Origin of the sequence: Spirosoma taeanense (assembly GCF_013127955.1) — a bacterium.
Lineage (GTDB): Bacteria > Bacteroidota > Bacteroidia > Cytophagales > Spirosomataceae > Spirosoma > Spirosoma taeanense.
The window spans coordinates 288,358-346,028 of record NZ_CP053435.1; the positions used below are offsets into that span (position 1 = coordinate 288,358).

The 57,671-nt window shown below is 52.2% G+C and carries 51 protein-coding genes (2 of these 51 only partly in view); 39 read left to right on the top strand and 12 right to left on the bottom strand.

From position 1 onward, the window contains the following. From HNV11_RS01265 to HNV11_RS01385, 25 genes are all read left to right on the top strand, one after another. Window positions 1-1,357: the 3' portion of a M20/M25/M40 family metallo-hydrolase gene (locus tag HNV11_RS01265; RefSeq protein ID WP_171737932.1), read on the top strand. Its footprint begins 137 nt before the window's first position; 1,357 of the gene's 1,494 nt are visible here — the last part of the coding sequence; the start codon falls outside the window, past its left edge; it ends in the stop codon at window positions 1,355-1,357. A gap of 133 nt (window positions 1,358-1,490) precedes the next feature. Next, complete coding sequence (locus HNV11_RS01270) at window positions 1,491-1,889, top strand: FtsL-like putative cell division protein (protein ID WP_171737933.1); 399 nt, start codon at window positions 1,491-1,493, stop codon at window positions 1,887-1,889. Then, a complete protein-coding gene (locus HNV11_RS01275; RefSeq protein ID WP_171737934.1) occupies window positions 1,879-3,990 on the top strand; it encodes a penicillin-binding protein in 2,112 nt (703 codons plus the stop codon). The genes HNV11_RS01270 and HNV11_RS01275 overlap by 11 nt, the downstream gene beginning before the upstream one ends. An 82-nt stretch (window positions 3,991-4,072) precedes the next feature. Further along, a complete protein-coding gene (locus tag HNV11_RS01280) occupies window positions 4,073-5,536 on the top strand; it encodes a UDP-N-acetylmuramoyl-L-alanyl-D-glutamate--2,6-diaminopimelate ligase (RefSeq protein WP_171737935.1) in 1,464 nt (487 codons plus the stop codon). A 91-nt stretch (window positions 5,537-5,627) separates the two neighbouring features. Continuing rightward, window positions 5,628-6,836, top strand: coding sequence for a phospho-N-acetylmuramoyl-pentapeptide-transferase (mraY, locus tag HNV11_RS01285; protein ID WP_171737936.1), 1,209 nt, complete (start codon window positions 5,628-5,630; stop codon window positions 6,834-6,836). Window positions 6,837-6,962: 126 nt separating this feature from the next. Continuing rightward, window positions 6,963-7,406 carry a 50S ribosomal protein L13 gene (rplM, locus tag HNV11_RS01290; RefSeq protein ID WP_171737937.1) on the top strand — a complete coding sequence of 148 codons (444 nt, stop codon included), beginning with the start codon at window positions 6,963-6,965 and terminating at the stop codon, window positions 7,404-7,406. Between the two features lie 11 nt (window positions 7,407-7,417). Beyond that, window positions 7,418-7,804, top strand: a complete 387-nt coding sequence (rpsI, locus tag HNV11_RS01295; RefSeq protein WP_171737938.1) for a 30S ribosomal protein S9 — start codon at window positions 7,418-7,420, stop codon at window positions 7,802-7,804. Window positions 7,805-7,964: 160 nt separating this feature from the next. Beyond that, window positions 7,965-8,810 carry a 30S ribosomal protein S2 gene (gene rpsB / locus HNV11_RS01300; RefSeq protein ID WP_171737939.1) on the top strand — a complete coding sequence of 282 codons (846 nt, stop codon included), beginning with the start codon at window positions 7,965-7,967 and terminating at the stop codon, window positions 8,808-8,810. 212 nt (window positions 8,811-9,022) lie between these two features. After that, window positions 9,023-9,856: a translation elongation factor Ts gene (gene tsf, locus HNV11_RS01305; RefSeq protein ID WP_171737940.1), complete on the top strand. Its 834-nt coding sequence runs from the start codon at window positions 9,023-9,025 to the stop codon at window positions 9,854-9,856. 131 nt (window positions 9,857-9,987) lie between these two features. Further along, window positions 9,988-10,557 (top strand): RNA polymerase sigma factor, encoded by a 570-nt coding sequence (locus tag HNV11_RS01310; protein ID WP_171737941.1) that lies wholly within the window; start codon window positions 9,988-9,990, stop codon window positions 10,555-10,557. Window positions 10,558-10,740: 183 nt separating this feature from the next. Further along, entirely contained in the window at window positions 10,741-11,349 is a 609-nt protein-coding gene (locus tag HNV11_RS01315) for an RNA polymerase sigma factor (protein ID WP_171737942.1), read from the top strand. Window positions 11,350-11,351: 2 nt separating this feature from the next. After that, the gene (locus HNV11_RS01320; RefSeq protein WP_171737943.1) at window positions 11,352-11,546 is read left to right on the top strand and encodes a hypothetical protein; all 195 of its coding nucleotides are present in this window, start codon (window positions 11,352-11,354) and stop codon (window positions 11,544-11,546) included. 11 nt (window positions 11,547-11,557) lie between these two features. Beyond that, window positions 11,558-12,385, top strand: coding sequence for a mechanosensitive ion channel family protein (locus HNV11_RS01325; protein WP_171737944.1), 828 nt, complete (start codon window positions 11,558-11,560; stop codon window positions 12,383-12,385). Window positions 12,386-12,503: 118 nt separating this feature from the next. Beyond that, on the top strand, window positions 12,504-12,836 hold the full coding sequence (gene mscL, locus HNV11_RS01330; protein ID WP_171737945.1) for a large conductance mechanosensitive channel protein MscL: 333 nt from the start codon (window positions 12,504-12,506) through the stop codon (window positions 12,834-12,836). A gap of 90 nt (window positions 12,837-12,926) precedes the next feature. Next, entirely contained in the window at window positions 12,927-14,282 is a 1,356-nt protein-coding gene (gene murD, locus HNV11_RS01335) for a UDP-N-acetylmuramoyl-L-alanine--D-glutamate ligase (protein WP_171737946.1), read from the top strand. A gap of 66 nt (window positions 14,283-14,348) precedes the next feature. Then, complete coding sequence (locus HNV11_RS01340) at window positions 14,349-15,470, top strand: FtsW/RodA/SpoVE family cell cycle protein (RefSeq protein WP_171737947.1); 1,122 nt, start codon at window positions 14,349-14,351, stop codon at window positions 15,468-15,470. A 55-nt stretch (window positions 15,471-15,525) separates the two neighbouring features. Further along, on the top strand, window positions 15,526-16,620 hold the full coding sequence (gene murG / locus HNV11_RS01345) for an undecaprenyldiphospho-muramoylpentapeptide beta-N-acetylglucosaminyltransferase (protein ID WP_171737948.1): 1,095 nt from the start codon (window positions 15,526-15,528) through the stop codon (window positions 16,618-16,620). An 81-nt stretch (window positions 16,621-16,701) separates the two neighbouring features. Continuing rightward, on the top strand, window positions 16,702-18,090 hold the full coding sequence (gene murC / locus HNV11_RS01350; protein WP_171737949.1) for a UDP-N-acetylmuramate--L-alanine ligase: 1,389 nt from the start codon (window positions 16,702-16,704) through the stop codon (window positions 18,088-18,090). Between the two features lie 33 nt (window positions 18,091-18,123). Further along, window positions 18,124-18,897, top strand: coding sequence for a cell division protein FtsQ/DivIB (locus tag HNV11_RS01355; RefSeq protein WP_171737950.1), 774 nt, complete (start codon window positions 18,124-18,126; stop codon window positions 18,895-18,897). Further along, on the top strand, window positions 18,894-20,282 hold the full coding sequence (gene ftsA, locus HNV11_RS01360; protein ID WP_171737951.1) for a cell division protein FtsA: 1,389 nt from the start codon (window positions 18,894-18,896) through the stop codon (window positions 20,280-20,282). The genes HNV11_RS01355 and ftsA overlap by 4 nt, the downstream gene beginning before the upstream one ends. A gap of 87 nt (window positions 20,283-20,369) precedes the next feature. Beyond that, the gene (gene ftsZ, locus HNV11_RS01365; RefSeq protein ID WP_171737952.1) at window positions 20,370-21,815 is read left to right on the top strand and encodes a cell division protein FtsZ; all 1,446 of its coding nucleotides are present in this window, start codon (window positions 20,370-20,372) and stop codon (window positions 21,813-21,815) included. Between the two features lie 56 nt (window positions 21,816-21,871). Continuing rightward, entirely contained in the window at window positions 21,872-22,570 is a 699-nt protein-coding gene (locus tag HNV11_RS01370; RefSeq protein ID WP_171737953.1) for a DNA alkylation repair protein, read from the top strand. 87 nt (window positions 22,571-22,657) lie between these two features. Beyond that, a complete protein-coding gene (accD, locus tag HNV11_RS01375) occupies window positions 22,658-23,500 on the top strand; it encodes an acetyl-CoA carboxylase, carboxyltransferase subunit beta (protein WP_171737954.1) in 843 nt (280 codons plus the stop codon). After that, window positions 23,500-24,477, top strand: coding sequence for a radical SAM protein (locus HNV11_RS01380; RefSeq protein WP_171737955.1), 978 nt, complete (start codon window positions 23,500-23,502; stop codon window positions 24,475-24,477). Before accD ends, HNV11_RS01380 begins: the two co-directional genes overlap by 1 nt. A 41-nt stretch (window positions 24,478-24,518) precedes the next feature. Beyond that, on the top strand, window positions 24,519-25,337 hold the full coding sequence (locus HNV11_RS01385; protein ID WP_171737956.1) for an enoyl-CoA hydratase/isomerase family protein: 819 nt from the start codon (window positions 24,519-24,521) through the stop codon (window positions 25,335-25,337). Here HNV11_RS01385 and HNV11_RS01390 read toward each other — a convergent pair whose 3' ends face one another. The 4 genes from HNV11_RS01390 to HNV11_RS01405 form a co-directional block, all read right to left on the bottom strand. After that, window positions 25,338-25,808 (bottom strand): nuclear transport factor 2 family protein, encoded by a 471-nt coding sequence (locus HNV11_RS01390; protein ID WP_171737957.1) that lies wholly within the window; start codon window positions 25,806-25,808, stop codon window positions 25,338-25,340. 61 nt (window positions 25,809-25,869) lie between these two features. Then, window positions 25,870-27,210, bottom strand: coding sequence for a xylose isomerase (gene xylA / locus HNV11_RS01395; protein ID WP_171737958.1), 1,341 nt, complete (start codon window positions 27,208-27,210; stop codon window positions 25,870-25,872). Between the two features lie 80 nt (window positions 27,211-27,290). Next, entirely contained in the window at window positions 27,291-27,749 is a 459-nt protein-coding gene (locus HNV11_RS01400) for a hypothetical protein (protein ID WP_171737959.1), read from the bottom strand. Continuing rightward, window positions 27,746-29,233 (bottom strand): xylulokinase, encoded by a 1,488-nt coding sequence (locus tag HNV11_RS01405; protein WP_171737960.1) that lies wholly within the window; start codon window positions 29,231-29,233, stop codon window positions 27,746-27,748. The genes HNV11_RS01400 and HNV11_RS01405 overlap by 4 nt, the downstream gene beginning before the upstream one ends. Before the next feature lie 168 nt (window positions 29,234-29,401). Here HNV11_RS01405 and HNV11_RS01410 point away from each other — a divergent pair, with 168 nt between their 5' ends. From HNV11_RS01410 to HNV11_RS01420, 3 genes are all read left to right on the top strand, one after another. Further along, on the top strand, window positions 29,402-30,397 hold the full coding sequence (locus HNV11_RS01410) for a bifunctional heptose 7-phosphate kinase/heptose 1-phosphate adenyltransferase (protein WP_171737961.1): 996 nt from the start codon (window positions 29,402-29,404) through the stop codon (window positions 30,395-30,397). A 56-nt stretch (window positions 30,398-30,453) separates the two neighbouring features. Next, window positions 30,454-31,245, top strand: coding sequence for a phytanoyl-CoA dioxygenase family protein (locus tag HNV11_RS01415; RefSeq protein WP_171737962.1), 792 nt, complete (start codon window positions 30,454-30,456; stop codon window positions 31,243-31,245). A 94-nt stretch (window positions 31,246-31,339) separates the two neighbouring features. Beyond that, entirely contained in the window at window positions 31,340-32,230 is an 891-nt protein-coding gene (locus HNV11_RS01420) for a Nif3-like dinuclear metal center hexameric protein (RefSeq protein WP_171737963.1), read from the top strand. A 25-nt stretch (window positions 32,231-32,255) separates the two neighbouring features. Here the strand turns inward: HNV11_RS01420 and HNV11_RS01425 are convergent, their stop codons facing one another. Together HNV11_RS01425 and hemE are read right to left on the bottom strand one after the other, a co-directional pair. Next, window positions 32,256-33,164, bottom strand: coding sequence for a dienelactone hydrolase family protein (locus tag HNV11_RS01425; RefSeq protein WP_171737964.1), 909 nt, complete (start codon window positions 33,162-33,164; stop codon window positions 32,256-32,258). A gap of 93 nt (window positions 33,165-33,257) precedes the next feature. Continuing rightward, window positions 33,258-34,322 (bottom strand): uroporphyrinogen decarboxylase, encoded by a 1,065-nt coding sequence (gene hemE / locus HNV11_RS01430; protein WP_171737965.1) that lies wholly within the window; start codon window positions 34,320-34,322, stop codon window positions 33,258-33,260. Between the two features lie 145 nt (window positions 34,323-34,467). On the opposite strand from hemE, the gene HNV11_RS01435 reads away from it, so the two are divergent. The 6 genes from HNV11_RS01435 (at window position 34,468) to HNV11_RS01460 (ending at window position 41,240) form a co-directional block, all read left to right on the top strand. After that, window positions 34,468-35,556 (top strand): glycosyltransferase family 4 protein, encoded by a 1,089-nt coding sequence (locus HNV11_RS01435; RefSeq protein ID WP_171737966.1) that lies wholly within the window; start codon window positions 34,468-34,470, stop codon window positions 35,554-35,556. Between the two features lie 19 nt (window positions 35,557-35,575). Continuing rightward, a complete protein-coding gene (locus tag HNV11_RS01440; RefSeq protein WP_171737967.1) occupies window positions 35,576-37,408 on the top strand; it encodes an ABC transporter ATP-binding protein in 1,833 nt (610 codons plus the stop codon). 435 nt (window positions 37,409-37,843) lie between these two features. After that, entirely contained in the window at window positions 37,844-38,611 is a 768-nt protein-coding gene (locus HNV11_RS01445) for a ferritin-like domain-containing protein (protein WP_171737968.1), read from the top strand. Window positions 38,612-38,625: 14 nt separating this feature from the next. Continuing rightward, complete coding sequence (locus HNV11_RS01450) at window positions 38,626-39,405, top strand: ferritin-like domain-containing protein (protein WP_171737969.1); 780 nt, start codon at window positions 38,626-38,628, stop codon at window positions 39,403-39,405. Between the two features lie 309 nt (window positions 39,406-39,714). Beyond that, complete coding sequence (locus tag HNV11_RS01455; RefSeq protein WP_171737970.1) at window positions 39,715-40,461, top strand: ferritin-like domain-containing protein; 747 nt, start codon at window positions 39,715-39,717, stop codon at window positions 40,459-40,461. 14 nt (window positions 40,462-40,475) lie between these two features. Further along, a complete protein-coding gene (locus HNV11_RS01460) occupies window positions 40,476-41,240 on the top strand; it encodes a ferritin-like domain-containing protein (protein WP_171737971.1) in 765 nt (254 codons plus the stop codon). An 89-nt stretch (window positions 41,241-41,329) separates the two neighbouring features. Here HNV11_RS01460 and HNV11_RS01465 read toward each other — a convergent pair whose 3' ends face one another. Continuing rightward, window positions 41,330-42,760 carry a hypothetical protein gene (locus HNV11_RS01465; protein ID WP_171737972.1) on the bottom strand — a complete coding sequence of 477 codons (1,431 nt, stop codon included), beginning with the start codon at window positions 42,758-42,760 and terminating at the stop codon, window positions 41,330-41,332. A 245-nt stretch (window positions 42,761-43,005) separates the two neighbouring features. On the opposite strand from HNV11_RS01465, the gene carB reads away from it, so the two are divergent. Next, entirely contained in the window at window positions 43,006-45,882 is a 2,877-nt protein-coding gene (carB, locus tag HNV11_RS01470) for a carbamoyl-phosphate synthase large subunit (RefSeq protein WP_171737973.1), read from the top strand. A gap of 77 nt (window positions 45,883-45,959) precedes the next feature. On the opposite strand, the gene HNV11_RS01475 is transcribed toward carB, so the two are convergent. Next, entirely contained in the window at window positions 45,960-47,546 is a 1,587-nt protein-coding gene (locus HNV11_RS01475) for a DUF4394 domain-containing protein (RefSeq protein WP_171737974.1), read from the bottom strand. A gap of 155 nt (window positions 47,547-47,701) precedes the next feature. After that, entirely contained in the window at window positions 47,702-49,198 is a 1,497-nt protein-coding gene (locus HNV11_RS01480; RefSeq protein ID WP_171737975.1) for a capsule assembly Wzi family protein, read from the bottom strand. Window positions 49,199-49,391: 193 nt separating this feature from the next. On the opposite strand from HNV11_RS01480, the gene HNV11_RS01485 reads away from it, so the two are divergent. After that, on the top strand, window positions 49,392-50,207 hold the full coding sequence (locus HNV11_RS01485) for an aldo/keto reductase (protein ID WP_171737976.1): 816 nt from the start codon (window positions 49,392-49,394) through the stop codon (window positions 50,205-50,207). An 82-nt stretch (window positions 50,208-50,289) separates the two neighbouring features. On the opposite strand, the gene HNV11_RS01490 is transcribed toward HNV11_RS01485, so the two are convergent. The 3 genes from HNV11_RS01490 to HNV11_RS01500 all read right to left on the bottom strand — a co-directional run bounded on the left by HNV11_RS01490 (window position 50,290) and on the right by HNV11_RS01500 (window position 52,317). Then, window positions 50,290-50,991, bottom strand: a complete 702-nt coding sequence (locus HNV11_RS01490) for a porin family protein (RefSeq protein ID WP_171737977.1) — start codon at window positions 50,989-50,991, stop codon at window positions 50,290-50,292. Between the two features lie 132 nt (window positions 50,992-51,123). After that, the gene (locus HNV11_RS01495) at window positions 51,124-51,621 is read right to left on the bottom strand and encodes a hypothetical protein (protein ID WP_240163683.1); all 498 of its coding nucleotides are present in this window, start codon (window positions 51,619-51,621) and stop codon (window positions 51,124-51,126) included. Between the two features lie 99 nt (window positions 51,622-51,720). After that, on the bottom strand, window positions 51,721-52,317 hold the full coding sequence (locus HNV11_RS01500; protein ID WP_171737978.1) for an RNA polymerase sigma factor: 597 nt from the start codon (window positions 52,315-52,317) through the stop codon (window positions 51,721-51,723). 458 nt (window positions 52,318-52,775) lie between these two features. Between HNV11_RS01500 and HNV11_RS01505 the strand changes: the two genes are divergently transcribed. The 3 genes from HNV11_RS01505 to HNV11_RS01515 form a co-directional block, all read left to right on the top strand. Beyond that, complete coding sequence (locus HNV11_RS01505; protein ID WP_171737979.1) at window positions 52,776-54,389, top strand: right-handed parallel beta-helix repeat-containing protein; 1,614 nt, start codon at window positions 52,776-52,778, stop codon at window positions 54,387-54,389. 247 nt (window positions 54,390-54,636) lie between these two features. Then, the gene (locus HNV11_RS01510) at window positions 54,637-56,208 is read left to right on the top strand and encodes a right-handed parallel beta-helix repeat-containing protein (RefSeq protein ID WP_240163684.1); all 1,572 of its coding nucleotides are present in this window, start codon (window positions 54,637-54,639) and stop codon (window positions 56,206-56,208) included. Between the two features lie 132 nt (window positions 56,209-56,340). Continuing rightward, window positions 56,341-57,671: the 5' portion of a right-handed parallel beta-helix repeat-containing protein gene (locus tag HNV11_RS01515; protein WP_171737981.1), read on the top strand. 166 nt of this gene lie beyond the right edge of the window; the window shows 1,331 of its 1,497 coding nt (coding positions 1-1,331); its start codon is at window positions 56,341-56,343; its stop codon lies off the right edge, out of view.

Genomic DNA, 57,671 nt, shown 5'->3' on the forward strand with positions numbered 1-57,671 from the left:
GCACAGCCGTGTCTACGAAACGCTTGCCGACGCATCGAAGCAGGTCGGTCATCGACTAACGGGCAGTCCCAATGGCACTCGTGCCGAAGCCTATGCACATAATCTGCTGGCTTCGTATGGCTTTAGGGAAGTTCGCTACGAGCCGTTTGAGGTGGAAGCCTGGATGCGCGATACCGTAACGCTGTCGGTCGTGCCCGATCGGAGCGATAACTTTCGGGATGTACCGGTGGTGGCACTGGCCCATTCGCCCATCGAAGCGCACGTAAAAGGAGAAATTATAGACGTAGGCAATGGGCTGGAGGGCGACTTCGCGGCCTTTAAAGACAAGCTAAAAGGCAAAGTTGCACTGGTCAACATTGGCCTGGCTGCTCCAACGAAGGGTGCCCGTAACCTGCACCGCTCCGAAAAAACGGCGCTGGCGATTCAGTATGGGGCGGTGGGCGTAATTATGGTCAATCTGGTGCCGGGAAATGTGCTGCTGACGGGCACGGCTTCTGTTACGGGTAAACTGATCCCGATTCCATCGGTTTGCATTTCGCTCGAAAGCGGAGAAGCCCTCCGGGCGTGGATGCAGGAAGAGCACGGCCGGTTTCAGGCCATGATTGATATGACCAACATGAGCCGGAAAATTCGCGCCCGGAACGTAGTCGCCACGCTGCCCGGCTCGAAATATCCCAACGAAAAAATCATCGTCGGCGGCCATCTGGATTCGTGGGATCTGGCAACCGGCGCCATCGATAATGGCATTGGGTCCTTTGCCGTCATGGACATCGCCCGGACGTTCAAGGCGTTGAAGCTGAAGCCCAAGCGCACGGTTGAGTTTGTCCTGTTTATGGGCGAAGAGCAGGGTTTGCTCGGGTCGCGGGCCATGGTTGAGAGCCTGAAAACTTCGGGGGAACTCGACAAGGTTCGCTACATGATGAATCTTGACATGACCAATGACCCAACCGGACTAAACGCCTTTGGCCGGTCGGATATGGTATCCTTTCTGAACACCGTTGGCGAAACCATGAAACGCGTCGAACCCGCCTTTCCGAACCAGATGCAGAATCAGGCGGGGCTGCACTCCGATCATCAGCCGTTCATGCTCGAAGGCGTCCCGGTTGTGGGCATGAATGGTCACCTCTCCAGAGAAGTGCTTGATTGTTATCATGCCAACTGCGACCGCATGAACCTCGTCAACGCCGACCAGTTGAAGAATACGGTTCGCTATTCGACGATGCTGCTGTATGCGCTTGCTGATGCCGACGATATTCCAACCCGCCGGCAGACCGATACCCAAACCCGCGACTACCTCGTAACGCAGGGCCTGCGTACTCCGTTGCAGATTGCCAATGAGTGGCGCTGGAAAGAATGAAACAGGGTTAGGATGCCTTGAACGGACAATCCTGCAGGAAAAGATGTCGGCCCTTCCGAGCCTACGGCTACCGCAGGGGCGATGATTTTCGTTACTTTGTGCGAACGAACACCGGACACTGACACGTATCCACATGGCCAAAAATACCTTCCGGCAACCCGAACGCATTGCTAAACAGAAGAAGCAACGGCGACAACTGCGGCTGGCCTCCTGGCTCAATGATTTCATTGGGCTGGACCGGCTCTTCGGCGAGGATAATGCCTGGCCCATCCGTAATATTGACCGTATTCTCTGGGTCACGCTCCTGCTCATTGTTTATATTGGCCTGAATCACAACGCCGAGCGGCTGGTACGCCGGATTCAGCGCACCAAAACCCAGGTAGACGAACTACGGGCGCAGTCAACCGTTCTGGAGGCCGATTATAACCGGAGCGGTAAACAGTCCGAACTGGCGAAGCACGTAGCCGCGCTCGGCCTGACCGACAGCCAGAAACCACCCCATAAACTCGTCGTTAAAGCCAATGAACATTAAGCAGGATATCATCCAACGGGCAAACCACGTCTTTTACGTCGTGATCCTTCTGGCCCTGAGCGTTGTGCTGCGGCTTGTTTACGTACAGTATTTTCAAACGTTCAAGGGTAAGCTGTGGAGTGAGCGGGTCGCGGCCACGCTTATTCAGCGCGATACCATCCGGGCCATGCGCGGTAATATTTACGCCAATGACGGCAGTCTGTTGGCGACTTCGCTGCCGAGTTACGTAGTGGGTCTCGACCCGACCATTGCCAAACCCGACTACTTCGCCAAAAAAGTAGATTCGCTCGGGCTGCTGCTCTCCCGCATCTACCGCGACCGCTCGGCTCGTGATTATGCGGATCTGGTGCGTGATGCCCGCGCGCGCAAACGCCGGTACGTGCTGCTGAATCGTCGGCGCGTTACGTTTCAGGAGCGGCAGATGATGCTGAAGTGGCCTTTTTTCCGTTCGTCGCAGAAAGTCGCGGCCCGGGGTGGGGTGCTACGACCGTATTATGAGCGCTACCATCCGTTTGCCAACATGGCTAAGCGAACTATTGGCGATCTGGACGCGAAAACGGGGCGGGGGCTGATTGGGCTGGAAGCTAGTTTCCAGCCCGCGCTGGCTGGCAAAAACGCGGTGGGTCTGGTGGAGGTTCTGGCCGGTGGCGTGCGCAAACCCGTTATTGATGGTCCGCACATGAAGCCCGAGCCAGGCATGGACCTCTATACAACCATTGACGTCAACTACCAGGATATGGCCGAAACGGCTCTGCGCTCGGCTCTGGAAAAATACAATGCGGCTAAGGGTTGCGTGATCGTCATGGAGGTGGCCACTGGCGAAATCCGGGCGATGGCTAACCTGAGTAAGAAAGGCGATACATACATCGAAAATTTCAACCATGCGCTGGCGGGCCGCACTGATCCTGGCTCAACCTTTAAGCTGGCTACAATGATGGCCTTAATGGAAGAAAAAGCCATCTCGCTCAACCAGCTGGTGGCTACGGGCAATGGGTCAGCGCGCTACAACGGTCTTAATATTCATGATGCTTCACGGCACGGAAAAGGAACGATTACGGCCCGCGAGGTATTCGAAAAATCGTCGAACGTCGGCACGCATCTGCTCATGCGGAGTTATTTCTATAGCCGCCCTGACCTGTACTGCCAGTATCTGCGTCGATTTCATCTGACACAGCCGACAGGTATCCATATGAAAGGGGAAGCTGTACCGATTGTCCGGAATCCCGACATGAAAGGCTGGAGTAAGGTCTCCTTAACGTCTATGTCGTATGGCTACGAGATGCAGATAACCCCCCTGCAAATGCTGGCGTTCTATAACGCGGTCGCGAACGGTGGCCGCTGGGTTCGCCCCATGCTGGTTAAACAGATAAAGCTGGCCGACGAGGTTGTAGAGAACATCACTCCTTACGTAGCGCCCGAGCCCATCTGCTCGAAAGAAACCGCCCGCAAAGCGCAGGAACTGCTTCGGGGTGTTGTTGAACACGGTACGGCGAAGCACATCAACAATCCTCATTACGCCATCGCCGGAAAGACGGGGACGGCCCAGAAAGTGATCAACGGGCGGTACCAGGTTGGTAAATACTATACGTCCTTTATCGGCTATTTCCCGGCTGATAAACCGAAATACAGCATGGTAACGGTCGTTGACAGTCCGCAGGGCGACAACATTGACCTGCTGTATGCCGGAGCCGTAGCCGCACCGGTTTTTAAAGAAGTTGCCGACCGGATTGTTGCCTATGACATCCGGATGCACGCGCCAATCCGTTCCGGAAAGCCGCAGACACCCACGGCTACAGGGCTTCTGGCCGGTTATGCCGATGACCTGCACACGATCAGCAGTACGTTGAATATGAACGCCGAACCCACGGCCGAAGGCTGGGTGGAAGCCAGCCCGAACGGCCGCTGGAAGTCGCGTCCAACGCGGCCCGGACAGGTGCCCGACGTGCGCGGGCTGACGCTGCGCGACGCCCTGTTCCTGCTCGAAAACAAGGGTTTCCGGGTGGTGGTCGAAGGCCGGGGTAAGGTAAAAGAGCAATCCATCCAACCGGGTACGGGCGCGGCTGGCCTGAGCGAAAAGGTGATCACGCTAACACTGGGGTAAGGATTCAAGTCTATAATTAGGTAGTCCCACGCGCAACCCGTTTTTTTGCAGCCACAAAACGCGTTTCGGCGCGTCACTGGGTATGCAGCTAAAAAACATTCTTTATAAAATTCCGTTGCTGGCAACTGCCGGTAGCATGGAGGCCGACATTACGAACCTGACTATGGACTCGCGTAAAGTGGGACCGGGAAGTCTGTTCGTCGCCGTGCGCGGAACCCTTACTGATGGACATAACTTCATTGATAAGGCGGTGGAGCAGGGCGCATCGGCTATTCTGTGCGAAGAACTACCCACCAAAACCAATCCGGCCGTTACGTATGTGCAGGCGCAGAATTCAGCCCGAACGATGGGTCTGGTGGCGGCTAACTTCTATGGACAGCCCTCACAGAAGCTCAAACTGGTTGGTGTAACGGGCACGAATGGCAAAACCTCCGTTGCAACTCTGTTGTTCCGGCTGTTTCGGGGACTGGGCTACCGCTGTGGTCTGCTTTCGACCGTTCAAAATCAGATCGACGACCAGGTTATTCCGGCCACGCACACAACCCCCGACGTCATTACAACCAATCAGTTGCTGACGCAGATGCTGGCCCATGGCTGTACGCACGTCTTTATGGAAGTCAGTTCGCACGCGGTGGTGCAGGAGCGTATCGCCGGACTTACCTTCGCTGGGGGTATCTTCACGAATATCACCCACGATCACCTTGATTTTCACGGTACGTTCGATAACTATATCCGGGCTAAAAAAGGGTTTTTCGACCAGTTACCAGCTTCGGCTTTTGCCTTAACCAATGTTGATGATAAGCGGGGGCTGGTTATGCTCCAGAATACCGCTGCCCTGAAGGAAAGTTATTCCCTGCAAACACTGGCTACGTTTAAAGGAAAGATCATTGCCGATAGTCTGTTTGGGCTGAACATGCTGGTGGATGATCAGGAGGTGTGGTTCAAACTCATTGGCCGGTTCAATGGCTACAATCTGCTTAGCGTGTACGGAGCGGCTGTCCTGCTGGGCGAAGACCCCGCCGAGGTACTGACCCTGTTATCGGGGATTACACCTCCGCCCGGTCGTTTTGAGCAGGTCGTTTCAGACAGCAGAATTGTGGGGATCGTGGATTACGCCCATACGCCCGATGCCCTGCAGAACGTGCTTGAAACTATCGCCGGCCTTCGGCAGGCTAACGAGCAGATCATTACGGTGGTTGGCTGCGGGGGCAACCGCGACGCAGCCAAACGTCCGATCATGGCCGAGATAGCCTGCCGGTTCAGCAACCGCGTCATTCTGACCTCCGATAACCCCAGGAACGAAGACCCAATGGCCATTCTGGAACAGATGCAGGCTGGTATCCCCCCAGTTGATACTAAGAAAACCCTGACGATTGAAGACCGGCGCGACGCCATCCAGCGAGCGGTATCGCTGGCTCGTCCGCACGATATTATTCTGGTAGCCGGAAAAGGTCATGAAACCTATCAGGAGATTAAAGGTATCAAACACGACTTTGACGACCGGGCCGTGCTGCGGGAAGCGTTTGCCAATGCCGGAAATCAATAACTTTGCCCATTCGTGATTGGGTGAATGAGTGATTGAGCGTATAACTAGGCGCTTCACTCATTCACTCATTCGCTCAATCACTCATTCACCCATGCTATACTACCTGTTTCAATTCCTGGACGAACGCTACAACTTTCCGGGCGCCGGGGTTTTCCAGTACATTTCGTTTCGTGCGCTTGGCGCCGTAGTCACTTCGCTTCTGGTCGCGGCTGTTTTTGGCCGTCGCATCATTGACACGTTACGTAACCTTCAGATTGGCGAATCTATCCGCGACCTCGGGCTCGAAGGACAAATGCAGAAGCGGGGCACGCCAACCATGGGTGGGTTCATCATTCTGGCCTCTCTGCTGATTCCGGCTTTGCTATTCGCTAAGCTCTCGAATGTGTACGTAGTACTAGCGTTGGTCTCGACCGTTTGGACGGGGCTGATTGGCTTTCTGGACGACTACATCAAAGTATTCAAGAAAAACAAAGAAGGTCTGGAGGGGAAGTTCAAGGTTGTCGGCCAGATTGGTCTGGGGCTAATCGTCGGGCTTACATTGTACTTCAATGATTACGTAAAGATCCGTAAGTATGCCCCCCGGTTGCTGAGTACCTCTAACGTACCGGATGTATACACCGACATTAAGTCGACGCTCACAACGGTGCCGTTTGTCAAAAACAACGAGTTCGATTACAGCTCGCTGTTGTTTGGCTTTCTACCGGACAGTTATACCTGGATTGTGTACGTGCTGGTCTGTATTTTCATTATTACAGCTGTTTCAAACGGAGCCAACATTACCGACGGCATCGATGGATTGGCTGCCGGAACATCTGTCATCATTGGTTTGACAATTGGCGTACTGGCTTATTTATCCGGTAACAAAGTCTTTTCGCAGTACCTGAACATCATGTATATCCCGAATGCGGGCGAACTGGTGATTTTCTGTGCTGCGTTCGTGGGCGCCTGCGTCGGGTTTTTGTGGTATAATTCGTATCCGGCTCAGGTGTTTATGGGTGATACCGGCAGTCTCATGCTGGGCGGGGTAATTGCCGTTCTGTCGCTGGCTATCCGGAAAGAACTGCTCATTCCGCTGATCTGCGGTATTTTTCTGGCCGAGAACCTGTCGGTCATTTTGCAGGTCAGTTATTTCAAATACACCAAACGTAAATACGGCGAGGGCAGGCGAATCTTCCTGATGTCGCCGTTGCACCACCATTTTCAGAAGAAAGGCTATCACGAAGCCAAAATCGTGACGCGGTTCTGGATTATCGGCATCATTCTGGCGGTTCTGGCGCTGGCAACCCTGAAACTGCGGTAGTGACGAAAAATTCGCACGACCTTGTTTTTCAGCCTCATAACGCCTATATTTGCACTCCCGTTTTGAAGCGGGGGTGCTTTTTATTTAAGCAAATAATTAGAAATCAACCAATTAGTCTCCATAACAGTGAATACGCTCAGTTACAAAACCATCTCTGCCAACAAAGAAACGGTGCAGAAGGAGTGGGTTGTGGTTGACGCTCAGGGTGAAGTGCTTGGTCGGCTGGCCAGCCAGATCGCACGCCTGATTCGCGGCAAACACAAAACCAACTTCACGCCCCACGTTGACTGTGGGGATAACGTGATCGTCATCAATGCCGAAAAGGTGCGCCTGACCGGTTCGAAGATGACCGACAAAATTTACATCCGCCACACGGGCTACCCCGGCGGTCAGCGCTTCGCCACGCCCCGGCTGTTGCTCGAAAAGCATCCCGAGCGCGTTATCGAACACGCCGTAAAAGGCATGTTGCCTAAAAACCGGCTTGGTCGGCGGTTGTTCACCAACCTGCACGTGTACGTCGGTGACCAGCACCCTCACGCGGCTCAGCAACCCACAGAAGTTAAATTCTAAGTCACAGACGAATGGATCGTATTAATACCATTGGCCGCCGTAAAACAGCTATCTCGCGCATTTATATGTCGGCGGGCAGCGGGGCCATCACGGTGAACGGGAAAGATTACAAGCAATATTTCCCCACCGAAGTGCTGCAAATCATTCTGAACCAGCCCTTCTCGACCGTCAACGGGGTAGGTGGCTACGACGTAAAGGTAAACGTTCGTGGTGGTGGCGTAGCCGGTCAGGCAGAAGCCACGCGTATGGCCATCGCCCGCGCACTCGTTGAAATGAACGCTGATTTCCGTCCGGCCCTCAAGAAAGAAGGCTTCCTGACGCGGGATTCGCGCATGGTCGAGCGCAAGAAGTACGGTCGCCGGAAGGCCCGCCGTCGGTTCCAGTTCTCGAAACGTTAATCATTGGCATAGGGCCTGGCGCCTGAGGCTTAGGGAGACTAACTGTCACATCCTCTGTCCTTTGTCCGCAACCCTCTGCTTTATTTGTCCAGGCTGCCCTTAGATGATGCCGACGGGCGGTGCTGCGTATACAATCACTATCTCATTTTTCTTTACGAAAATGGCACAAATCGAATATAAAGACCTCCTCGACGCGGGTGTGCACTTTGGCCACCTGACGCGTAAGTGGGACCCCCGGATGGCTCCGTACATCTTCATGGAGAAGAACGGCATCCACATTATTGACCTCAACAAGACACTGGCTGCTCTGGATGAAGCCTGCAATGCCATCAAAGGTATTGTTCGCTCGGGCCGGAAGGTGATGTTTGTGGCAACGAAGAAACAGGCTCAGGAAATCGTTTCGGAAGAAGCACGTCGCCTGAAAATGCCGTACGTAACTGACCGCTGGCAGGGCGGTATGTTGACGAACTTCGCTACGATCCGCAAGTCGCTGAAAAAAATGCAGACGCTGGACAAGATGCTGAAAGACGAGGAGACCGTCAAGAGCATTGCCAAGCGCGAGCGTTTGACCCGGACCCGCGACAAAGAGAAACTGGAGCGCGTGCTGGGCGGTATTGCCGACCTGACACGTTTGCCGGCTGCTCTCTTCGTTGTTGACGTAAAGCGCGAGCACATTGCGGTTGCCGAAGCACACCGTCTGGGTATCCCCGTATTTGCTATGTGTGATACGAACTCGAACCCCGATGAAGTTGACTTCGCTATTCCGGCCAACGACGATGCGTATAAGTCGATTTCTCTCATTACGCTGGCTATCGGTAAGGCTATTGAAGAAGGCCTGATGGAGCGCAAGCAGGACAAAGACGACCAGCGCATCCAGGAAGAGGAAGAAGCTAAGCGGAACGAAGACCTGGTTCAGGCCCGTGCTGAAGACGAAAGTAAGCTGGAAGAAGGCGCAGAAGCAACTTCATCGCCCGCTGCAGTTGCTGAAGACGAGCAGGAAGGATAAATAAAACGGTTCGCCGTTGCGGTTATAAAGTTTAGCGTTACAACGTTCTCTGGTTCCACGGCGGGCAAAAATGGGTAACGCTACAACTGAAAGACTTTATAACTCAGTGAGAATAGCCCGTAGCCAGCCGCTATGGGCTATTCCATTTCAATACGCAGTTTGTTGACTACCCAATTTTTTTTGGCAACTTAATTCGATAACTTTCTTTTATTATGGCAATTACCGCTGCTGACGTAAACAAACTTCGGCAAGAGACCGGAGCCGGTATGATGGACTGCAAAAAGGCCCTGACCGAAGCCGACGGCGATTTTGAAAAAGCCAAAGAGATTCTGCGGAAGCAGGGTCAGAAAATAGCCGACAAGCGCGCTGACAACACGACTGCTGAAGGTGTCGTACTGGCCAATGTTAGCGATGATGGCAAAACTGGTAAAATTATCGCGTTAGCCTGCGAAACCGAGCCGGTTTCTAAAGTAGCTGACTTCCAGAACCTGGCAACGGCCGTTATGGATGCAGCCGTAAAAACCGGTGCTACCGACAAATCGGGTTTGCTGGCTACTCCCCAGGCCGACGGCCGGACGCTGCAGGACCACATTACGGATTTGATGGGTAAAATCGGTGAAAAAATCGATGTTGCTTCGTTCGAAACCGTGACGGCTGATAAAGTTGTGTCCTACATTCACTCAAACGGCAAATTGGGCGTACTGGTTGGCCTTAGTAATACGAACGGTACGGACGTTACCGAGGTAGGCAAGGATGTCGCCATGCAGATTGCTGCCATGAAACCAGTTGCGCTGGACAAAGATGGCGTTGATGCAACGATTGTTGAGCGCGAAATCGAAATTGGTAAAGAGCAGGCCCGTCAGGAGGGTAAGCCCGAAGCCATGCTTGAGAAAATTGCGCTGGGTAAGCTGAATAAGTTCTATAAAGAAAATACGCTGCTTAACCAGGAATTTGTAAAAGATAACTCGATGACGATTGCACAATTGCTGGACAAAACCAGCAAAGGATTAACCGTTTCAGCCTTCAAGCGAGTTGTTATCGGTTAATTACATAGAGTAACATTAAATTTCGTTAAAACCCGGTTTGGTAACCGGGTTTTTTTGTTTTATTGCAGAACCAAATTTTAATACTGGTCGTATATATCGCTATTCATTACCACCGTAACTCCTTCTTAACCATGCAAACCTTTACAGACGAACAACTGGTTAACCTTTACCTCGAAACCCAGGAGAACGAATACTTCAAACTCTTATACGAACGCTATAGTGACAAGGTTCATCGTAAATGCTACTCATTTACTAAAGATTCATTTAGAGCCGACGACCTGACGCAGGATATTTTTCTAAGGTTATTAATCAAATTGAGAAGTTATAAACAGCAGGCGCGCTTCTCAACCTGGCTCTACTCGATTACGCATAATCATTGCACCGATCAGGTTAGGACCCCAAGTCGGCGATACGAAGTGGTAACCGGTGCAGACTGGGATCGGCTGGATACGCAGTCGGATGATGGGCTGGCCGAACGAGCCGAAGCCGAGGATCTACAAATTCAGCGGGCAATGACCCGACTCACGCCCGATGAGCAGCACATGCTACGGATGAAGTATCAGGAAGAAGCCACTATTAAAGACATTGCCGGACATCATTCGATAACCGAAAGCGCGGTGAAAATGCGGCTCAAGCGTTCCCGCGATCGGCTGCGTCATTACTACTGGAAAAGTAATGCTGAAGACTTGTTGTATGCGTAGGATGACCGAAGGGACATTGTTTCCATTAGAGTCTCTGTGATTAACAGGCCAGGATTTCAATGCAAGCCAATACGGGCGAAAGAACAGTTTTAGAGCTGGCTTTCGCCCGTATTGGTTTGGTAGATAGTTCAAATCTAGTACTTTCAGGTCGGGAGAAGATCCTTACAACCAGGTTGGTACGCCATGAAGAATTTGGCTGACGAAGAGTTAGTGCGTTTATACATCGAAACGCAGAAAAACGCCTATTTCGAGAAACTATATGAACGATACTGCGACAAAGTTTATCGGAAGTGCCTGTCGTTTACAAAAGATCCGATGCGGGCTGAAGACCTGGCCCACGACATCTTTCTGAAACTGGTTGTGAAGCTGAGCAGCTTTAAACAGCAGGCGAAGTTTTCAACCTGGCTCTACTCGATTACGTATAATCACTGTCTGGATCATGTGCGTTCTCCACACCGTCATCAGGAGTTCTATGTTAGCGAAGAATGGGATCGCCTTGACTTGAGTGACGACGATGGACTTGCTGAAATTGAAGAGATGGAAGCGACCCGGTTACAGCAGGCGTTGCAGCAGCTCACGGCTGATGAGCAGACGCTGCTTCTGATGAAGTATCAGGATGACATCAGTCTCAAAGAAATAGCCTCGTTGACTAATACGACCGAAAGCGCGGTGAAAATGCGGCTCAAACGATCGCGTGACAAGCTCCGCAAATACTACCTGGAAGGAATCGTCTTCTGGTTATTGCTAGTAATAAAAGCTGCGTTGGCGGTTCGCTGGCCATTTCGGCATTAGTCATGGAAAACAAAAACCCGTTTAAAGCCATCGAACCGGATGCGCAATGTCCGGTGCATCTCAGGGAAGAACTGATCTCCGAAATCGACCTGATCCGTAACTCGCTGCAAGTTGTTGAGGTCTACGCCTACGATATTTTCGCTGCGTTTACTACGTTCCTAACCGGGCTAACACCCCATGATGAACTCCGTTCCTAATCTTTTCGCTGATGAACAACTTACCCAATCTACAGGAGATCCTGACGAACATTGTGGCCGGGCTCATTAACCAGTTGGTTAATTTCATTCCCCGACTGATCAGCGCGATTGTCATATTCGTTATTGGGCTACTAATTGCCAGACTGCTCCGGGCCGTCGTCAAAACCGTATTGAGCCGGATTGGCATCGATAAAGTCGGGGAAAAACTGAACGATATTAATCTGGTCAGGAAGCTGAATACCGATATTAAAATCAGCACGGTACTGGCGCAGATTCTTTACTTCTTCGTTGTCCTAATCTTTGCAACGGCTGCTACCGAGATGCTGGGCGTTGCGGCCCTGACAGATCTGATTGTAGGGATTACGAATCTGGTTCCTAAACTCATCGTAGCCGGATTAATGATGGTTGTCGGGCTCTTTATCGCCGAAGCCCTAAAAAAGTTTATTATCACTTTATGCGAGTCGTTTAATATCAGCGCTGGTCGGATGCTGGGAACGATTGTTTTCTTCTTTTTTCTGATTATTACGCTAATCAACGCGCTGGGACAGGCCGGTCTCAATACGGAACTGCTGGAGTCAAGTTTTAACCTGATTATTGGCGGAATTATCTTCGCCTTTACGTTTGGTTACGGTTTTGCATCCCGCGATGTAATGGCCAATATTTTGTCTTCATTTTACTCCAGGAATAAATACCGGGAAGGCCAGACGATCCAGATCGACGACGTTAAAGGCACGATTATAAAGATTGACAGCACTTCACTGATGTTACGGACCGGCGAGACAACGACGGTTTTTCCCCTGCAAGCGTTACAGACAAAAAAGGTAGAGGTGTTCGACTAAGTGGCTATGCTTCATTGCGTTGTAGCCGTAAGCCAATTCTTCTGGGCAAACCGTTACCTTAATTACTTTTAATCGTCTCACTACCGCTTACCATTTCTAACCTAAAATTAACCATCTTATGTTGAGTGAATTTCGTCAGTTCATTGCCCAGGGAAACGTCCTGGATCTGGCTGTGGGTATCATCATCGGCGCGGCTTTTACCAAGATTGTGAACTCGCTAGTTGAAGACATTCTTAACCCAATTATCGGTCTGCTTATCGGTGGCGTAGACCTGACCCAATGGAAACTCGTCATAAAAGAAGCCGTTGGCACCACACCCGAAGTCGCCATCCGGTACGGGAACTTCCTGAATAATGTTGTTCAATTTCTCATCGTCGCGTGGGTGATTTTCCTGATTGTGAAAGCCGCCAACCGCGCTCGGCTATCCAGCTCACTCGCCCCCAAGGAATAATTCCTGGTAGAAGTTACGGTAAAAGCCTCCCGAACGTTCGGGAGGCTTTTGTTTTATGCGTTATTTTGCCCGGGTAAATCAGCGTGGCCAGTGAAAAAAGTAATAATTCTGGGTGGTGGTGAAAGCGGGGTCGGCGCGGCTCTGCTGGCGCAGGCAAAAGGGTTTGACGTCTTTCTATCGGACCGGGGGTCGCTGAAAGAAAACTACCGGCTGGCGCTGGAAGCTGCCGACATTCCTTATGAGGAAGACCGGCATAGCGAAGAGCGGATTCTGGATGCCGACGTAGTGATAAAAAGCCCCGGAATCCCGGCAACCGTGCCGCTGGTGCTGAAACTTCGGGAGCAGGGGACGCCGGTCATCTCCGAAATCGAATTTGCCGCCCACTACACGAAGGCTAAACTCATTGGCATTACGGGCAGCAACGGCAAGACCACCACTACGCTGCTGACCCATCATCTGCTCAAAACCGCAGGCCTAAACGTGGGCCTGGCCGGAAACGTGGGCGATAGCTTCGCCGAGCAGGTGATCGATGATGAGTTTGACTATTACGTACTTGAGTTAAGCAGCTTTCAGCTCGACGATATGTATGAAACGCACCTCGACGTAATGATGCTGCTCAACATTACCCCTGATCACCTGGACCGCTACGGGTACAACTTTCAGAATTACGTTGACTCAAAATTCCGGATTCTACAGAATGCCGGATCGGGCGACGACTTTATCTATTTTGCGGAGAGCGAACCCATTCAGAGCGAACTGGCCCGGCGTAATCCGGAGGTGAACCGCCTGCCCATTTCGCTCGAAAAAACGGTTTCGCCGGGTGGCTATCTGGCCGACGGACAGTTGGTAGCGCACAACCGGGGCCAATCATTCACTATGCAGCAGGCTGAGACTACGTTACGTGGGCCGCACAATGCCATCAATACGCTGGCGGCCGTGCTGGCGGCTCAATCGGTAGGCGTCTCTGAAGAGGCTATCCGCAGAGGACTCAAAACGTTTCAGAATGCCGCCCACCGGCTCGAACCAGCCGGAACGATCAATGGGGTTCAGTTCATCAACGATTCAAAAGCAACTAACGTAGATTCGGTGTTCTATGCCTTATCGAGCATGGAGTCGCCGACGGTCTGGATTGCGGGTGGCCAGGACAAAGGCAATGAGTATAGCCAGTTGAACGAAGTTGTTCGCCAGAAGGTAAAATCACTGATCTGTCTGGGAGTAGATAACCATAAATTAGTGGACTTCTTTAGTGATAAAGTATCCGCTATCTACGAAACGCAGGACATAGAAAAGGCCGTTGCCAAAGGTCTGGAATGGGCACAACCGGGCGAGGTCGTTCTGCTGTCGCCAGCCTGCGCCAGTTTTGATTTATTTAAAAATTACGAAGACCGGGGCAATCAATTTAAAGCTGCCGTCAAGGAATTAATCAGTAAATCGGCTAGTCAATAAGCTCCCTGTTATACGACTTCTGCAAACAATCCGCTGTCTGACTTGTCAACTTACTATTTCTAGCCCATGGCTCTCCGCGACTGGATTCGTACCCACCTGAAAGGCGATCGTCAGATCTGGATGATTGTCCTGTATCTGTCGATCATGAGCGTCCTGGTCGTATATAGCGCAACCCGGACGAAGGCTTTCCGCGAACTCGATGGCAACACCGAGGTTTTCCTGCTCAAACACGGCTCGCTGCTGCTCTTTGGTCTGGTCTGTACGTATTTCGCTCATAAAATCAACTACATCTATTACGCCCGACTGTCGAAGTTTGGCCTGTGGTTGTCAATCCCGCTGCTGCTTTGGGCGTTCTTCAAGGGCACCAACCTGAACGATGCCTCACGTTGGGTGACGATTCCGATTATTAACCAAACGTTTCAGCCATCCGATTTAGCCAAGCTGGCCCTGATCTCGAACCTGGCGGCCATGCTGGCCAAGCGGCAGCGGTTTATGAACGATCCGAGCGTGCTGTTCAATCTGATTCTCTGGATTGGGGTCATTTGTTCGCTGATTATTCTTTCCAATACGTCAACGGCGCTGCTACTGGCCGCAACCTGCTTTCTGCTGATGTATATCGGTCGGGTACCGGTGCGTTACCTGGCCTACATGGTGGGTGTCTGCGTTGTTCTGGGTGGGGCAGGGCTGATGCTGGGGCAACGCTTCGGCACGGCTACCAACCGGGTGAAAAGTTTCATGGACTCCGATACGATTGTGTACCAGGTTGAACAGTCGTATATCGCCCTGGCCAACGGGGGGCTTACGGGTCAGGGGCCGGGTAATAGCCATCAGCGGAATACATTGCCGAACCCATTTTCGGACTTTATCTATGCCATCATTGTTGAGGAGTATGGGCTGCTCCTGGGCGGTATTCCAGTCGTGCTGGCCTATATCTGGTTTCTCTGGCGAGGCATCAAGGCAATTCATAAAACGACCCGACCCTTCGGTGGGCTTTTATCGGCAGGCTTAACGTTCAGTATAGTCTTTCAGGCGTTTGCCAGCATCTGCGTCGCCATTGGTCTGGCACCCGTAACGGGTCAGCCGCTGCCGTTGCTGAGCATGGGCGGTACGTCGCTGATTTTTACCGGTCTGGCTATTGGTATTGTTCTGAGCGTCAGCAGAGACGAAGCCGACGAAAGTAAAATGTAGCTAGATGGTAACGGTCAGACTATATCAGTAAGCCGAATACCCAAAATCATACAGAATGAAGGTAATTATCAGCGGTGGCGGAACCGGAGGACATATTTATCCGGCCATTGCCATTGCCAATGAACTAAAGGCAATGGACCCGGCTACCGAGATTTTATTTGTCGGGGCCGAAGGCAAGATGGAAATGGAGAAAGTACCACGGGCTGGCTACCCAATTCTAGGATTGCCCGTGGTCGGCATAAAGCGCGAACTGACGCTGGACAACCTGTCTTTCCCCTTTAAATTGGGTCGTAGTCTGGTCCGGGCGCAGCAGATTGTCCGGGATTTTCAGCCGAACGTAGCCGTAGGGGTGGGTGGTTATGCCAGCGGCCCTTTGCTGCTGGCAGCCTCCTTAAAGGGCGTTCCAACCTTGATTCAGGAGCAGAATTCATATGCCGGATTAACCAATAAAGTCCTGGCTCGCTGGGCCCGGCGCGTCTGCGTGGCATATCCGGGCATGGACGCGTTTTTTGCAGCCGATAAAATACGTCTGACCGGCAATCCCGTTCGTAGTGATATTCAGTTTGCCGATCAGCAGGTTGAAGCGGGTCAAAAACTATTCGATCTGGAGGCCGCGCGAAAGACATTACTGGTGATTGGTGGTAGCCAGGGCGCCCGAACCCTGAACGAGAGCCTGGAAGCAGGTCTGCAACGGTTTGTAGAAGCTGGCCTTCAGGTTATCTGGCAAACGGGCCCGGCGTTCATTGAGCGCGCCCGGCAGGCCGTGGCCTCAGTTGGTTCCCCCCTGATCAAAGTGTACGATTTCATTTACGACATGGATAAAGCCTATGCCGTAGCTGATGCAGTTGTGTCGCGGGCAGGGGCCTTGTCAGTTTCGGAGCTATGCCTGGTGGGCCGACCGGCTATATTGGTGCCTTTTCCGGCAGCCGCCGAAGATCACCAAACCAAGAATGCAATGGCGCTGGTTGACCGAAATGCAGCCTTGCTGGTCCGCGATCAGGTCGCCCGCGAGGAGCTGGTTACGGCCAGCCTGAATCTGTTGAATAATTCTGCGCAGCGTCAACAGTTAAGCCGTGAAATTAAGACCTTTGCCAAACCGCATGCTGCCCGCGAAATTGCGGAAGAAGTAATTAAAATAACGAGGCAGTAACAAATTGCTATTGCTAACTTTACGTCCTGATCGGTACAGTAGCCAATAGCGGGCTATGGTGCTGATGCGTATCCACTAGTTATGACGTTAGACCGGTTCAAATACATTTATTTCCTGGGTATCGGCGGGATTGGTATGAGCGCGCTGGCCCGGTGGTTTCGGGTTAACGGCTATGCCGTAGCGGGCTACGACAAAACGCCCACTGCTCTAACCGAAGCCCTGCAGGCCGAAGGAATGGAGATTCACTTCTCGGAAGACATTGAGCAGATACCAGCTAAATTCCGGGAAAACCCAACCGAAACCCTGGTCATCTATACGCCCGCAGTACCCAAAGACCACGCGGAATATATTTTTCTGACCGAAAATGGGTTCCTGCTGCAAAAACGGTCGCAGGTGCTGGGTTTGCTGGCGGGGCAAATGACAACGGTCGGCGTTGCCGGAACCCACGGCAAAACGACCACCTCATCTATGGTTGCGCATATTCTGCGCGATGCGGGGGTCAACTGTGCAGCTTTTTTAGGAGGCATCACAAACAATTACGGCACCAATTTTCTGCTTAACGAACCTGCCGATGATCTTCGGTCGGTCGTATGCGTCGTAGAGGCCGACGAGTTCGACCGTTCGTTTCTGACGTTGTACCCGCATCTGGCCATTGTTACCTCAACCGACGCCGACCATCTGGACATCTACGGAGCACATGAGGCCGTGCTTGAATCGTTCGGCCTGTTTGTTAGCCAGATTGAGGCCAGCGGGGTGTTGTTCATGAAGCAGGGCCTGACGCTCGCTGATAAAACAAAAGCCAACGTTCGGGCGTATTCGCTACAGAACGGCGATTACCATAGCCAGAATCTGCGGGTTGACAATGCCGCCTTCGTGTTTGACCTCGTGCATCCTCAGGGCGTCATTTCTGATATTCAATTGACGGTTCCGGGTTTTCATAACGTCGAAAACGCCGTAGCTGCCGGCGCGGTGGCGCTGGAACTGGGCGTTTCGGCAGAAGCCATTCGGTCGGCGCTAAACAGTTACCGGGGCGTCCGGCGCCGGTTTGAGTATGTGCTCAAAACCGATGCCGCCATACTGATTGACGATTACGCCCATCATCCGGCCGAAGTGCAGGCGTTTCTGTCGTCGGTGAAAGCGTTGTATCCGGACCGTGAACTGACCGCCATATTCCAGCCGCATCTGTTCAGCCGGACGCGCGATTTTGCCGAAGGGTTTGCCGAAAGTCTTTCCCTGGCCGACCATGTTATTTTGCTGGATATTTATCCGGCCCGCGAATTGCCGATCGAAGGCGTTACCTCAGAATTGATTTTTCGCGATATTCGGGCAAAATCAAAGCGCCAAAGCACCAAAGCCGAACTACCCGACGTTGTGCGGGAAATGAAGCCGTCGCTGCTGGTAACGATCGGCGCGGGGGATATTGATCAGCTTCTTCCCGTGCTGAAAAAAGAATTGGAGACCAATAGATAAAAATATCTGTGTAACGACTTAGCTTATTTACAGATGTTTTCTACCTTTAATTCAACCAGAAAATGGTTACTGACGATTGGTGGGGCAGTGGGTCTGTTTGGCCTGATTGCCTTTACCGAAGTTCGGCAGGGCCAAAAGCGCGTTCAGGCGGTGGTTATTCAGCTCGATCAGATTGATGGTCACCGTTTTCTAACGCGCCGGGACGTAACGGGGTACCTGACCAATGGCGGAGCCGATCCGGTGATTGGTAAGGATTACGCCGAGGTAGATTTCCATCAGCTTGAAGCGCGGCTTCGGCAACACGGTCTGGTCAAAACCTGTCAGGTGTCCCGGGATCTGAGGGGTAATCTGATCGTTACGGTCGAACAACCCCGCCCGCTGGCTCGGTTTATCTCGCCGGGAGACGGTATTCGGCCGGTATCGGGGCAGTACGTAAGTGAAGAAGGAACGTTTTTTCCGATTTCGATGAATTATTCGGCCCGGGTGCCGATGCTGACCGGTGCTTATTTTACGAAGAATCGGTCGCTGGCGAGTGAGCGTAACCGGCCGTTGCTGGACCTGCTTAGACGTATCCAGGACGACCCATTCTGGCGGGCGCAGATTACCGAACTATCGGTCGATGAGCAGGGGCAGGTGACGATGTGGCCGCAGTTAGGCAATCATCAGATTGAGTTTGGACCACCAACCGATCTGGATGCGAAGTTTAGAAAACTGAAATTAGTGTATACGGATGTTCTACCGGCGAAAGGTTGGGACCGCTACAGCCGGGTGAGCGTTCAATATAGAAATCAAATCGTGTGCGAATGACGACGACAGGCATTGACGATAAAATTATAGTCGGGTTGGACATCGGCAGCACGAAAGTGTGTGCAGTGGCGGGCCGGGTAGTCCGTAACAACAAGGACCAGGAAACGCTCGAAGTGCTGGGCGTGGGCGAAACCTATCTGGCCGACGGTGTCACAAAGGGGACCGTAGTGAATGTTAATAACACAGTCAGCGCTATCCGACGAGCTGTGGGTGAAGCCTCAAACCAGGCGAATATCAACATTCAATTGGTTAATGTCAGCTTCAGCGGCTCACATGTCATGTCGATCAAGTCAAGTGGCAACATCACCCGGTCATCATCAGGCGATGAAGTGCAGACTGAAGACATTGACCATCTGCTAAGCGACATGTACCGCACGTCCGTTCCGGCCGACAAGGAGATTATCCACGTCCTGCCGATGGATTTTGTGGTTGATGGTGAAACCAACATTAATCAGCCGGTTGGCCGGAATGGGGTTAAACTCGGAGCCGACTTCCAGCTGATTACGGCGCAGGCAAACGCGGCCCGGAACGTGCGTAAGTGCATCTCGCGCAATAATCTGCAGCAGGAAACCATGATGCTGTCGGCGCTGGCTTCGGGGCTGGCCGTCCTGACGGACGAAGAGAAATACGCTGGTGTGGCGCTGGTTGACATTGGGGGCGGAACGACCGAAATGGCCATCTACTACCGTAATGTGTTACGCCATGTCGCCGTGTTCCCATGGGCAGGTAACAGCCTGACCTCCGACATTCAGGCCGGGTGCAAAATTCTACCGAACCAGGCCGAACAGCTTAAAAAGAAATTTGGCAGTGCCAACCCCGCGGAGTACAACATCAATGAGGTGGTGGCTGTGCCGGGTTTGAGTAACAAAAAGCCTAAAGATGTGCTGCTCAAAAACGTAGCCGTAATTATTGAAGACCGGCTTCGCGAAATTGCTGCGCTGGTTCAGGCCGAAATCATTCGGTCGGGCTACGAAGGGAAACTGTTGGGTGGCATTGTCTTGACCGGCGGAACGGCTCTTATTCCGGGTATTGAGCAGATTTTTGGCCGTGTAACGGGCGTAGAAGAGGTGCGTGTAGGTTTCCCCGAGCATCTGGAGCCAAACGGTCGCGCCGATCTGGTTGGCGATCCGGCCTACGCAACGGCGGTTGGTCTGGTCTGGGCAGGCTACAAAACCATTGATAACCGCATCTCTTTTATCAGCGATCCGTCCCGGGCTACGTACAATGAAGAACCCGCCACGGCGCCCCCACGCACGTATGGTCCGCCACCGCCAGCGCGTGAGAAAACACCGGTGGTGCCCGAAAAGGAACCCAAAAAGGGGCTGCTCAGCTGGCTGAAAGACGCTCTTCAGCCAATGCGGGGTAGCGAAACCGATCCGTATTAATGACCCGCAAGGGGGAACCGGCTCAGGCCGGTTCAGTCGCATTTATCCAGTTCTCGAATAACAAAAAAGATACCACAGACCTATACGATGCTTAGTCAGGGCTATAGATTCGAAATACCAGACGACAATCCGACCATCATTAAGGTTGTTGGCGTGGGCGGCATGGGCGGAAACGCCGTTAAGCACATGCATAAACTGGAGATGAAGGATGTAAATTTTGCCATTTGCAACACCGATCGCCAGGCGCTCATGAACAACCCCGTGCCAACTAAACTTCAGTTGGGCGACGGGTTGGGGGCCGGCACCGAAGCCAAGGCTGGAGAAGACGCGGCCCGCGCCAGTATTGAAGAAATCCGTAACCTGCTGGCACCGCCCACAAAAATGGTTTTCATAACCGCCGGTATGGGCGGGGGTACCGGTACCGGTGCTGCGCCGGTAGTGGCCGAAGTAGCCCGTGAAATGGGACTGCTGACCGTCGCAGTCGTGACAGCACCATATTACTTTGAAGGAACCGACAAGAAAGAACAGGCCCGCGAGGGAATTGAAAAGCTCAAGAAAAGTTGCGATACGGTACTGGTAGTTCTAAACGATAAACTAGCTGAGTTATACAGCGAATTGACCTGGACAGACGCCTACGCCCATGCTGATGACGTACTGGCGAATGCCGTAAAAAGTATTGCTGAGATTATTACGACGCAGGGCGACATCAATGCGGACTTTGCCGACGTAAAGAAAGTACTCGAACATGCCGGGCAGTCGGTGATGGGATCGGCGGAGGCCGGCGGAGAAGATCGGGCGCTGAAGGCAATCGAAGCGGCCCTGAACTCGCCCCTGCTTAACGACCATGATATTCGGGGCGCCAAACGGATTCTGCTTACGATCTCGTCGAGTCAGGAGCACGCTATGAAGCTCAAAGAGCAGATGGCTATTTCGGAGCACGTTGCCAAAAAGATTCAGACCGAAGCCCGGATGTTTAAGTTTGGCGCAATCACGGATAAAAATCTGGGGGATAAACTGCGCGTAACGATCATTGCGGCTGGTTTCGACGGGACAACTACGCTGATGGACCAACTCAAGACCACACCTGAAGCCGAAACAATATCGAGCCTGGTGGTTACGGATATTGAGGAGCCTGAGCAGCCGCAGGATGTTCTGAGCCAGGAACCTGAAGAAGAGGAACTGGTGCCGGTTGATGCCGATGGTGACGAGATAAATGAGTCGCCCATAAGTGTAACTGCGCAAACCGACGATAAGGCAAAAACGCCGACGGGCCTTAACGGGACTAATGTAATCCGGCCCGAAACGTCAGGCGTATTCCACCCGCTGGAACAGGATGATGCCGATACTCTGGTGATTGATGAAGAGCGCCCGAACGATGCGGACCTGATCAGGCGCAGCGTAGACGCGTTTGTCAAGGGCCAATACTCCGTCGCGGATCTAGATCGCCCAACCTTTGAGCGGAATAAAACGGTTCTGTACTCACTTCCCATGTTGCCGGAAGATGAGTTTGTTCGCTCAAAACTAAACGATTAACTTAGTTTCATTCAGAATAACAGGGGCTTTCGCACAGGAAGCCCTTCTTTTTTACCGTGACGCATTCCGACGTAAAAGCGACGCTTCTGGAACTGGAACAGCCTGAGCGGGCGTCGTTCGCGGCTCGTTTCTTCAAAACCCGGCCGGGGCAATATGCCGAAGGCGATCAGTTTCTTGGCCTGTCGATGCCACAGCAACACGTCATCGCACGGCAGTACCGGGAGTTGCTGCCAGATGAAACCGAGCTATTGCTGCACGATCCATACCACGAGTGCCGAATGGTAGCTCTGTTAATCTGGGTGTATCAGGTTCAGAAAGCAGGCCCGGTTTATCGCGCCGAGATTATGGCGCGGTACCTGGCCAATCGGGAGTTCATTAATAACTGGGATCTGGTGGATGTTACGTGTCCGCACATAGTCGGGCGGCATCTGCTCAATAATGATCGGTCGGCATTGTATGAATTGGCCCGCGAAAACCACTTATGGAGCCAGCGTATTGCAATCGTTTCGACGATTACGTTTATTCGTCATGGGCAGTTTGCTGATACGTTCGCTCTGGCCGAAATCCTGCTGGCTCACCGGCACGATCTGATTCATAAAGCCATCGGCTGGATGCTGCGGGAAGTGGGTAAACGAGATGCTGATGCGCTCGAAGAATTTCTGCATGATCATATCCGGCAAATGCCCCGAACGGCTCTTCGGTACGCGATTGAAAAGTTCGAGCCTAACCGACGCCGGTATTATCTGACTTTATAAATGGCTGGAATGGTAAATGGTATTCGTATCTTTACAGCCCCGATTGGCAACTGCCAATTTATAAACTGCCAACTGTAAACTTAGACTATGTCTTGGTTCGTCCGAAAAGATAAGGGTATTCAGACCCCGACCGAAATGAAGCGGGAGGCTCCCGATGGTCTGTGGTATCAGTGCCCGAACTGTAAAAAAGCAATGCATACGCGGGAGCATAAACTCAATGCGTATACCTGCGTTCATTGCAACTACCACGAGAAAATTGGTTCTGACGCCTATTTTTCTGTTTTGTTCGATGATAATGAGTTTACGGAACTCGACGCGAACATGGCCTCGGCCGATCCGCTGAAGTTTACCGATACAAAAGCGTATCCGGACCGCGTGCGTTCAACAATGGCGAAAACCGGCCTGAAAGACGCCGTTCGGACGGCTTACGGATCTATGCACGGCCTGAACGTTACGATCGCCGTTATGGATTTCAACTTCATCGGCGGTTCGATGGGTTCGGTAGTCGGCGAAAAAATTGCCCGCGCCATTGACCATGCCATGGAAGCCCGGACACCGTTCCTGATGATTTCCCGCTCGGGGGGCGCCCGCATGATGGAGGCTGGCTTTTCGCTGATGCAGATGGCGAAAACGTCGGCTAAGCTGGCGTTGCTCTCGCAGGCCAGGCTGCCGTATGTATCGCTGCTGACCGACCCGACCACGGGGGGCGTTACGGCCTCTTATGCGATGCTGGGCGACTTCAACATTGCCGAACCTGAAGCTCTGATTGGCTTCGCGGGGCCGCGCGTCATTCGTGAAACAATCGGAAAAGACCTGCCCAAAGGTTTCCAGAGTGCCGAGTTTGTTCTTGAGCATGGCTTCCTCGACTTTATTGTCGACCGTAAGGATCTGAAGGATAAACTGGCCAGCCTGTTCCGGATGCTGCAATAATGCGCCTTGTCTCCCACCCGGTTCTCTGTAACTACTACGTTACGTATCGCTGCAATGCGAGCTGTAGTTTCTGCGATATCTGGGAGCGGCCATCACCTTACGTTACCCTCGATAATGCCCGCCAGAACCTACGCGATCTGAAACGTCTTGGCGTTCGGGTGGTTGATTTTACTGGGGGCGAACCCCTGCTCCATCGTCAGTTGCCGGAGCTTCTGCACGAAGCCCGGCAACTGGGGCTGATTACGACCATTACGACTAATGCGCTGCTGTACCCTAAACAGGCCGAACGGCTGCGCGGTCTGGTGGATATGCTGCACTTTTCGCTCGATTCGCCGGTGGCCGAAGAGCACGACCGGTTGCGGGGCGTAGCGTGTTTCGATAAGGTCATGGAGTCGATTGCCATTGCCCGGCAGTTGGGCGAACGGCCGGATATTCTGTTCACCGTCTTTACGCATAATGTCCACCAGATTCGGCAGATGCATGAGGAAATCTGCCTGCCAAATAATCTGGTTCTGATTCTGAATCCGGTTTTCGAGTATAACACCGTTGAAACCGGCGACCGCCTGTCCGCCGAAGCCCTGACGCAGTTATCCTGGTGGGGTCGGCAGAAGAATGTTTACCTCAACGATGCCTTCGTGCAACTTCGGCGCGATGGCGGTAACCACATCAGCGATCCTGTTTGCAAGGCGGGCAGCACCACACTTGTCATCTCGCCGGAGAACAAACTGGTGTTGCCCTGCTACCATCTCGGTCTGAAAGATTTTCCCATTACTGATAATCTGTACGAGCTATATCATTCAGCCGATGTGCAGCAACTGGTGGCGCTGGAGGGCCGTTTACCAGGCTGCGAGGGCTGTACAATCAACTGCTATATGCAGCCATCATTTGCCGTAGAAGTTAACAAATACTGGTGGCGGGCGCTGCCCAGTACGCTCAAGTATAACTGGGTGAAGGGAACCTGGAAACAGTTGTTGTAGTCTGCCTGACCGCCTTCACAAATCGGTTTTTCCTGCCTGTTATGCTCTACACTACCCAACAAACCACTGAACTACCCGCTGGCGGCTTTCAGTTTCTGCGTACTTCGTTCGACGACCACGTTCTGACCATTACGCTGAACCGGCCCGAAAAGAAGAATGCACTAAACCCGCCTATGCTGAATGAACTGGCGTTTGCTCTGGCTCATGCACACTATCGAAAAGATATCTGGCTCGTGGTGCTGGCCGCTGAGGGTGATACCTTCTGCGCCGGTATGGACCTTAAATCGCTTTCATCAGGCGACATTGGAGAATCTTCGGTACCGGAGCCGGGCGGTCCCGTTCGGTTGGGAGAGTTGATGGCTGGGCTGCATAAGCCCTGCATCGCGCGGGTGCAGGGGGCTGTGTATGCCGGTGGTTTTCTGCTGGTCGGCGGCAGTACGTACGTAATCGCGGCCGAGTCGGCTACGTTTAGCCTGCCAGAAGTGAAACGGGGCTTATTCCCCTTTCAGGTCATGGCCATATTGCTCGAGATCATGCCTGCTCGGCAGGCTCTTGACCTTTGCCTGCGTGCACGAACACTCTCAGCGGCCGATGCGCTAACGCTCGGCCTGGTTACCGAAGTGGCTCCCACTAATGAACTGAACAATGCGGTTACGCGCCTGGCTAACGAACTCAAAGCGTTTTCACCTACGGCCATGCAGTTTGGGTTACGTGCCTATCAGCAATTAAAAAGCCTGCCATCAAACGAACAGCAGGCTTACCTATATGAGCAGTTTCGGTTACTTCAGCAAACGCCGGATGCAAAAGAAGGCATGGCTGCTTTTTTAGAAAAACGGAAACCGAACTGGTCGGATCACTGATTAAGGCTTCGGTAAATCCGGGCAATTATCCTTTCGGCGGGTGTCGATAATGTTCTGAATTTTCCAGTTACCGTTTACTTTCACGAGCGTAAAGGAGTTGACCCCGCAGTGACTTTTCTTATCCTGAAAATAAAAAACGTAGGGCGTCCAGGCAGTTGCCAGTTCTCCGTCAATCCTGATGTCCATGCCCGATAGCCGCTCATCAAGGGCGAAAGGCGGGTACTTGACGACGGATGCCGCAAACTGACCAATGTTTTCGTTCCGCACCGAAACATCACCATCCTTGTTTTTTGCGATAGACTGTAATGTAGCGCCGGGCAGAAACGTGTTCTTAATCTGCGTCGAATCGCCTTTCCGCATACCATCGAACAGAAGCTTAATCGTCGTGCGAACAGCCGCTTCGTCGGTCGCGGTTTGGGCGAGGGCGGGAGTAATCAGTACCAGGCCGATGAAGAGTAGCAGGTGTTTCATAGTGTGTACTGGTGTAATTGAAATCTGCACCGGCTCACAGCGAGCCGGTGCAGATTTTACACTAAATATACTGGTTTACAATCATTTCGTAGAGTTCCTGCTTACCGCTAACCTGCTTGGGTTCGCCGTTATTTATGGCATACTGGCGGAGGTCTTCCAGCGTTAGCTCACCCCGCTCGAAGCGTGCGCCTTCGCCACTATCGTAGCTGGCGTAACGCTCCTGACGTAGTTTCTTATACTGCGATTTATTCAGGATAGCCTCGGCTGCAATGGCTGCCCGCGCAAAGGTGTCCATACCACCAATGTGCGCAATAAAGATATCCTCTAGGTCCGTCGAGTTCCGGCGTGTTTTCGCGTCAAAGTTTACCCCACCCGATTTGAGACCACCCGCTTCCAGGATGACCAGCATGGCTTCGGTCAGTTCGTAAACGTCTACCGGGAACTGGTCGGTATCCCAGCCGTTCTGGTAGTCGCCCCGGTTAGCATCAATGCTGCCAAGCATGTTGTTATCGGCCGCTACCTGCAGTTCGTGGGCGAAGGTATGGTTCGCCAGGGTCGCGTGGTTAGTTTCGATGTTCAGCTCGAAGTCGTCCTGCAGACCGTAGCGATTGAGGAAACCCACCACGGTAGCCGCGTCGAAATCGTACTGGTGCTTGGTAGGCTCCATTGGCTTCGGCTCAATATAGAACGACCCTTTGAAACCCTGCTTGCGGGCGTAGTCGCGACTGATCTGCAGAAATTTGCCGAGGTGTTCCTGCTCACGTTTCATATTCGTGTTCAGCAGCGACATATAACCTTCCCGGCCGCCCCAGAATGTATAGCCACGGCCACCCAACTCGATGGTGGCGTCAATGGCGTTCTTTACCTGCCAGCCACCGTGCGCCAGTACGTGGAAATCGGGGTTAGTCGAGGCTCCGTTCATGTAGCGCTCATGCGAGAACAGATTCGCCGTACCCCACAGGAGCTGAACTCCGCTGGCAGCCTGCTTTTGCTTAGCATAATCAACAATAGCGCGGAAATTTTTCTCAAATTCGGCGTTGGAGTTTCCTTCGGGAGCAACATCCACATCGTGGAAGCAGTAATACTCCATGCCGATTTTAGTGATAAACTCGAATGCCGCATCCATTTTGTCGTGAGCAGCGCCCAGCCGGTCGGAGTTGGCATCCCACGGGAAATGCTTAACGCCTGGCCCGAAGGGGTCGCCACCGGTACCACAGAAGGTGTGCCAGTAGGCCGTAGCAAACCGGAACAGATCCTTCATGGGCGTATCCATAATGGTCCGGTTAGCATCGTAAAACTTAAAGGCCATTGGATTGTCCGACTCGCGCCCTTCGAAGGCTATCGGCTTATCAACAAAGGGAAAATAGGTCTTATCGCCAAGGGTTAGATTGATGTTGGCCATCGAAACAGATATTAAGTTGTTAATAGAAAAGAAAACCAAAGGTAGCTTTTCCTGATACGGTCCGCAAAACTTTGGGTTACCTACTGGACTAATTTAGCTTTTCCCTGATCGGTCATCGCCTGGCTTCTCTGACGAGTCATTTTTTTGATGTATTCCACGCGCCGAAAACGTAGGGCGCTCCAGTCCTCGTCAATCGCTACCTGACGTACTCCTGCAAAACCATATTTTTCTAGCACCACCCAGCCCGTATCACGATTAAAATTACAGGTGTATTTTCTGGAGCTTCCTTTCGGGTAGGCAAACCACAAAATGCCGTCACCCTGCAGCCGACTAGCTAATAAAGGCACCAGGTCAATTACCTCCTGCTGCTTTTTCACAAAGGCGATGATGAACTCGCCCTGCTGAATCTGCTCCGGATCGTGAACTATTATTGCCTGCGAAGTTAGCTCCGTGAGCAGGGAGAGGAACTCCTCCGGCGCGTTGAGTACGACAACTTCGGCCTGCGCTTTGTAGTTCAGTTTCGTGAAAACTGCATTCATGATAGTTTCTGGCTAAGGGTTTCCAGCCACTGCCCGTACGCGTTCTGATAAGCCTCCTGCGCCCGCATGTCTGGCTCAATCGTCTTGGTTACGTGTAGACCCGTGAAGGCTTCCTGTGCTGTTTTGTAATGACCAAGTCCCAGTCCGGCCCCGCGAGCGGCTCCCTGTGCCCCATCGGTATTGTATAGCTCAATCGTAGCGCCGGTCAGGTTCGCCAGCGTATCCCTAAACAGTGGGCTTAGGAACATGTTGGCCTCGCCCGCCCGGATGGTCTGCAGCCCCACGCCTACACTTTCCATGGCCTGAATGCCGTAATAAAGCGCGAAAACAATTCCTTCCTGAGCGGCCCGGATTACGTGCGGCAACCCGTGCCGGATGAGCTGCAGGCCATGAAATGACGCGCCGATTTCCAGGTTCTCAAGAACCCGCTCCGCGCCGTTGCCAAACGGCAGACAAACCAGACCATCGGCGCCAACGGGAGCTTCGTGCGCCAGTTGATTCATTTCATTATAGCTTACGGACCGACGCAGAATCTGATTGCGCAGCCAGCTGTTCAGAATGCCCGTGCCGTTAACGCACAGCAGAACGCCATACCGGGGTGCTTCGGCCGTGTGGCTAACGTGCAGAAACGTATTCACGCGCAGTTTGGGGTCATAGGCCGCCCGGTCGCTGACGCCATATACAACACCCGATGTACCGGCCGTAGCGGCAATCTGACCCGGCTCCAGTACGTTCAGCGATAGCGCGTTGTTGGGCTGGTCGCCGGCGCGGTACGTAATGGGCGTACCGGCGGCAAGGCCCAGCTCGGATGCGGCCGAGGCTGTTAACTCCCCTTGTGGAGCGAAGGTGGGTTTGATGGTTGGAATCAACGATGAATCGAAGCCGTAATAGTCCAGCAGGAATTGCGCTGGTTCGTCGGCCTGAAAATCCCAGAGAATCCCTTCCGACAGACCCGATGCCGTCGTAACCACTTCGCTGGTCATGCGGGCCGCGAGGTAATCGCCAGGCAGCATGAATTGATCGGCCTGCGCATACACGTCGGGCTCGTTGGCTTTCACCCACGCCAGTTTGGCGGCCGTGAAGTTACCCGGCGAGTTAAGCAGATGCTGCAGGGTGCGTTCATGCCCAAGAGCATCAAACGCCCGGTTTCCGTAGGGGACAGCCCGACTGTCGCACCAGATAATGGATGGCCGCAGCACGTTGAACCCCTTGTCAACAACCACCAGCCCGTGCATCTGGTAGGAAATGCCAATGGCTTTAACGTCTTCGGGCCGGGCTCCTGCCTGCTGAATGACGGCCTTGCTGGCCAAACAGGCGTTTTCCCACCAGCGGTCGGGATGCTGTTCGGCAAAGCCGACCTGTGGGGCCTCAATGGCCATTTCCGTTTCAGGAAAAAACGCCGAGGCAACAGCCCTGCCACTGTCGGCTTCTATTAAACACGCTTTTACGGACGAACTGCCGAGGTCAAAGCCAAGAAGATACATAAGTAAGGGTTGGTCATTAAAATAAGATGCGAAGCTAACACTCAGATCAATGACCCGTATTTTCTGGCGGAACTATTTCTGCTCCGCTTACTGAAACTGGCCATTAGCGTGCAGAAACACTTTCAGCTTTTTGTTTCTTTGTATTCGTAACCAAGTTGCCAAGTGCCTATGAGTCCGGTCCTGGAAATGACCATCGACGAATTGTTCGAACAATTCGACAACCTGCGCGTCCTGATTATCGGCGACGTAATGCTCGATTCCTATGTCTGGGGGCGGGTTGAACGCATTTCGCCCGAAGCACCCGTACCAGTCGTGACTGTTGACCGGCGCGAACTCCGATTGGGAGGAGCTGGTAACGTTTTGCTCAACGTACAGGCACTGGGTGCCGAAGCCATCATCTGCTCGGTAATTGGTACTGATGGGCCTGGCGATCAGTTGGTGGGTCAGCTTTGCGACCGGGGTTTAAACTGCGACGGCCTTATCCGCAGTGACGACCGCATTACGACGATAAAGGAGCGAATTATTGCCGGTTCGCAGCAGGTGGTGCGGGTTGATACAGAGACTGATAAATACATTACGGTTGAAGAACGGGCTAAACTCGTTGCTAAAGCTAAAGAACTGATTCCGACTTGCCACGTCATTATTTTTGAAGACTACGACAAGGGCGTGCTGAGCCAAGAAGCCATTGCCGAAATCACTACGTACGCCAATGAGCAGGGCATTCCGACGGTAGTTGACCCGAAGAAGCGAAACTTCCTGTCGTACCATAACGCGACGTTGTTTAAGCCCAATCTGAAAGAGCTGCGCGAAGGGTTGAAGCTTGACTTCGACGTTGACAACCATGATGAGTTTCAGGCCGCGGTTAGTCAGCTAAAAGAAAGACTGAACCTCAGGGGCGCGCTGATTACGTTGTCAGAACGCGGAGTGTTTATTGATTTCAACGGCGAAAAGCAGCAACTCCCCGCCCATATCCGGAAGATTGCCGATGTCTCGGGTGCGGGCGATACGGTCATCAGCATAGCGGCCTGCTGCGTCGCCCTGCGGCAACCGCCCGCCATGATTGCGGGGCTATCGAACCTGGGTGGTGGACTCGTCTGTGAGTCGGTCGGCGTCGTGCCAATTGATAAGAACCTGTTGAAACAGGAGGCCAAAGAGAATCTGTAAGGCAGCTATAAGTTTTAGGCTGTGAATCAGATTAGAGCCTATAGCCTACAAGTCTGATGAAGGGTACGCTGGATGACGCACAGATTCAGGATTTTATTCGTAACGGATTCGTCCGAATCGATCAGGCGTTCGCCCCTGAGCTAGCCCAACAAGGCCGTGCCCTATTGTGGGCCGATACCGGTTGTGACCCGCACAATCCGGCTACGTGGACACAACCGGTTATCCGGCTCGGAAACTATGGGCAGGAACCCTTTCGGCTGGCGGTTAACTCTCCTAAGCTAGTAGGGGCTTACGATCAACTCGTTGGACCGGGACGCTGGTTGCCGCGAGACAGCTTAGGCACGTTTCCAGTCCGGTTTCCCAGTGCTGTGGATTCTGGTGATACGGGCTGGCACATTGATGTCAGTTTTGCAAACCACACCTCCGATCCCAGCGACTTTCTATCCTGGCGGGCAAACGTTACGTCCAGAGGGCGGGCGTTGTTGATGCTGTTTCTGTTCTCAGATGTCGGTCAGGATGATGCGCCAACCCGCATCCGGATCGGTTCTCATCTGGACATTGCCCGGCGTCTGGAACCGGCTGGCGAAGAAGGGTTGTCGCTGCGCGAATTAGCGGCTACCAATTTTGAGGAAACGGCGCATCGGGCCGAAGTACTGGCAACGGGAGAAGCGGGAACCGTCTATTTATGCCATCCTTTTCTAGTGCATGCTGCTCAGGCCCACCATGGCTCTACTCCCCGGTTCATGGCCCAGCCTCCGCTGCTACCAGCCCAGCCGTTTCAACTTAAGCGAGCCGATGGCGATTACTCCCCGGTTGAGCAGGCCATACGTTTAGCCCTGAATCGTTAATCGCATAACCGGTTCTGGCTAAATTTCCCAAAAAGCTTACTGATTAGAAAAGCTGCGGCCAGCGCTTACGTCTGTGATGTAACACCGCCTACTTATGTCTACCTACACGACTTCCCGGCGCAAGTTTCTGTTGGCCTCGCTTGGCCTGACTGCTTCGTTTAACTGGCCGTTCCGGCCCGCGCCCCTGACCGTCGGGCAGGTTATTGAGCGCATCAAAGCCAACGTAGGCATTCCCTGGCGGGAACAGACCGTCGACAACCTTATTGCCGGTACCGACGACCTGCCGGTTAAGGGAATCGCCAGTACGATGATGGCTACGCTGGATGTTCTTCGACGAGCTTCCGAACAGGGACTCAATCTGGTTATCACCCACGAGCCAACCTTTTATTCGCACCAGGATCGGATACAGCCCGTCGAGCAGGATCCCATCTATCAGTTTAAACGAGATTTTATCCAGCAAAAGGGCATGGCTGTTTTTCACTTCCACGATCACTGGCATGGCCATCGGCCCGACGGGATTGCTACGGGCATGATTCGAGAGTTGGGCTGGGAAAAGAATGCGGACACCGAGCATCCACGCCAGTTTAGCTTTGAACCAACCTCACTGGCGCGTTTCGCCCAAAGTATCGAATCTAAGCTCAAGATTCGCACCATGCGCGTAATCGGCGATCCGCAACTGACTGTTCGACGGGCATTGGCCAGTTGGGGCAACGTGAGTTTGCAGCCAGGGATTCCATTTCTACAGCAACCTGATGTGGATGTGCTCATCGTAGGGGAGACCCATGAATGGGAACTCGTAGAGTACGTGCAGGATGCGATTGTCTCAGGCCAGAAAAAAGCTCTGATTGTTTTAGGGCATCTGGTTTCTGAGCAGGCGGGCATGAAGTACTGCGCCGATTGGATGCAAGGCTTCATCAATGAAGTGCCCATTCGCTTTGTTGAATCAGCTGAGCCTTTTTGGCGTCCTTCTCAGCCTGTAAAATAAGCTCCGGTAAATAGCTCCGCGAGACTCATAACCATTTATTCAGAAAAGCCAGTATGTCGGCGCGCATGGCGGGAGTCTCCTGATGGCCCGTCTCATAAATGCGCAGTTGCCAGGCAGTTGGCGCGCTATGCTGCTCATAGATAACCTGAAGCTGTTGATCAATACGTTCCAGACCCGCCAGTGGAGTTAGGGGATCGAATCGTCCTGCCAGGCTCAAATGGGGCCGGGGCGCTATCAGCGCATTAATCTGAGCCGTGGTGAAATGGGTGAGCAGATCGGGTACGTAATAGTAGATGCCATGCAGGCCCAGCCCGTTGGTTTCTAGAAGCGCCTGGTAATCGGTCAGACAGCACAGGTCAACACAAACCTTGATCCGCTCGTCCAGAGCGGCCAGCCACCAGGCCATTGTGCTGCCCATCGACATTCCCATCGTGGCAATACGTTGCGGGTCAATGTCGTCGCGGGTTTGCAGATAATCCAGGGCCCGGAGGTTATCGTAAACCATCATGCCCCACAGCACCTGCCCGTGCCACAGCATCAGTTTGAAGGTATCCAGTTCCGAGCGTGTCTGCCGTTCGCCGAAGCACCAGCTATCGATACATAACCCTGCATAGCCTGCACGTGCCAGCGCGAGTGCATGAGCGGGTTTCTGCATTTCGGGCCGTCCCTGCACAAACTCTTCCTTACCGACTCCGTACTGCCCGAAATGTGAATGATTATACAGAACGACGGGTAATTTGCCCGATCGCTGTTTGGGTCTGGTAAAATAAGCCGGTACCCGCTCGTAACCATTGAGATCCAGAAGGAGTTTTTCGATGACAAGTTCATCGGTTTCCTGCCTAGAAAGCAACTCCACCGTAGTAGGCCGGTGCCGGTTCGGCAATCGTCCCAGCAGCTCATACAATTTCTTACGTTGCGTTCGCGGACTGTCCATTGGGGTAAGTGATTGGATTGGTTTTTATACAGTAAGGGGTGGATAATAATGAAATTACCCACCCCTGAATAAATAGTCTGCAGTTTCAGAACACTAACTATTCTTGCCTAGCTCTTTAACGGCGTCCACAAAACACCGGGCTTTATCGGGATCTGTGTCGGGGTAGATACCGTGACCGAGGTTGGCGATATAATGCTGATGGCCGAAGGCGTCAAACATCTGCTTCACCTCCGCCCGAATCTGGGCGAAGTCGGCGTACAGTACGCACGGGTCGAGATTACCCTGCAAAACCTTGTTTGGAATCAGCTCGCGCGACTCGGCAGGGTCCATATTCCAATCCAGACCAACCACCGAGCAGCTCAATTCACCAATCGCCTGACGGGCAAAGAATGCGCCTTTGGCAAAGACCGTAACCGGCACCGGTGCATGGTCTACGATTCCGTCGTGGACTTCGCTGCCGAGCGCATCGCATATCTGTTTGATATACGGCAGAGAAAACTGGCGGTACTGCTCCGGCGAAAGAATGCCCGCCCACGAATCGAAGATCTGTACGAGGTCGGCGCCTGCCCGCACCTGTGCTTTCAAATAAGCAATCGTGCTGTCGGTAATCTGTCGAAGGAGACTGTGAGCAAAGTGAGGATCGGTGTACAGGAGTTTCTTGGCGACCGAAAAGGTTTTGGAACCTTTGCCTTCGGTCATGTAGCAGAAAATGGTGAACGGCGCCCCGGCAAAACCAATCAGTGGCACCCGGCCGTTGAGTTCTTTCTTGGTTAGTTTTATCGCGTCCAGTACGTAACCCAGATCCGTTTCGGGATCGGCCACGCGAAGCCGGCTTAGATCGGCCGACGATCGGACGGTTTGCGGAAAAACGGGCCCCCGGCTTTCGATCATTTCGTAGGGTAGGCCCATCGCTTCGGGCACGACCAGAATATCGGAGAAGATAATGGCTGCATCCACGCCAAAGGCATCGACGGGCTGAATCGTCACTTCAGCGGCCAGTTCGGGCGTTTTGGCCAGCGCTATGAAACTGCCTGCTCGTTCCCGAACGGCCCGGTACTCGGCCAGGACGCGACCAGCCTGCCGCATCATCCAGACCGGCACCCGCTCGGTTAGTTCGCCCCGCGCCGTGCGGAGCAATAAATCATTCTGTAAAGTCATAGTGCAAATATACCGAACCTCCCGGGCGTAGCTGCTGTCCTTTATCTGATTATGATTGCACGGATCATTTTCCAATCACTATTAGCCAGCCTGCGTAATTAAATTCTTCTAAGATTTTCCAATTTTACCAAAATTAGGAAATCGGATGCCCACACTTTTTATCGACGCCGAACGTCTGCGCGATCTCAATAGCGGTTTGGGGCAGGTATGCCTGCACCTCGGTCACGAACTGGTCAGTCAGTGCCCGCCCGAGTGGACCCTGACGGTATTGGTTCCGAAAGGACAGATTGGCGTTTTTGGTGATTCGGTCAATTACATTGAGGCATCGTGGCTGCGAAAACTGTGGATAAACGGGCGATACGATGTCTGGCATTGTCTGCATCAGGATACGACCTATCTGCCAAAGAACAGGGCCGCCAAACTGGTGCTAACGATTCATGACCTTAATTTTCTGACTCGCCCTGATTACTCAGATGCAAAGAAAACCCGCCGGCTGGCCAGCTTGCAGCGTAAAGTTAACCAAGCCTCTGGGCTGACAGCTATTTCGGAATACACGGCTTCGGTGGTGCGTCAACACCTGAACATTCCGGCTAACCAGAGTATTCACGTAATTCCGAATGGGGTGATCGCGAGCGGTACCGCTTTGGCTGAGGAGGCTCAGCGCCCTGCGTTTCTGGGCGAAAGTGAAATGCCTTATTTTCTGTTTGTGGGCGTTATTCACCCTAAAAAGAATGTTCATACCCTGCTGCCATTGCTGGAAGCGTTTCCTGATTATCGACTGATTTTAGCTGGTCCCGACGGCCACCCTTACGCGCAGCACATTCGTCAGCAGGCACAGAGTCTCGGTATTGCCGACCGGCTGCTGATGCCCGGCGCCGTGGACGAGCCCGCAAAGTGGTGGCTCTACGCCCATTGCGAAGCGTTTCTGTTTCCGTCGCTGTCCGAAGGTTTCGGCCTTCCGGTAGCCGAAGCGATGAGTTTAGGTAAGCCAATTTTCATTTCTAACCTCACGAGCTTGCCCGAAGTAGGTGGTCAGGAAGCGTATTATTTTGACAGTTTTGAGCCCGAAGCCATGGCGCAGACGCTTTACGATGGCCTGCGCGACTTTGGGCAAAACCCGTTGCGGCAGGAGCGGATGAGGAAGCGGGCCGCTGGTTTTAGCTGGCCGAACGTGGCAGAAGCGTACTGGAAACTGTATGAAGAGCTGGCAGATAGAGCAAAAAGGTCAAAGTAGCCGTACCTTTGCCTGACCAATGAAAACGTATTTTCGCTTATTATCATACGCTAAACCCCTGGGTCGCTTCCTGACGCCGTTTGTGCTAACGTCGCTGCTGTCTAGTGTGTTTGGTGTGCTTAATTTCACCCTGCTCATTCCGCTGCTCAGCATTCTGTTCGACAAAGTGGATGCCAGCCAGATGCAGATATTTCTGAATCAGCCGGCACCCGCTATTACGTCTGGACCGGTCGATTTTTTTCGATACTACTTTGCCCAGACCTTCCAGCAATACGGTAAGGTGGGTGCACTTCAGTTCGTTTGCGTCGTTATTGTTACGTCGGTACTTTGCAGCAATCTGTTCAAATATCTATCCGTCCGGCAACTCGAGTCGTTCAAAGCCCGCATGGTGGCCCGTCTGCGCGAAGCTGTATTCAGTCGGACAATCAATCTGCACCTTGGCTTCTTTTCCAATGAACGGAAAGGTAATCTCATTTCCCGGATTACTACTGACGTTCAGGAAGTCGAGAATTCTATTGCCAATACGCTGTCGGCTGCGTCGAAGGAAGTGTTTTTGCTGATTGGCTACATTATCGCTCTGCTGAGTATCTCGGTTCAATTGACATTGTTTGCCATCCTGGTTATCCCGGTTTCGGGTGGGTTTATCGCTACGCTCGTTCGGCGCATGAAACGCGATGCACAGGCCGGGCAGCAGCGTCTGAGCAGTCTGGTCAGTTTACTGGACGAGACTTTCGGTGGAATGCGGGTTGTAAAGGGGTTCGTAGCCGAGGGATTCATTCTGGATAAATTCCGGACGGAAAACGAAGGATACCGCCAGGCTGTCCGGTCGCTGGCCAACCGGCGTGAGTTGGCGTCGCCGTTTTCGGAGGTTATGGGCGTAGCGGTCGTATCTGGGATTTTGCTGTACGGCGGCTCTCTGGTTCTCAGTGGACAGTCGGACCTGACGGCGGCCGAGTTCATTGCCTACATCGCCATCTTCTCGCAGGTAACCCGTCCGGCTAAAGACATTTCCAACGCCTTCAGCGGCTCGCAGCGGGGACTGGCTTCGGGCGAACGCGTACTCGAACTCATTGATACGGCATCTACCATTGAAGACAAACCCGGGGCAGTGGCGCTGCCTGCCTTTCAGAACCATATTTCGGTGCAGAACGTATCATTCGCCTATAACGCCGATGTACCGGTTCTCCGCGACATCAGCTTCGACCTACCAAAAGGCAAAACTATTGCCCTTGTCGGCTCGTCGGGTGGAGGTAAGTCCACCATTGCCGACCTGATTCCCCGGTTTTACGATCCAACCGCGGGCCGGATTTTGATTGATGGGCTCGACCTGCGCGACTGCACCGTGGCATCGCTGCGGGCGCAGATGGGTATTGTCACGCAGGAGAGTATTCTTTTCAACGATACGATCTTCAACAACATCGCTTTCGGTACACCAGCCACCGAAAAACAGGTTATGGAGGCCGCCCGGATTGCTAACGCCCACGATTTTATTATGGCTCAGCCGAATGGGTATCAGACGACCATTGGCGACCGGGGCGGGCGACTATCGGGCGGGCAGCGGCAACGGATCAGTATTGCCCGTGCTATTCTCAAAAATCCACCGATTCTGATTTTGGACGAAGCTACATCAGCGCTTGATACCGAATCCGAAAAACTGGTGCAGGAAGCCCTGACGCGCCTGATGACCAACCGCACCACACTTGTCATTGCGCATCGGCTCAGCACCATCCAGCATGCCGACGAAATTCTGGTTATTAATCAGGGCCGCATTGTTGAACGTGGTCAACACAATGAACTCCTGACGCTGGACGAAGGCTTTTATCGTAAGTTAAGCACGATGCAGGGCGTTTAATAAGAAGTCCTCGCCAGAACGTCTGGCTAAACTCAGACGAGCGGTAGGCCGTAGCCTCATTATTTCTGAAGTTCTATTCCGGCAGGACCCATTCAGCGGCTGTCTCAACGAAGTGAGCAAAAGCTGAGTGCTGATAAACAGCGGCCGGTGAGCTTGCTTCAATAGATTGGCCCATTCCGGACCACGTTTGGCCGAACCGCCCAAGACCCGTATACCGTAAAATTTCGCTTGGGTTTTGTCGACAATTTCTCGGATTTAACACCGGCTTAACTTAAGTATATCTGTTTGATGGGGTAAAAAGGGCCGCTCAATAAATATGTAAATCCAAGCCATGTTTTTTGTCACCTGAATAAAACGTTTATAAGGCTTGATAGTACTTACTAGTGCTCTCCCGACAAGCGGGATATATAGCTCAACCAAACTTTTTTTTGTGTAATGGAAAAACTACATCAAGACCAGACTTCGGCGAAACAGCCGCTGTCGGTGTTGCCCATTGAGCCGGTATTCTCTGGCCGTCGCATGTTTATGCGTTACGTTGGCGTAGCCACTGCCACCGGTTTAGTAATGAGTTCATGTACCGACAAAATCCTTGAACCTTTGGCCGGGCCCGGTGGGGGCTCTACGGCTGGCGCACGTGCCGGTGATGTTATTGATTTAGGCTCCGGCGACATTGGAGTGCTTAACTATGCGTATGCACTTGAGCAGGCCGAATTACGTTTCCTGGAACTTGTGAACGATATGCCATACAGTGGTATGTCGGCAAAGGAGCGGCAGGTCTTCATCGATCTGCGCAATCAGGAAATTACGCACCGCGACTTCTTCAAGCAGGTGCTGGGCAGCTACGCCATTCCGACCCTGACTCTGGATTACAGCAGCGTTGACTTCTCAAATCGCAGAAGCGTACTGGAAACGGCCAAAACGTTCGCCGATCTGGCAACAGCGGCTTATAACGGCGCTGGTCAGTTGCTCACGAATGCAACCAATCTGGCAATTTCGGGGATTATTGTATCCGTTGAGGCTCGTCACGCGGCCGTTATTCGCGAGTTGATTAGCCCGGGCAGCGCTGATTTTGCCGGTAATGATGTCATTGATCCGGCTACGGGTCTGGAACGGGCACTGCTACCTGCTCAGGTGCTGCCACAGGCCGCCCGCTTTGTTAAAGAAGTCCTTTCGCCGAACAATCTTCCATCCCCAATGGCTTAAACCATCTCAACGCGATGAACTTACAAAATATAATTTCTGAACTTGAAAAAGTAGACGGCGAAGTATACGACCGTCTGAAACATGTATCCCGCCGTCACCTGTTCAGCATGTTTGGTCGGAAAGCGGCTGCCGTTGCAGCGCCCACCGTGCTGGCATCGGCGTTGACTAAAGCGTATGGTGAGGTGCCAGACCCGGTAATTGCAGACGTTCTGAACTTTGCGCTGACGCTGGAATATCTCGAAGCCGAATTTTATAATGTTGGCATGGATATGCCGGGGCTGATTCCGGCTGGAGCGCCCCGGGTTGTGTTTACCCAGATCCGGATGCACGAAAATGCCCACGTAAATCTGCTGAAGTCGGTACTGGGAAGTCAGGCTGTTGCAAAACCCCGGTTCGACTTTACGGCAAAAGGAACCTACCCCGACGTATTTAAAAACTATAACACCTTCCTGACGCTTTCGCAGGCGTTTGAAGACACCGGCGTTCGGGCTTATAAAGGCCAGGCACCGAAGCTGATGAGCAGCGATCCAATCCTGACAACAGCCCTGCAGATTCACTCCGTCGAGGCTCGTCACGCGGCTCGGGTGCGTGAAATGCGCGGCATGAAAGGCTGGATAACCGGTAACATGAGCGCAGGGGTACCACCCGCTGTTTATGCAGGTGACGAAGCTATCAGGCATCTGGAGATTTCGGCGCTTATTCCCGGCGTTCCTTACGAGAATTCAACTGAAGCCTGGGATGAGCCGCTCTCAAAAGAAGATGTGTTGAAAATCGTTATGCCATTCCTGATGTAATTTTTAACCGTCTACGCAAAAAAGAGCACTTCAGGTTTGAAGTGCTCTTTTTATGTTTTAACAGGTGTGCAAAAGTAAAACTAGGTCTACTTCCTATACAAAACTTATATAGAATATAATTTTAAAACTAGGTCAAGTCTCCAAACTCTTCTTTTATTGATTAAAAGGTCTTTTCTGGCCCATTGAATCAATACATGATTTTATTGTAAAAAAAACATCAGATAGTCAAATCCTTTTGGGGTAACAGGCCGTAGTTATGCTACTATTTCCGAGGAACGGGAATTTACCTACTAAACTAATTAATACTCAATGGAAAGACTACCAAACGACCCGATGGTATCCCCGCAGGGCCTGACAGGTAAGGCGTCGGCCGCGGTTGGACGCCGTGTATTCATGCGCTATCTGGGTGCAACGGCTGCTGCTGGCGTGGCATTGACTGCCTGCCAAAACGAAATCATGGATCCGGTTACCGCTCGTGGGGCGGCTCGTGCCGGTGACGTGGTTGACCTCGGCGATATCGGATATAACGATGCCGGAGTTTTGAATTACGCCTATGCGCTGGAGCAACTGGAGGCTGCCTTCTATACGCAGGTGATCATGATGCCTTATACGGGTATGAATGGTTACGAGCGGTCAGTATTAACCGATATCCGCGATCATGAGATTGCACACCGCGATTTGTTTAAGGCTGCTCTGGGCAGCGCGGCTATTCCGGGCCTGACGCCAAACTTCAGCGCTATCAATTTCCGCAGCCGGACATCAGTTCTGGAAACGGCCCGCGTCTTTGAAGCCATTGGCGTATCGGCCTATAATGGCGCTGGCAAGCTGATCAAGAATGCCGATTACCTGACTCTGGCGGGTAAAATTGTTTCGGTCGAAGCGCGGCACACGGCTATTATCAGCGAAATGCTCAATATGATGACAGCCTCATTTGCCGGTGATGACATCGTAAACTCAACCACAGGTCTGGGAGAAGCACGTATGCCGGAAGAGGTTCTGGCGCTTGTAAGACCCTATATTCAGGAAACCATCAACGGTAAAAATCTGCCCAGTTAATCGAGCCATCAGCCATGAACTTACAAAACATACTGAACGAAATTGAAAAAGTTGACGCCGACGTATACGAGCGGCTCGACCATGTTACCCGCCGTCACGTTTTTCAGAACTTTCTGAAAAAGGCGGTTCTGGGGGCCGCTCCGGTAGCGTTTGGGGCAATCCTGAACAAATCTTACGCTCAGACAAACATTGTAAACGATGTTCTGAACTTTGCGCTGACGCTGGAATACCTCGAAGCCGAATTTTATAACCGGGGAGTAGCTTCGGGGCTGCTGACCGGCGAAGCACTGACTACGTTCCGGCAGATTCAGAAGCACGAAAATTCGCACGTGGCTGTCCTGAAAAGTGCTTTGGGGGGTGCCGCTGTCATGAAACCCAATTTTGACTTCACCGCCAAAGGAACCTACCCGGACGTATTTTCTAACTACCGGACGTTCCTGACGCTCTCGCAGGCGTTCGAAGATACCGGTGTTCGGGCTTATAAAGGCCAGGCACCCAATCTGATGTCGGCACCGGCGGTGTTGCAGGTGGCTCTGCAAATCCACTCGGTTGAAGCCATGCACGCGGCTAAAGTGCGGTATCTGGCAGGTATGAAAGGTTGGATTACCTCGTCAATGGGAGCACCGGCCGCAGTTTACGCGGATGATGCAGTCGTTATGCAGGCAGGTGTTAACGTCGCCAGTTTGACGGGTATGGCTCCTGACCGGGTTTCGGAAGCATTTGACGAGCCTCTGTCTAAAGAGCAGGTACTTGCCATTGTTACGCCGTTCCTGGCTTAAAAACAATTTACTGAAAACGGGAGAGGGTTCCTGAGGTAGTGAGTTTGTGAAACACACCTCCTCAGGAACCCTCTCTTTTTTGTTTAAACTTATGGCCGGGTGGCCGTAACGCTTTTGAGCCGCATCAATGAGCCTTTTTCAAAACGGTTCTGGCTGGGCGGATTGAGCAGACAAATCTGATTAACAACCCCTTCCCAGCCGGGCTGCCCCGCCAGATTGATTTCGTAAACCCGATACTGCCCATCGCCGATAATCGGAAAATCGACGTAACGTCCCGGAATATCGTAGAAGTCAATCTCTTCGGGCTTACGCCAGACGATCCGGGCAATGGTAGCCTGCGTCTTGAAAGCCGCCTGCACGTAAATTTTAGGAATATCGGCCGTTCGCCAGAACACCAGCGGACTGGATACGCGGAAGTTAGCTTTAGTCGTATCTACCCGCTGCCAGCTGATGTTTAATTCATTTGGAATCGGCCAGCCCTGATCGTAGGTGTTGGTGTAATACCAGTTTTGCCGATCATTGACAAACCGGTAGTTGGGCGCCGTTGCAGGGCGGGGCTGATTATAGGCATACTGCCGGATGTCGGTCAGCGAACCTACAACGAGCGTATACTCGAACTCATATTGGCCATTGTGGTCAATCTGAATAAATCCGTCGCTGTTCATATAACTGCTGGCCTCGTCAAATTCGTTACCCGCCCGGCTATTACCAAAAAAAGCTGTCCGGTAGCGAAATTCTCCGGCCTTATAGAGTCCTACACCCCTTCCCTGATCGTTCAGCAGGGCAATCCAGTTTTCAGTGGCGTAACGGGTAATCATATCCCGGTCGGTGAACTCCGAAACGGCGCCGTTTGTAAAGGGCTGCATACCTGTGTAGGTGACCATTCGATACCAGGGTGCGTTCAGGTAAACGCAGGGAGTTTCCTGCGTCCGGGCTTCGTATTTGGTAGTATCGGTTCGGTTGACGGTCGTGCGGCTCCGCACGTGGACTGTGTTTCCCTTCAGTTCAATCCAATGCTCCATAACGCAGTCGGCGGGTTCATCGAACAAAGGCCAGATGAGCGGAATGGTCTTAACGTAAAGCAGGTTCTGATTCTGTTGATAGCTTACAATCCTGGCCGGATGGTTGAAATAGTCGCCGGTCTGGACGGGATTCCAGCCAAGATACTTCCATTGCTCAACCGGGTCTTTGCCATTTACGGAGTACGGGTAAGGACCGCCGTAGAGCGCCGTCTGTAACTGACGACCCAGGTCAACATTGTTGATCATGTTGACATTGCTGCCTGCTTCCGACAGGTAATTGATGGCTCCGCCCATGTTGAGATCAATCGCCAGTCGGACCTTATCATTCGCAATAAATAAACGCTTTGGCGGGGCTGGCTGCTCTTTTGGCGGGCCGGAATTTGCGGGTGGTTGCGGCCGGGTAAAGGGTACTGTAGCCGGAAACTCCTGGACGCAGGAAAACGCCAGCAGGCCGACCAAAATGTACAGCAGATAAGAGAAGGGGCGGTTTAGAGCCATAAGAAAAGCTTCGGATCAACCAAAAATAAGCGCCCCGCAACCCTTTTCCAATTATTGTTATCTACTGACCGCTCAGCGGTTGTTTCGGGAGTAGGAGAATGAAGATGCACAACTTTTTGGGCTTAGGGTCTGTTCCTTTCAGTCGTATCCGCTAATTTTGCAGGATTTTTGTCGAGCCGTCAACGGGCTGACAATCATCGCGCCTTACATTCATTTCTTTTCATTTTTCATTGCCCCGCTGAAAAATGCCCAAAAACGCCAGTATCCGCTCAGTACTCATTATCGGCTCCGGCCCCATTATCATTGGCCAGGCCTGTGAGTTCGATTACTCCGGTTCGCAGGCCGCCCGCTCGCTTCGTGAAGAAGGAATCGAAGTAGCACTGATCAACTCCAACCCGGCTACGATCATGACCGATCCGATAAACGCCGACCACGTTTATCTGTTGCCGCTGGAGAAAAAATCCATCGTTAAGATTCTGGAAACGCATCGGGAGATGGGCCGGCCCATTGACGCCGTCCTGCCGACGATGGGCGGGCAGACTGCCCTGAATCTGGCCATTGACTGCGATAAGGCCGGTGTATGGGAGAAGTACGGTGTGCAGATTATTGGTGTCGATATTCGCGCCATCGAGACCACCGAAGACCGCGAGAAATTCCGGCTGCTGATGCTCGAACTGGGCGCAGGGGTCTGTAAAGGCCGCACGGCCCGGTCCTTCCTCGAAGGTAAGGAAATCGCGCAGGAGATTGGTTTTCCGCTCGTTATCAGACCATCGTTTACGCTCGGCGGCACCGGTGGCGGCTTTGTGAACACGCCGGAGGAATTCGACAAGGCATTGACTCACGGACTGCACGCTTCGCCGGTACATGAAGTACTCGTTGAGCAGAGCGTGATGGGCTGGAAAGAATACGAGCTGGAGCTCCTGCGAGACGGCAACGGCAACTTTATCATTGTCTGTTCCATTGAGAACTTCGACCCGATGGGCGTGCATACTGGCGACAGCATTACGGTAGCCCCAGCCATGACTCTGCCCGACACCCTCTACCAGCAGATGCGCGATCTGGCTATTCGGGTGATGACGGGGATTGGACAGTTTGCAGGCGGGTGCAACATTCAGTTTTCGGTAAATCCGCAAACTGATGATATAATTGTCATCGAAGTAAATCCCCGTGTGAGCCGGTCGTCGGCGCTGGCCTCAAAAGCAACGGGATACCCAATTGCCAAGATTGCCGCTAAAATGGCTATCGGCTATAACCTCGATGAGCTGACTAACCCCATTACGGGTACGACCTCGGCCTTCTTTGAGCCAGCCATCGACTACGTAATTGTAAAAGTGCCGCGCTGGAACTTCGACAAGTTTCCGGGCGCGGATCGTTCGCTGGGGCTGCAGATGAAATCGGTGGGCGAAGCTATGGGTATTGGCCGGAACTTCCAGGAAGCCCTGCAAAAAGCCTGTCAGTCACTCGAAATCCGGCGCAACGGCCTCGGTGCCGATGGCCGCGAACTGACCGACCGCACGGCGCTGACCAACAGTCTGCAGCACCCAAGCTGGAACCGGCTGTTTCATATCTACGATGCCTTTAAGGCGGGCATGTCGTTCCGCACGATTCAGCAACTGACCAAAATTGACCCCTGGTTCCTGCATCAGATCGAGGAGCTGATCGAACTAGAGCGCGAGATTGAACAGTACGATCTGGATGATCTGCCACCCGAGCTGCTCCGGACGGCCAAGCAGAAAGGCTATGCCGACCGCCAACTGGCTCACCTGCTGAGCGTAAAGGAAAGCAAGATATACGAGTATCGGCAGAAGCATAATATTCGGCGCGTTTATAAATGCGTGGATACCTGCGCAGCTGAGTTCGAAGCTCGCACACCTTATTATTACTCTACCTTCAATAGCGAGCCGCCCATCGCTACGGCTCCGGGGGTTCCTGTTTCCGATCTGCCCGGTAACGAATCGGTTCGGAGTAACCGGCCTAAAATTGTCGTGCTGGGTTCGGGGCCAAACCGCATCGGTCAGGGTATCGAGTTCGATTACTCCTGTGTGCATGGCGTTCTGGCCGCCAAGGAAGCCGGTTATGAAACCATCATGATCAACTGCAATCCGGAAACCGTTTCGACCGATCCGGACATTGCCGATAAACTCTACTTCGAGCCGGTGTTCTGGGAGCATGTGCATGCCATCATCATGCATGAGCAGCCAGTGGGCGTTATTGTGCAGCTAGGTGGACAGACGGCCCTCAAAATGGCCGAAAAGCTGACCCGCTACGGCGTGAAGATCATTGGTACAAGCTGGGAAGCCCTCGACCTGGCCGAAGATCGGGGCCATTTTTCGGCCCTGCTGCGCGATCTGGATATTCCATATCCAAAATTCGGAACCGTTCGGGAGGCTGAGGCCGCGCTGGAGCTATCGCGCGAACTGGGCTTTCCGCTGCTGGTACGCCCGAGTTACGTCCTGGGCGGGCAGAATATGAAAATCGTTATCAACGAGAACGAGCTGGAGCAGCACGTGATGAAGATTCTTCAGGACATTCCCGACAACAATATCTTGCTCGATCACTTCCTCGAAAATGCCATCGAGGCCGAGGCCGACGCTATCTGCGATGGCGAAGACGTACACATAATCGGCATCATGGAGCATATCGAACCGGCGGGTATTCACTCCGGCGATTCGTATGCAGTGCTGCCGCCCTTTGATCTCAGCGAGAACGTAATCCGGCAGATTGAAGAACACACCCGTAAGATTGCAGTGGCGCTCAAGACCGTTGGGTTGATTAACATCCAGTTCGCCATCAAGAACGAGGTTGTTTACATCATTGAAGCCAACCCGCGCGCCAGCCGGACGGTACCGTTTATCTGCAAAGCCTACCAGGAACCGTATGTCAACTACGCAACCAAAGTGATGCTGGGCGATAAGAAGGTTAAGGATTTTGACTTCAAGCCGGTTAAGAAAGGATATGCCATCAAGATTCCCGTGTTCTCGTTCAATAAATTCCCGAACGTAAACAAGGAGCTTGGTCCTGAGATGAAATCGACGGGCGAAGGTATCTACTTCATTGACGATTTAACTGACGATTTCTTTCAGAAGGTGTATAGCGAGCGGAATCTGTATCTGAGCCGGTAGTAATACTTCAGTTTATTAATAACAGCGGGCCGCTTTGTTCTGAACAAAGCGGCCCGCTGCGTATCTGACCATTTGGCTTAGAAGCCTAAACCGAGTGCAAACCCACGAACCGGCGTATTAACCGGAAAGGTAGCTCCCGGCGTAGCGGCTCCACTGGCCAGGTTAATAGAATAAACTCGCGTCGATCCCCCCGACCGTAGAAGGGCATACGCCATATTACTGGCGCCACCCACGTCGAACCCGTTGGCCCCTTCAATTTCAATTCCAAGCGAGCCTACGGCTACCAGCGTACCCGCATTGGGCGGATTCTGCTGATAGAGCATAGCGCTGCCCGTACGGGTATCGATTCCGAAGAGTGTCGTTGTCGCTGCGCCGGCAATGTTGTTGACATAAGCCGAAGCCGTTACGTTCGGCGGAATCGTGCTGGGGTTCGCCGGGGAGAAGGCCAGCGAGCCGTCCGTAGCCGATACGGTACCGTCGTTCGGATTCAGCCGCAGGTTCAGACCGGCATTGCTGACAACCCGAATGCGGTCGACGGTTGGGTTAAAATCAAAGCCAAAGTCGCCACCGCCAGCAGGCAGAGCGGGCGAGAAGGGTCCCGAGCCAACAGCCGTAGCCATCCCGTTCGAGGTGTTGATGGTGTATAGACGGCTGGTACTGCCCAGGGCATAAAGCTGTCCGTTAGCCGGGCGAAAATCAAGGCCATAAATCGTTTCGCCACTTTGCAAACCTGTAATTGTCTTGGTGGCGAGGTTGCCTCCCGTTTGCGGGTTGAAAATATACAGGCTATTCGCTCCGTTAACTGCGTAGGCTACGGCTTCGGTTGGAACCGCCAGCCCGACGATGCTTTGGCCTGGTAAGTTACCCAAACGCTCGGCCTGACCGGTTGTCAGATTGATCTGATACAAACCCTGCGTAATACCCTGGATGAGCGTAGCAATCGCGTTACCGTCGGGTGTAATGTCGAAACTGCCCGTGCCGGCAATGTCTATGCCCAGTGGCCCAACTTCGGCCAGTGTGCCGTTGTTGGGCGGGTCCTGCCGGTAAAGTTTATCTGTAATCGGATCAATATCGTATAGGGTCGTGGTTGTAACACCGGCGCGGTTGTTCGTATAAGCCACCCCCGTAATGGCCGCATTCGGGGCGCCGTTAATGGTGCCGTCAACGGCGGCAACGGTTCCGGTTTCAGGATTCAGCCGCAGATCCTGTCCCTGATTAGTAACCAGACGAATGCGGTCAACGGTGGGGTTAAAATCAAAGCCGACCGCATTGCCCGAAATAGCCGGGGAAAATGGACCTGCGCCTAAAGCCGTAGCCACGCCACTGTTGAGATTGATCATATACAGGCGGCTGCCGCTGCTCACGCCGTAAAGCTGCCCGGTTGCGGGCCGGAAATCGATGCCCACCAGCCGCTCATTGGTCGGCAGACCCGTAACATTGATGGTTGCCTGGGTCATGGCCGGGTTCTGCGTGTTTAACCTCAACAACTGATTGTTATCCGTCAGAACGTAAAACATGAAATCGGCGGATAGGCGAGCGTTCGCGTTTCCGCCGATATTCTGCGGGCTCAGTTGTTGCTGAGTCTCCCGGCAGGCATTGAGCGTCAGCAGCGAACCAATCGCCAGCAGACCCGCAACGTAACGAAGTTTGTGCATGTAGAGCATAGAGATCAAGTTTGAACTCTTCTGAAGCGAACAGAAGATCTTGTTTCGATCCTATACGGCAGAGGGCCTGGTCTGGATTTTATCAGATTAAAAAACCATTAAAAATGTATCGAATGGTATTTGGTGCCTGCGCTAACAGATGGGAAATAAAGGTGTCACCATTGCTTTTTCAGGCCTACGAAACTACCCACGGCATGAGCAAATAAAGTACCCTGATCGAGGGCGGCAGTAGTTGTCAGAGCCGTTCGCGGCCAGCGCGTGAAGCGCCATTGAGCCGACACAAGCATCGAGAACTGCCAAAATAGCTGTGGATACGGCTGATTGAACGTACCAAAATTACGGCTGTAGGAGAACCGGGCCGTTAGCATATGTCCCTGGCGAAACCGGCCCTCGGTTCCGGCGTACCACGCTACGACCCGGTTATTGGGAAAGAACCCGCCACCGGCATAAGTTTCAACAGCGGGTGCCAGATCAGCGCGGGGAGCGATAAACGGGGTGCCAAGCGTTCGGCCCCGGTACGACCAGCCCTGAATGTACTGACTATGGTTGAAATAGTTATCGCCCCCCTGATAACGAGCCGTTGGGTCAAAGGTTGGCCCGCTCTGGTTCGTGGTACTCAGCCATTCCACCACAACACGCCGGAGCTGAAATCCTGACCGTACGGGCCGTGCGTTTAAAAAACGCAGGCCGGTCAGACCATCCGGCAGATTCTGTAAAGCCAGTCCGGAGGCATCGTCGTAGAGGTGCTGGTGGTAAAGCAGGTAGTTCACGCTGCGGCCATGCCACTCCAGCCCAAAGTCGTAGCTGCCCACATGGTTGCCAATCCGGTTAGTGCCGTCGAAGTCTGTAAAGCGATCGTTCTGAAGGTCATCAGGGTAATTACCCGTTACGAGTGAAAGATAATCGCGGAAAGAGGTTGGTAGTTTACCAGCAACGGCCAGGGGCGTACCAATGAGGTAATCAGCCCGGCCACCCCACTGCACCTGGTGATTGAGCCCGGCGTAAAAACGGACTTTCCAATGCGGTTTTCCAAAGCGGCCGTAGAGGTATTTTTGATGAAGATAGCTCCCCCGGACGTAGGAGTTAATCAGCCAGCCGTGCGCGTAACCAGCTCGTAGGGCGATGAGTTTTTTGGTAAAGCCCAGGGATACAAATTCCGGCGTGTGCAGTTGTAGTTTGGGAAACGGAAGCGCATTTCCCGACCAGGCCACAAAGCCTGAAGTCAGCAACGTATCGCCCAGCCCCGCCACTTCCCGCCGATTGCCGCCAAACAGTTCCAGCCAGCCCAGGCGAACCTTTACGTAAGCATCAGGTAGCAGTAAGGCTGGATTGTTGGCTGTTGGTTGTGGCCCGATATTCAGAACGGCCTGTAAGCCATAACCCCAGTCGAGCCATGTCTTTCGTTTACTCGCTGAGTCGGGTCGAACTCTATAATTGCGTAAAGCGCCTAACCTGAGGGTGCCGAATGAGCCACGCGTTGGTATAGTGCCATATTGATTCGTGCGCAGCCAGAACGGCGTCTGGCTGGCTGATGCCGTCAGGGCACCTACTTCCACTGTGTACTGAACCTGTTTTGCTGATTGAGCCCGCACTGTTGGTAGGGAAGTGCCAATACCAACGGCAATTAAACCAATGAGATAATTTCCGCGCATAGCTCAGTAAACAGGTTTGTAATCAGCTTAACTGGCTATCAGCAGCTGGGTGGCCAATTTACATTCAGCGTCTAAATAATCCTGTTAATTGTAGGCTACGGTTGCGTTATCTACTGGTTGGTAGAACCGGCCAGCCTGATGCTGAAACCCTTTTCGCCGGATGGCGTTGTGAGTGTACAAACAACTCTGCTTTATGTTTCCAAGCGTTACCCTTAATAATGGCGTCGAGATGCCTTGCCTGGGTCTTGGCGTTTATGCCCCTAATCATAATAGTGAAGTGCAGCAGGCCGTCGAATGGGCCCTTGAAGCCGGCTGTCGGCTGATTGATACGGCGGCTGCCTACAAAAATGAGCGCGAAGTAGCCGATGCGCTGCAGGTGGCAGGTTTACCACGCCACGAAGTGTTTATCACGACCAAAGTATGGAACGACGATCAGGGCTATGATCAAACGTTGCGGGCATTTGACCAAAGTCTGGGAAAACTTCGGCTCGATGTGGTGGATCTGTACCTGATTCACTGGCCCGAGGGAAATAAGCGACGTGAAACCTGGCGAGCACTGGAAAAAATTTATGCTGACGGCCGCGCCCGCGCCATTGGCGTATCCAATTACTACCAGCCACATCTGAACGAACTGCTTGAGGAGGCTACCGTTACGCCCGCCGTTAATCAGGTTGAATTTAGCCCCTACTGCTATCTGCCTGATGTACTGGCTTACTGCCGGGATAAAAATATTCAGCCTGAGGGGTATGCTCCTCTGGTGCGGGGTGAGAAGCAAAATGATCCGCGACTGGTCGCTCTGGCAGAGAAATACGGCAAGACGACTTATCAGCTACTAGTGCGCTGGTCGTTACAGCATACTGTGATTACTATTCCAAAATCAGTAAACCGGGAGCGAATTCGGGAAAATTTTGATGTCCTCGATTTTACTATTGCCGAGGAAGATATGAATGAGATGAATACGTTTTACGACAATACCCGTATCGCGACTGACCCGCGTGACATTCCTTAGTCATACTGAGCAATCTGCAAATGCACAGCGGCCAGCCTGAGTGTTCAGGCTGGCCGCTATGTTTCTAACTTCTCTTCAAGGATTACCGATTAAAGCGGCTGCGATACTCCGGACCAACGCCGAAGCCATAGCCAAGCGTAAGCGTAATAGTTGAGTTTTTGATGTTCTGTAAGCCCGTGCCGCCCGCGATTGGCAGACTCGTTACGTCGCCTAAACCCAATGTATAGCGGGCGTCAACCAGGAAACGCTGCCGCTGACCAAAGCCTGGCCAGTTCAGCTGAAACCCCGCCAGAACGCCTAAATCGGCGTTTTTGAACGCATCTGAGTTTGTTCCGTCCGACTGATCAATGCCGCCCCGCTTTGCATTGATGCGTTTGGCGCTCATTGGCAGCGCAAGTGACGGGCCAAAAAATATGTTCGGGCGGAAGGCGCCATCAAGCGTCAGAAAGTAACGCAGAGCCACCGGAATTTCGATATAATTAATCTGCTGCTTAAACTCAACAGGGATATTGCCGGGATCGACGCCTGAAAACTTACCACCCCGCTGTGAATAGAGAACATCGGCAGATATGCCAAAATGATTTAGTGAACTATACATTAAAAAGGCGCCTGCTACTAGGCCCGGTGTGAGCTTATAGCCGTTAACATCGCCCCGCAATGTGGATAAATTTAAGCCAACACGTGGGCCGGCGCTGAAACGTTGTTGGCCATAAGTGGTTGAAAGACAAAAGAAAAGCGCAAAAACTGCTGCGGATAAGCTATTGCCGGAAATTGAGCGAAACATAGAGCATAATGATTGGTGATTCTGCCCGGTTAACGCGCTTACTTTCCTAAATGTTTTGCTATCCTGCCTTACTTTTTAGATTCCGGTCAAATTCGGTCTGTTTAAATCAATAATTAAAGGTAACGTACGGCCTTAGATTTGGGTCTGAATTGGATAACCGGCTGCGTTCGGATTATGAAGGCAGAGCAGCTCTGGCAGAATAGACTCAGACCGTAAAGCTATTCGATAAAGCGTTTGTTCGTGGGTTGATTTGACTGTGGGCCAATGGGCCGTTGTCTGTTCAATTGGTTTGACAGGCTTCGGTTTAAGCTGATGTTTCGGCCCAAAAAAGATAAAATAAATTGCCATGGCCAGCATAAACAGAATAGCGGCCGTGGTTGTGGCAATCCAGAGCGGCCAGAGCCGCTTTTTTGTGGCCGATGCATGTATGCGTTTCTGCAGGGCATCGCGTAGACTAGCCAACTGGTCGGCAGTAGGCGTTGCCGTTTGCTGCATAGCCTCCAGGCCAGCAAGCGCATCGGCATAAAAAGGGTCTTCCAGCAATAACCGTTCTACCCGATGCTGGGCAGAGCCGCTTAACTGTCCGGCCTGGTAAGCCCGCAAGTCATCAAGAGTAAGTTGATCGTTCATTTGTTTAGGGCGGACAGCAGTCCAAACCACATGAATAGACTGTCAATGGTTGCAGCCTGAACACCCTGCTCAACTCATCACAGCAGGCAGGTACTATGCTTACTGGCTCATACAAAGTTTTAACATTCGCCGGCCATTTTGCAGGTAGCTCTTTACCTGCTTAAGGTCATAGCCTGTTTGCTGGGCAATTTCAGCATAACTCTTCTGATCAAAGTAAAACAAAGTCAGACAGGTACGTTGTTCGGCTGGCAAGGTCTGCAGGCAGGCTTCCATACGCGTTAGATCCTCTTCAAGCTCCGTTGACTTTCCGTTTGTACTATCATCGATCAGGCTGGTGAGCCAGTGTGTATCTGCTTCCTCATCTAGGGTTTCACCGGTTGGCAAAGCTGCTTTAGGGTGAGCCTGGTTTTTGCGAAGCTGCATTAGGCAATAATTCCGGGCTACACTGTGCAGCCACGACTGAAATTGCTGTACATCGTGTCGGCGCAGATCCGTTACTAACTGTTCAAAAAGATGCATGACCGCATCTTTAGCTTCTTCTTCGTCGCGCAGGTAATTGTAACACACGGCATAAATCAACTCCATATGCCGCTCATAGAGCTCGCCCAGCACCGTCAAATCACCTGTGGCGCGATAGGCAGCAACGTACTCAGCATCCGTTGTTGGTTTGCTCTTGCGAAACCGTTTCAAAAACATGCATTTCCTGAATTATCACTACTACTGCTAAGATGATTACCCCAATCCAATTCCATACGCCATCTACAACATTGTCATTAATAACAGTCTCCGAGAAATTTTTTGCTAAAATTTAATAGTAATATAATTTCTTTATTGAGCGGCTGAAAAAATAGAAAAAATACAAATATGTATGATTATTGCAAGATTAAGTTATGAAATATTCAGGATAAGTAACGCATATTTTAATTAGAGGTACTATTAATAGGTTCATATACCATATAATAAATGAATACGTCTTGGACTGTTGTTTTTAATTGGAAATTCCTAGATGCATTTTTGTAGAAGCGCGCAAAAAAAATCGATTCACCTGCCTTGTTTTTATTAAATGGATTTGCTTAGTTTACATTTAATAATCTTTGGTAATAAATAGTTGGTATATAGGATAAATTGTACACATTATTTCTGTTAAATCTCCTATGAAACTTTTTGGATTACTTATTGGGCTATTGATCGCCCAGATGGCAACAGCTCAGGACTGTAACTGTGCGTACACAATCACCAAGACCGGCATGTATGACGGCAAATCGCTCAAGATTGCCCCCGGCTCGACGGTCTGCATCAAGGCGGGCGCTTACACCTACCTCCGACTCAACAACTTCGTCGGCACCCCCGACAAGCCCATCCGCTTCATCAACTGCGGAGGCCTGGTCGACGTCAATTATCCCACCGGCTCCTCGACGGGCATCGCCTTCCAGGGATGCCGCTACTTCCAGATCACCGGCACCGGCGACAAGCGCTACGAGTATGGCATCCGCATTTCCCAAACGGGCACCAACATCTCGGGTCTGAACATCACCAATATGAGCTCAGACTGTGAGGTAGACCATATGGAGGTGTCCAACACGGGTTTTGCTGGCATCATGATCAAGACTGATCCGACCTGTGATCCCGCTACCCAGCGGGCTAACTTCACGATGTACAATGTGAAGGTGCACCACAACTATGTCCACGACACCAAAGGGGAGGGACTCTACATCGGCAACTCGTTCTGGAATGGAGGAATGACCCGTAACTGCGACGGCGTCGACGTAAAGGTGTTTCCGCACAACATCGTAGGTCTGGAAATTGCCTACAACCGCACCGAGAACACGGGCTGCGAGGGCATCCAGTATGCTTGCGCACCTGAGTCGCAGGTGCACCACAACACGGTCTATAATTCCGGCATTGATCCATTCGATCCTTACCAGGACAATGGGGTGCAGATTGGGGGTGGGGTAAGCGGCCGCTTTTACAACAACACCATCCGCAAGGCGCAGGGAACTGGGCTGATGATTGTTGGTCATCTGGGCCCCAACTACATTTACAACAACATCATTACCAAGGCGGGTGATAACGGCATCTTCGTTGATGAGCGGGCCGGCAGTCTGCCAAATGTAGACATCGTGCTGGCTAACAACACCATCAACAAAGTGAAAGGGGAGGGTATCAAGCTCTACAACGAGACCCAGAACACGTATATTCTGAACACGGCCATCACGGGAGTCGGAGATAACAAATACCTGTCTACCCTGAACAGCAAAGTACGGTTTACGGCGCAGAACAACTTTACGGCTTCTAACAACAAAGAGGCAAAATACAAGAACGGTGACGGTGAAGAAGATGAAGATTACCACACCGTTTCAAGTTCTCCGCTTATTAACAAGGGGCAGGACGTCAGACGCTTTGGTATTGTTACCGATCTGGACGATGTGGCCCGGCCTAAAGGGGGCGCTTTTGACATTGGTGCCTACGAAACCGGTGCAAATGGAGCGCGCCAAAGCGCTCCTGTCCTTGCCGAACTGGCTGAGACGGTTGTGGTTCGTGCTTTCCCCTCGCCCTGCGTCGATCAGCTCACTGTGCGGTTGAGTAACGAAGAAGTCATTACCGATTTAAGTATCGTTGACCGCGCTGGACGGGTCCTCTCACGGCATCAGCCTTCGGCTCCGGCTGCGGAGATAACCCTGCCGGTGAATCAGTTGAGCAGCGGAGTTTATCTGATTCGGATCGCCACCGGAATCGGGCAATACGTCGGACGTTTCCTGAAGCAGTAAATCCAAGTCTAATTCAAACAAAATCGCCAGCCTGTTCTCCCCGGGGAGAACAGGCTGGCGATTTTGTTTTTGAAAATAAACGGTTCGTCTGCCTTTTGCTAAATTGGATGCCGCTTAATCAACGTGAAAATTAATTAATCGGCTGATATAGATTACATTGGCCTCTATTGTGAATTAGAAAAGCATTTGTACTAAAACCTATAAGTCGATTGGTATGCAGAAATTATTTACTGTTTTATGTATAGTCATGCTGGGAACAGCAGTTCGGGCACAATCCTGTAATTGCACGTATACAATTACAAAAACGGGTGTTTATGATGGGGCTCTTCTTGGCATTGCCCCCGGTTCGACGGTCTGCATTAAAGGGGGTGCCTATCAATATCTGCGGCTTAACAACTTCACGGGCGCACCCGGTAATCCGATTACGTTTGTTAACTGCGATGGACTGGTTGACCTCAATTCAACCCAGACAACCCAAAGCGGTTTGAATGTTCAGGCAAGTCGCTACTTCCGCATTACGGGTACGGGCGACAGTCGTTACCCCTACGGTATCAAAGTATCTGGCACTGGTAAAGACGCTACAGCAATGAACATTCTGGCCAAAAGCTCCGACTGCGAAATTGATCATGTTGAAATTGCTAGTGCGGGTTTTGCGGGGATTATGGTCAAAACTGACCCCAAATGCGATCCGTTAACCCAGCGCGGGGGCTTCATAATGTACAACGTAAAGATTCATGAGAATTATGTTCACGATACGAAAGGTGAAGGGTTCTATATTGGCCACTCGAACTGGGGGAACGGAGTTTATTTGAATTGCGATGGAACGCAGATAACCGTTTACCCACACGAAATCATTGGTCTGGAATTGTATAACAACATTACCGACCATACGGGCGCAGAAGGGATTCAATTTTCGTGCTCCATTGATGCGCAGGTACATCACAATACGGTCACTTATGCGGGCGTATCGCCGTTTGGTGTTAACCAGGACAATGGCGTTCAAATCGGTGGGGGCACAAGCGGGCGCTTTTATAACAACGTCATTCAGTACTCGCAGGGGGATGGCATCAGTATGCTGGGCCACCGGGGACCTAATTATATCTATAATAACCTGATTACCAACTCGGGCATCAACGGTATATATATCGATAACCGTACAGGTACACTGACAGGACCGGATGTAGTGGTAGCTAACAACACAATCATCACTACTGCTGACGGAGGTATTCGGTTCTACAACGAAACCAACAATAATTACGCCTACAACAACGCTATAGCGGGTGTAACATACACTAAGTCGATTACCACGACTAACAACTCGTTTCCATTGATAAAGGCCAACAACCTGATGTCGCCACTGGTTAGCGACGGTAAATTTGTTGACGCGGCTACTGGTAACTATCGGCCCACGGCAAGTTCGCCCCTTGTCAATGCAGGTAAAGATGTCAGTATCTGGGGAATTACCGCTGATCTGGATAATAATGCTCGTCTGCTGGGAATCGCTACTGATGTAGGCGCTTATGAATACATACCAACGACAAGTGGTGCACGTATAGGGGCTACGGAACTTATTGAGCCGATCAGAATGAGCATATACCCTGCTCCTGCGCAGGAACAGGTAACTATCCGGCTCAACTCAGGCGAGCCAATTTATGAATTGTCCATTATCGATGGTAGTGGCCGAACCCGCATGAGTCACACGCCCGCTGAGCCGTCTGTCGAGCTGACAGTGACGGTAGGTCGGTTAAACAGCGGTTTGTATCTGGTGCGCGTCAGGACAGAATCAGGCACCCAAACCGGACGTTTACTACGGCAGTGAAGCCTGGCTCAGATCGAAATATTCAGGCTGAAAAGCAGCTTGCCGCTTAATAACTATCGGGCCATTCAGTCAAGTCAATAGACAAACACCGGATGGAGCATCTTAATTTCGTCCAATAGCTGTCTGTCTATTGTGGGAAAGATCCTGATTCATCAACTGTGTTTTGTTATCATAAGCACCTGGTCACTGAGCCTTGCAAAAGCCCAGCAAGCCCAGTGTGCCTGCGATTACGTAATCAAAACCAGTGGAGTGTATCAGTCGAAAGACATAAATCCGCTCCCGGGCAGCACCATCTGTATTCAGGCCGGTACCTACGACCGACTGAAGTTTATCGGCTTTGCGGGAGATTCGACTAAACCACTTCGCTTTGTTAACCTGGGCGGGCGGGTCGTACTGAAGAGTCTTACGGCTGTTAACGCGCTGGAATTTACCGACTGCCGGCACTTTATTATATCGGGTGGTGGTCAGAAAGACCTGAAATATGGCTTTGTTGCAGGCGCATCGTATAAAGACATAACGGCAGTTCACGTCAACGGGAAAAGCTCCAATTTTGAAATTGAGCGGATAGAGGTTAACGAAGCTGGTTTTGCTGGTTTGATGATTAAGGCTGATCCGACCTGCGATTCGACAACCTGGCGCAGCCATTTTACCATGGCTAACGTTCACGTTCATGACAACTATATTCATGACGTGGCTGGAGAAGGCATGTACATTGGCAACTCCTTCTGGGGACAGGGGCAAGCCCGTACCTGCGCTGGTCAGAGTGTTCGGGTGTTGCCGCACAATATTTTAAAGCTGCATATTCACCATAACCTCGTCGAGCGAACCGGTTGTGAAGGCATTCAGATTGGCTGTGCGCCTGATTTTGACGTTCATCATAATATTGTCCGAACCGCGGGAATAAAACCATTTACGGCTGATCAGGATAACGGCGTTCAGATTGGCGGGGGAGCGGGTGGAAAACTTCACCACAATTATTTTGAAGATGCGCAGGACGTCGGTCTGATTATTGTTGGTCACCTGGGTGATTTGATGGTCGCAAACAATGCCGTAATCAATTCAAAAGGGGTAGGCGTGTTTTGTGACGAGCGAACGGGCTCGCTTCCCAATGTAAATGTCCGATTTATCAACAATACGTTCATTAATACCGGCGAAGATGGGTTTCGACTCTATAACGAGACTCAGAAAAACTCGCTTATCAATAACGTCATCGTCAACATCAACACCAAGAACAGCACCGACCCGTTCAAATACATCAGTTTCGGACAGCAGGCTAAGGCCGAAGAGATGAATAATGTGACTACGCAGACGGTCGCATCCCTGAAGTTTCTGGATCAGGCAATTGGCAACTTTCGACTAACGGCTGGTTCTCCACTGATTGATAAAGGCACGGATGTTTCCAGTCTGGGCATTACGTCGGATCTGGCCGATCGGGTGCGTCCACAGGGGGCAGGCTTTGACAT

Excerpts from the sequence above, each read along its gene's own strand:
- rpsI (WP_171737938.1), top strand. The coding sequence starts at position 7,418 with ATGGATCGTATTAATACCATTGGCCGCCGTAAAACAGCTATCTCGCGC.
- HNV11_RS01315 (WP_171737942.1), top strand. The coding sequence starts at position 10,741 with ATGAAGAATTTGGCTGACGAAGAGTTAGTGCGTTTATACATCGAAACG.
- HNV11_RS01475 (WP_171737974.1), bottom strand. The coding sequence starts at position 47,546 with ATGCTCTACATGCACAAACTTCGTTACGTTGCGGGTCTGCTGGCGATT.
- HNV11_RS01485 (WP_171737976.1), top strand. The coding sequence starts at position 49,392 with ATGTTTCCAAGCGTTACCCTTAATAATGGCGTCGAGATGCCTTGCCTG.
- HNV11_RS01425 (WP_171737964.1), bottom strand. The coding sequence starts at position 33,164 with ATGGACAGTCCGCGAACGCAACGTAAGAAATTGTATGAGCTGCTGGGA.
- HNV11_RS01455 (WP_171737970.1), top strand. The coding sequence starts at position 39,715 with ATGGAAAGACTACCAAACGACCCGATGGTATCCCCGCAGGGCCTGACA.
- HNV11_RS01400 (WP_171737959.1), bottom strand. The coding sequence starts at position 27,749 with ATGAATGCAGTTTTCACGAAACTGAACTACAAAGCGCAGGCCGAAGTT.
- accD (WP_171737954.1), top strand. The coding sequence starts at position 22,658 with ATGTCTTGGTTCGTCCGAAAAGATAAGGGTATTCAGACCCCGACCGAA.
- HNV11_RS01440 (WP_171737967.1), top strand. The coding sequence starts at position 35,576 with ATGAAAACGTATTTTCGCTTATTATCATACGCTAAACCCCTGGGTCGC.
- ftsA (WP_171737951.1), top strand. The coding sequence starts at position 18,894 with ATGACGACGACAGGCATTGACGATAAAATTATAGTCGGGTTGGACATC.
- HNV11_RS01410 (WP_171737961.1), top strand. The coding sequence starts at position 29,402 with ATGAGTCCGGTCCTGGAAATGACCATCGACGAATTGTTCGAACAATTC.
- HNV11_RS01320 (WP_171737943.1), top strand. The coding sequence starts at position 11,352 with ATGGAAAACAAAAACCCGTTTAAAGCCATCGAACCGGATGCGCAATGT.
- mscL (WP_171737945.1), top strand. The coding sequence starts at position 12,504 with ATGTTGAGTGAATTTCGTCAGTTCATTGCCCAGGGAAACGTCCTGGAT.
- HNV11_RS01415 (WP_171737962.1), top strand. The coding sequence starts at position 30,454 with ATGAAGGGTACGCTGGATGACGCACAGATTCAGGATTTTATTCGTAAC.
- HNV11_RS01280 (WP_171737935.1), top strand. The coding sequence starts at position 4,073 with ATGCAGCTAAAAAACATTCTTTATAAAATTCCGTTGCTGGCAACTGCC.
- HNV11_RS01490 (WP_171737977.1), bottom strand. The coding sequence starts at position 50,991 with ATGTTTCGCTCAATTTCCGGCAATAGCTTATCCGCAGCAGTTTTTGCG.
- HNV11_RS01405 (WP_171737960.1), bottom strand. The coding sequence starts at position 29,233 with ATGTATCTTCTTGGCTTTGACCTCGGCAGTTCGTCCGTAAAAGCGTGT.
- xylA (WP_171737958.1), bottom strand. The coding sequence starts at position 27,210 with ATGGCCAACATCAATCTAACCCTTGGCGATAAGACCTATTTTCCCTTT.
- HNV11_RS01270 (WP_171737933.1), top strand. The coding sequence starts at position 1,491 with ATGGCCAAAAATACCTTCCGGCAACCCGAACGCATTGCTAAACAGAAG.
- HNV11_RS01340 (WP_171737947.1), top strand. The coding sequence starts at position 14,349 with ATGGCTCTCCGCGACTGGATTCGTACCCACCTGAAAGGCGATCGTCAG.
- HNV11_RS01325 (WP_171737944.1), top strand. The coding sequence starts at position 11,558 with ATGAACAACTTACCCAATCTACAGGAGATCCTGACGAACATTGTGGCC.
- HNV11_RS01380 (WP_171737955.1), top strand. The coding sequence starts at position 23,500 with ATGCGCCTTGTCTCCCACCCGGTTCTCTGTAACTACTACGTTACGTAT.
- HNV11_RS01500 (WP_171737978.1), bottom strand. The coding sequence starts at position 52,317 with ATGTTTTTGAAACGGTTTCGCAAGAGCAAACCAACAACGGATGCTGAG.
- HNV11_RS01450 (WP_171737969.1), top strand. The coding sequence starts at position 38,626 with ATGAACTTACAAAATATAATTTCTGAACTTGAAAAAGTAGACGGCGAA.
- hemE (WP_171737965.1), bottom strand. The coding sequence starts at position 34,322 with ATGACTTTACAGAATGATTTATTGCTCCGCACGGCGCGGGGCGAACTA.
- HNV11_RS01465 (WP_171737972.1), bottom strand. The coding sequence starts at position 42,760 with ATGGCTCTAAACCGCCCCTTCTCTTATCTGCTGTACATTTTGGTCGGC.
- rpsB (WP_171737939.1), top strand. The coding sequence starts at position 7,965 with ATGGCACAAATCGAATATAAAGACCTCCTCGACGCGGGTGTGCACTTT.
- HNV11_RS01385 (WP_171737956.1), top strand. The coding sequence starts at position 24,519 with ATGCTCTACACTACCCAACAAACCACTGAACTACCCGCTGGCGGCTTT.
- HNV11_RS01495 (WP_240163683.1), bottom strand. The coding sequence starts at position 51,621 with ATGAACGATCAACTTACTCTTGATGACTTGCGGGCTTACCAGGCCGGA.
- murG (WP_171737948.1), top strand. The coding sequence starts at position 15,526 with ATGAAGGTAATTATCAGCGGTGGCGGAACCGGAGGACATATTTATCCG.
- HNV11_RS01310 (WP_171737941.1), top strand. The coding sequence starts at position 9,988 with ATGCAAACCTTTACAGACGAACAACTGGTTAACCTTTACCTCGAAACC.
- carB (WP_171737973.1), top strand. The coding sequence starts at position 43,006 with ATGCCCAAAAACGCCAGTATCCGCTCAGTACTCATTATCGGCTCCGGC.
- HNV11_RS01445 (WP_171737968.1), top strand. The coding sequence starts at position 37,844 with ATGGAAAAACTACATCAAGACCAGACTTCGGCGAAACAGCCGCTGTCG.
- HNV11_RS01510 (WP_240163684.1), top strand. The coding sequence starts at position 54,637 with ATGCTGGGAACAGCAGTTCGGGCACAATCCTGTAATTGCACGTATACA.
- HNV11_RS01460 (WP_171737971.1), top strand. The coding sequence starts at position 40,476 with ATGAACTTACAAAACATACTGAACGAAATTGAAAAAGTTGACGCCGAC.
- HNV11_RS01505 (WP_171737979.1), top strand. The coding sequence starts at position 52,776 with ATGAAACTTTTTGGATTACTTATTGGGCTATTGATCGCCCAGATGGCA.
- HNV11_RS01435 (WP_171737966.1), top strand. The coding sequence starts at position 34,468 with ATGCCCACACTTTTTATCGACGCCGAACGTCTGCGCGATCTCAATAGC.
- HNV11_RS01275 (WP_171737934.1), top strand. The coding sequence starts at position 1,879 with ATGAACATTAAGCAGGATATCATCCAACGGGCAAACCACGTCTTTTAC.
- mraY (WP_171737936.1), top strand. The coding sequence starts at position 5,628 with ATGCTATACTACCTGTTTCAATTCCTGGACGAACGCTACAACTTTCCG.
- HNV11_RS01390 (WP_171737957.1), bottom strand. The coding sequence starts at position 25,808 with ATGAAACACCTGCTACTCTTCATCGGCCTGGTACTGATTACTCCCGCC.
- murC (WP_171737949.1), top strand. The coding sequence starts at position 16,702 with ATGACGTTAGACCGGTTCAAATACATTTATTTCCTGGGTATCGGCGGG.
- HNV11_RS01480 (WP_171737975.1), bottom strand. The coding sequence starts at position 49,198 with ATGCGCGGAAATTATCTCATTGGTTTAATTGCCGTTGGTATTGGCACT.
- HNV11_RS01355 (WP_171737950.1), top strand. The coding sequence starts at position 18,124 with ATGTTTTCTACCTTTAATTCAACCAGAAAATGGTTACTGACGATTGGT.
- ftsZ (WP_171737952.1), top strand. The coding sequence starts at position 20,370 with ATGCTTAGTCAGGGCTATAGATTCGAAATACCAGACGACAATCCGACC.
- tsf (WP_171737940.1), top strand. The coding sequence starts at position 9,023 with ATGGCAATTACCGCTGCTGACGTAAACAAACTTCGGCAAGAGACCGGA.
- HNV11_RS01420 (WP_171737963.1), top strand. The coding sequence starts at position 31,340 with ATGTCTACCTACACGACTTCCCGGCGCAAGTTTCTGTTGGCCTCGCTT.